Source organism: Pseudomonadota bacterium, assembly GCA_039033415.1.
Taxonomy (GTDB): domain Bacteria; phylum Pseudomonadota; class Gammaproteobacteria; order Xanthomonadales; family SZUA-38; genus JANQOZ01.
Genome location: JBCCCR010000003.1, coordinates 115,344 through 173,014, shown reverse-complemented (window position 1 = coordinate 173,014; position 57,671 = coordinate 115,344). Strand labels below are relative to the sequence as shown.

At 59.9% G+C, this 57,671-nt stretch carries 33 protein-coding genes and 1 pseudogene (2 of these 34 cut by a window edge); 18 read left to right on the top strand and 16 right to left on the bottom strand.

The window, feature by feature from the left end; all coding sequences use genetic code 11:
- Positions 1-1,339: the 5' portion of an MFS transporter gene (locus tag AAF358_03535; GenBank protein MEM7704596.1), read on the bottom strand. The gene continues 461 nt to the left of window position 1, outside the view; 1,339 of the gene's 1,800 nt are visible here — the first part of the coding sequence; the start codon lies at positions 1,337-1,339; its stop codon lies beyond the left edge, outside the window.
- A gap of 176 nt (positions 1,340-1,515) precedes the next feature.
- Here AAF358_03535 and AAF358_03530 point away from each other — a divergent pair, with 176 nt between their 5' ends.
- The 4 genes from AAF358_03530 (at position 1,516) to AAF358_03515 (ending at position 7,339) form a co-directional block, all read left to right on the top strand.
- The gene (locus tag AAF358_03530) at positions 1,516-2,985 is read left to right on the top strand and encodes an APC family permease (protein ID MEM7704595.1); all 1,470 of its coding nucleotides are present in this window, start codon (positions 1,516-1,518) and stop codon (positions 2,983-2,985) included.
- 39 nt (positions 2,986-3,024) lie between these two features.
- Positions 3,025-4,482: an aldo/keto reductase gene (locus AAF358_03525; GenBank protein ID MEM7704594.1), complete on the top strand. Its 1,458-nt coding sequence runs from the start codon at positions 3,025-3,027 to the stop codon at positions 4,480-4,482.
- Between the two features lie 103 nt (positions 4,483-4,585).
- Positions 4,586-5,830 carry an FAD-dependent oxidoreductase gene (locus tag AAF358_03520; protein ID MEM7704593.1) on the top strand — a complete coding sequence of 415 codons (1,245 nt, stop codon included), beginning with the start codon at positions 4,586-4,588 and terminating at the stop codon, positions 5,828-5,830.
- Between the two features lie 48 nt (positions 5,831-5,878).
- On the top strand, positions 5,879-7,339 hold the full coding sequence (locus tag AAF358_03515; protein MEM7704592.1) for a deoxyribodipyrimidine photo-lyase: 1,461 nt from the start codon (positions 5,879-5,881) through the stop codon (positions 7,337-7,339).
- A 17-nt stretch (positions 7,340-7,356) separates the two neighbouring features.
- Here AAF358_03515 and AAF358_03510 read toward each other — a convergent pair whose 3' ends face one another.
- Complete coding sequence (locus AAF358_03510; protein MEM7704591.1) at positions 7,357-9,606, bottom strand: TIR domain-containing protein; 2,250 nt, start codon at positions 9,604-9,606, stop codon at positions 7,357-7,359.
- 314 nt (positions 9,607-9,920) lie between these two features.
- On the opposite strand from AAF358_03510, the gene AAF358_03505 reads away from it, so the two are divergent.
- Positions 9,921-11,339, top strand: coding sequence for a hypothetical protein (locus AAF358_03505; GenBank protein MEM7704590.1), 1,419 nt, complete (start codon positions 9,921-9,923; stop codon positions 11,337-11,339).
- Between the two features lie 16 nt (positions 11,340-11,355).
- Here AAF358_03505 and AAF358_03500 read toward each other — a convergent pair whose 3' ends face one another.
- The 4 genes from AAF358_03500 to AAF358_03485 all read right to left on the bottom strand — a co-directional run bounded on the left by AAF358_03500 (position 11,356) and on the right by AAF358_03485 (position 20,944).
- Complete coding sequence (locus AAF358_03500; GenBank protein ID MEM7704589.1) at positions 11,356-12,522, bottom strand: CaiB/BaiF CoA-transferase family protein; 1,167 nt, start codon at positions 12,520-12,522, stop codon at positions 11,356-11,358.
- A gap of 170 nt (positions 12,523-12,692) precedes the next feature.
- Positions 12,693-17,876, bottom strand: coding sequence for a DUF6531 domain-containing protein (locus AAF358_03495; GenBank protein MEM7704588.1), 5,184 nt, complete (start codon positions 17,874-17,876; stop codon positions 12,693-12,695).
- Positions 17,873-18,112, bottom strand: a complete 240-nt coding sequence (locus AAF358_03490; protein ID MEM7704587.1) for an RHS repeat domain-containing protein — start codon at positions 18,110-18,112, stop codon at positions 17,873-17,875. The genes AAF358_03495 and AAF358_03490 overlap by 4 nt, the downstream gene beginning before the upstream one ends.
- Positions 18,113-18,250: 138 nt before the next feature.
- Positions 18,251-20,944, bottom strand: a complete 2,694-nt coding sequence (locus tag AAF358_03485) for an Ig-like domain-containing protein (GenBank protein MEM7704586.1) — start codon at positions 20,942-20,944, stop codon at positions 18,251-18,253.
- A 321-nt stretch (positions 20,945-21,265) separates the two neighbouring features.
- Here AAF358_03485 and AAF358_03480 point away from each other — a divergent pair, with 321 nt between their 5' ends.
- From AAF358_03480 to AAF358_03470, 3 genes are all read left to right on the top strand, one after another.
- On the top strand, positions 21,266-22,354 hold the full coding sequence (locus AAF358_03480; GenBank protein MEM7704585.1) for a DUF1838 family protein: 1,089 nt from the start codon (positions 21,266-21,268) through the stop codon (positions 22,352-22,354).
- A 67-nt stretch (positions 22,355-22,421) separates the two neighbouring features.
- A complete protein-coding gene (locus AAF358_03475; GenBank protein MEM7704584.1) occupies positions 22,422-25,283 on the top strand; it encodes a protein kinase in 2,862 nt (953 codons plus the stop codon).
- 289 nt (positions 25,284-25,572) lie between these two features.
- Entirely contained in the window at positions 25,573-27,099 is a 1,527-nt protein-coding gene (locus tag AAF358_03470) for an aminotransferase class III-fold pyridoxal phosphate-dependent enzyme (GenBank protein ID MEM7704583.1), read from the top strand.
- Positions 27,100-27,120: 21 nt separating this feature from the next.
- Here the strand turns inward: AAF358_03470 and AAF358_03465 are convergent, their stop codons facing one another.
- The 3 genes from AAF358_03465 to AAF358_03455 are packed head-to-tail and all read right to left on the bottom strand — an operon-like array spanning position 27,121 to position 29,786.
- On the bottom strand, positions 27,121-27,807 hold the full coding sequence (locus tag AAF358_03465) for an Mpo1-like protein (protein ID MEM7704582.1): 687 nt from the start codon (positions 27,805-27,807) through the stop codon (positions 27,121-27,123).
- A gap of 57 nt (positions 27,808-27,864) precedes the next feature.
- Positions 27,865-28,752, bottom strand: coding sequence for an archaetidylserine decarboxylase (gene asd / locus AAF358_03460; protein MEM7704581.1), 888 nt, complete (start codon positions 28,750-28,752; stop codon positions 27,865-27,867).
- A gap of 14 nt (positions 28,753-28,766) precedes the next feature.
- The gene (locus tag AAF358_03455) at positions 28,767-29,786 is read right to left on the bottom strand and encodes a glycosyltransferase family 1 protein (GenBank protein ID MEM7704580.1); all 1,020 of its coding nucleotides are present in this window, start codon (positions 29,784-29,786) and stop codon (positions 28,767-28,769) included.
- Between the two features lie 170 nt (positions 29,787-29,956).
- On the opposite strand from AAF358_03455, the gene AAF358_03450 reads away from it, so the two are divergent.
- Positions 29,957-30,331, top strand: coding sequence for a VOC family protein (locus tag AAF358_03450; protein MEM7704579.1), 375 nt, complete (start codon positions 29,957-29,959; stop codon positions 30,329-30,331).
- 95 nt (positions 30,332-30,426) lie between these two features.
- Here the strand turns inward: AAF358_03450 and AAF358_03445 are convergent, their stop codons facing one another.
- Together AAF358_03445 and AAF358_03440 are read right to left on the bottom strand one after the other, a co-directional pair.
- Positions 30,427-30,951 carry a hypothetical protein gene (locus AAF358_03445; protein MEM7704578.1) on the bottom strand — a complete coding sequence of 175 codons (525 nt, stop codon included), beginning with the start codon at positions 30,949-30,951 and terminating at the stop codon, positions 30,427-30,429.
- 102 nt (positions 30,952-31,053) lie between these two features.
- The gene (locus AAF358_03440) at positions 31,054-32,043 is read right to left on the bottom strand and encodes an SDR family NAD(P)-dependent oxidoreductase (protein ID MEM7704577.1); all 990 of its coding nucleotides are present in this window, start codon (positions 32,041-32,043) and stop codon (positions 31,054-31,056) included.
- A gap of 259 nt (positions 32,044-32,302) precedes the next feature.
- Here AAF358_03440 and AAF358_03435 point away from each other — a divergent pair, with 259 nt between their 5' ends.
- From AAF358_03435 to AAF358_03420, 4 genes are all read left to right on the top strand, one after another.
- Positions 32,303-33,376 carry a sensor histidine kinase gene (locus AAF358_03435; protein MEM7704576.1) on the top strand — a complete coding sequence of 358 codons (1,074 nt, stop codon included), beginning with the start codon at positions 32,303-32,305 and terminating at the stop codon, positions 33,374-33,376.
- Entirely contained in the window at positions 33,373-34,095 is a 723-nt protein-coding gene (locus AAF358_03430) for a LytTR family DNA-binding domain-containing protein (protein MEM7704575.1), read from the top strand. Before AAF358_03435 ends, AAF358_03430 begins: the two co-directional genes overlap by 4 nt.
- Positions 34,096-34,309: 214 nt before the next feature.
- A complete protein-coding gene (locus AAF358_03425; protein ID MEM7704574.1) occupies positions 34,310-38,551 on the top strand; it encodes an Ig-like domain-containing protein in 4,242 nt (1,413 codons plus the stop codon).
- Positions 38,552-38,884: 333 nt separating this feature from the next.
- Positions 38,885-41,542: an Ig-like domain-containing protein gene (locus tag AAF358_03420; protein ID MEM7704573.1), complete on the top strand. Its 2,658-nt coding sequence runs from the start codon at positions 38,885-38,887 to the stop codon at positions 41,540-41,542.
- Between the two features lie 317 nt (positions 41,543-41,859).
- Here the strand turns inward: AAF358_03420 and AAF358_03415 are convergent, their stop codons facing one another.
- A complete protein-coding gene (locus AAF358_03415) occupies positions 41,860-42,894 on the bottom strand; it encodes a chromophore lyase CpcT/CpeT (GenBank protein MEM7704572.1) in 1,035 nt (344 codons plus the stop codon).
- A gap of 128 nt (positions 42,895-43,022) precedes the next feature.
- A complete protein-coding gene (locus AAF358_03410; protein ID MEM7704571.1) occupies positions 43,023-43,763 on the bottom strand; it encodes a DUF6090 family protein in 741 nt (246 codons plus the stop codon).
- 309 nt (positions 43,764-44,072) lie between these two features.
- Here AAF358_03410 and AAF358_03405 point away from each other — a divergent pair, with 309 nt between their 5' ends.
- Positions 44,073-45,083, top strand: a complete 1,011-nt coding sequence (locus AAF358_03405; GenBank protein ID MEM7704570.1) for a GGDEF domain-containing protein — start codon at positions 44,073-44,075, stop codon at positions 45,081-45,083.
- 19 nt (positions 45,084-45,102) lie between these two features.
- A pseudogene (locus tag AAF358_03400) lies at positions 45,103-45,228 on the top strand (PIG-L domain-containing protein).
- Between the two features lie 43 nt (positions 45,229-45,271).
- Here the strand turns inward: AAF358_03400 and AAF358_03395 are convergent.
- Positions 45,272-47,791, bottom strand: coding sequence for a hypothetical protein (locus AAF358_03395; protein MEM7704569.1), 2,520 nt, complete (start codon positions 47,789-47,791; stop codon positions 45,272-45,274).
- Positions 47,792-47,963: 172 nt separating this feature from the next.
- Positions 47,964-52,019: a C13 family peptidase gene (locus AAF358_03390; protein MEM7704568.1), complete on the bottom strand. Its 4,056-nt coding sequence runs from the start codon at positions 52,017-52,019 to the stop codon at positions 47,964-47,966.
- Positions 52,020-52,474: 455 nt separating this feature from the next.
- Here AAF358_03390 and AAF358_03385 point away from each other — a divergent pair, with 455 nt between their 5' ends.
- Both AAF358_03385 and AAF358_03380 read left to right on the top strand, forming a co-directional pair.
- Positions 52,475-52,582 carry a DUF418 domain-containing protein gene (locus tag AAF358_03385; protein ID MEM7704567.1) on the top strand — a complete coding sequence of 36 codons (108 nt, stop codon included), beginning with the start codon at positions 52,475-52,477 and terminating at the stop codon, positions 52,580-52,582.
- Between the two features lie 215 nt (positions 52,583-52,797).
- Entirely contained in the window at positions 52,798-54,006 is a 1,209-nt protein-coding gene (locus tag AAF358_03380) for an MFS transporter (protein MEM7704566.1), read from the top strand.
- A gap of 106 nt (positions 54,007-54,112) precedes the next feature.
- Here AAF358_03380 and AAF358_03375 read toward each other — a convergent pair whose 3' ends face one another.
- Positions 54,113-56,248, bottom strand: coding sequence for a S9 family peptidase (locus AAF358_03375; protein MEM7704565.1), 2,136 nt, complete (start codon positions 56,246-56,248; stop codon positions 54,113-54,115).
- Between the two features lie 219 nt (positions 56,249-56,467).
- On the opposite strand from AAF358_03375, the gene AAF358_03370 reads away from it, so the two are divergent.
- Positions 56,468-57,671: the 5' portion of a serine hydrolase domain-containing protein gene (locus AAF358_03370; protein MEM7704564.1), read on the top strand. 452 nt of this gene lie beyond the right edge of the window; only the first 1,204 of its 1,656 coding nucleotides appear in the window; its start codon is at positions 56,468-56,470; its stop codon lies off the right edge, out of view.

The following is a 57,671-nucleotide window of genomic DNA, read 5'->3' as shown; positions in this document are numbered from 1 at the left end:
CGGCCTCACTCCCTCCTAAGCCAACCGTGTAGCGGGATCCCGTTGATCTGCGGATCGGCTGATCTTCGCTTTCCGCCTCCAGCGATGGCGCGCGATGAAAGAGCAGAGTAATGATCATCAGGACCACAAACGCGCCCAAAAAGGTATAGCTCTCAACGTAGCTTGCCCTCTCCGCCAGCATGCCGTACACCTTTGAGCCGGCCGAGTGTCCCAGGTTGGCCACCGACATATAGATTGCAAACTGCGTTGCTGAGATGCTGCTGGAGCAGAGCGCCATCGCGAGCGCGATAACGCAGACCATGACTACGGGAATCAAGATGATCCAGAGCGACAGCATCACCCGGACGTAGGTGCTGTCCTCCCACAATTGCTGAGTCTGGGCGATCAAAAATGCGTGGATGGCAACCAGCGACACCGTCAGAATCAGCATTCGCTTGGCGCCGAATCGATCGACGAGCGGACCGAGCGTCAGCGCAATCGCAGCGCCGACCAGCCCCATCATCGCCACCAGCTGAGACCACTCGGGCGTCGTGTATCCAAAAAGGTTGACCGCCGCAAAAGGCATCAGCGCCTGGCCGTAGCCGGTCACCAGCCCGTCAACGAACATGATGACCATGACCACCAGACTGGCTCGGCTCCAGAGCACCTGGTTGAGGGCTTTGAAAACGGTGCCAAACGAGCCTTCCGGCGGCTGACCGGTCGCGGCCTTGCCCCGGGACCACGGCAGCCTGCGTTCCCCGGGGCGCTCGGTCACCAGCACAAACGCGAGCGCCAGCAGGCCGGCCAGGGAAGCCGCCGCGATGGCCGTCACTTTCATCCCGAAAGTTGCCAGCAGAACGCCGCTCACCGCAGCAGTCGCGCTCCAGCCGGCGGCCTTCCCGAAACTCATAAACGCGTTGAGCCGGCCCTGCTCGCGCACCGGCGTCAGGTCGATGCACATGCCGTCGACGGCGACGTCTTGAGTGGCGGCAAACGTGTTGATCAGAACACCGAGCACCATCAGCAGTCCAACCTGCTCCGCAGGATTCTCGATGAGCATCAGTCCGAGCAGCGAAACCGTCAAGCCGAGCTGCGCGGCCAGCACCCAGGGCTTTCGTCGCCCCATGCTGGGCAGCTGATAGCGATCCATCAGCGGGCCGGACAGCAGCTTGAACGCCCAGGGGAGCACGATGACCGCCAGGTAGGAACCGACATCCGCTGCGGTGGCTCCCTGGCTGGCCATCCAGGCCGGCAAGGCAATCGCAAGAAGTCCCTGGGGAATCCCCTGGGCGAAATACATGACCGCGCCGGTGACGTAACGAATCCGGGCGCTGTCTGACAGAACGAGGCTGACGGCCATAATTTTTTGGTTTGGTTATTCAGGCCAGCGTCGATAGTAGCGAATATCTTTCGCGAAGGCCGCCGGCAAGAAAGGTAAGGGACAATGGGGACTTATGCCCTTGTGATAGTGCCGTTCGGGAGGTTGCGCTCATGGTTTGCAGTGGGCATATTGATGCGGCCCTCGCTGGAAGCCCAATGCCCCAACTCAAAAGACACCTCGGTCTGCTGGGACTGACCGCCACCGGTATTTGCGCGATGCTGGGAGCGTCGATCAACGTTGTTCCGTTTATGGTGCACCGCAGCGTTCCGGGGATCGGTCAATACGTTTTGCCAGCGTTTGTCTTTGCCGCCATTCCTGCGGTGTTTGCGGCATTTGCATACGCCACGCTCGCGTCCGCCATGCCGCGGCCCGGCGGCAGTTACCTCTACGCAAGCCGCGGCTTGAGTCCGTATCTGGGCTTTATCGCCAGCTTCTCCCAGTGGTTTGGGCTTTCTATCGTGATCGGCGTCATCGCGTATGTCATTGTGCCGTTCTTGTGGGACATCGCCGCGGCCCTCGGCTGGTCGGACCTTGCGGCTGAGCTGCAGCTTGGCTCGGTTCGAGTAAGCCTCGCACTGGGCCTTATCTGGATTTTTGTGTTGATCAACGTGCTGGGCGTAAAGCTTTATGCGCGCACGCTGGTCCCGATGATGTTCCTCATGTTCGGGCTCGGCATGATCGTGATCGTTGCGGGTTTCTGGTTTAACCACGGCGACTTCTCCGTCGCAGCCTTGGCGCGGGAAGGACAGGCGATGAGCGATGAGCCGGATGCGCCCTGGCGCTGGATGACCTTCCTTTCGGCAGCAGCGCTGATGTTTTCCAGCTTCATTGGCTTCGACGCGATCGCTCAGGCGGGCGGCGAGGCTCGCAAGCCGTCTCGCAATCTGCCGCTGGCTATCCTGCTGGCTATCACCGCGGTCGGCGCCTTTTATTTCCTGTTTGCCGCCGCGGTATATCACGCGGTCCCCTGGTGGTATGTTGCTGAGCAGGCCCAGGCCCGCGATATTTCAGCGCCCGGCCTGCTGGCCTATCTGCTGCCAACCGGCCTCGGTGCCGCGATCCTGGCCGGCGCGGCGGTCGCACTGATCAACGACCTGCCGGCCATGCTGCTCGCAGTGTCGCGCCTCATGTTCGCCTGGGCGGAGGACGGAATCTTTCCCAGCGGCGTCGCGAAGGTGCATTCCCGATTTCATACCCCGCACGTTGCTCTGGCGCTGAGCGGCGTCATTGCGAGCGTTGGTGTCCTTGGCAGCCACTTCGCCGGCGATTTCTTCCTGGGTATCGACATCATGGTGACGGCGATGCTGGTGAACTTCCTGCTGATGTGCGTGACGGTGCTGACACTGCCCCGGGTCAACGCCCGGCTCGCCGGTGAGATCACCGCACTGACCTCCCGCCTGTCTCAGCAGGTTGTGGGTATCGGCGGATCGGTGCTGCTGACCGGCTTTCTGGTGATCCACGTGTGGAAGGACCTGAGCGGTGAGGTAAGCGTCTGGTACTTCCACTCAACTTGGGTTTGGCTGCTGGTGATGGGGCTGGGCACCACAGTCTTCGTTTTCCGCCGAGCCCTCCAGATCCGTGCCGGCGATGATTGGCGAGCCCGGTTCTCGCAGCTGCCCGACTGATTATGGCTTCCGAGCATCGCAGCTTCGAGGGCAGCCAGCGTGGTTGAGACCACCGAACTGGCGCCGGGTCTCGTTATTTCGCGGGTCCTCAATGGGCTTTGGCAGATCGCCGATCTTGAGCGTGACGGTCAGACGCTCGACCCGGAGGCGGCAGCCAATCATATGGCCCCGTTCGTCGAAAGCGGGTTCAGTACGTTTGATATGGCCGACCATTATGGTTCTGCCGAAATCATCGCCGGGCATTTCCGCGCGACACACCCGTTGGGTAACGCCTCCCAGCTGCTCACAAAATGGGTACCCAAGCCTGGCGCCACATCCCGGGAAGAGGTGCGCCGCGCCGTCGAGCGTTCGTTGACGCGGCTAAAGACCGAGCGCCTCGATCTTCTGCAGTATCACGCCTGGCATTACCCAGACCCCTCGTGGCTCGACGCGCTGTCCTACCTGGCAGAGTTGCAGGAAGAAGGACTCATTGGTGCGCTGGGCGTGACAAACTTTGATGCGGCGCATCTACGCATCGCCTTGGCGAGCGGTCTGCCGATTGTCAGCAATCAGCTGAGTTTCTCTCTGATCGATCAGCGGGCAGCCGGCGCAATGAGCGAAGTGTGCAGCGAATTCGGGGTGGGCCTGCTGGCCTACGGCACCCTGGCGGGCGGGTTTCTATCCGAACGCTGGCTGGATCAGCCGGAACCTGCCAATCCGACGACCTGGTCGCAGATGAAATACAAGCGGTTTATCGACGCCGGGGGCGGTTGGCAGGCGTTCCAGGATCTGCTGCGCACCGCGGTTGCCGTGGCGCAACGTCATCAGGTCAGTGTTCCGGTGTTGGCCAGCCGGTACATGCTCGACCAGTCGGCCGTCGCCGGCGTTATTCTCGGCGCGCGTCTCGGCCACGGCGATCACCTGGCGGAAAACCGACAGATCTTTACCCTCTCGCTGACGGACGCAGATCGGGCGGCGCTGGCGCAGGCGGTGGAACACTTCGGACCGATTCCGGGCAATTGTGGTGACGAATACCGCAAGCCGCCTTTTTTGACCGCTGCGGGAGATCTGAGCGATCACCTGGAGGAAGTGCCCAAGGTCTTTGCGTCGGAGGTGGACGCTGCCGGCCGGCAGCGCGTCTTCAGCGGCACGTCCTGGGAGCCATTGGCGGGGTACTGTCGCGCGGTTCGAGTCGGGGATCGGATACTGGTATCGGGCACAACGGCCACCCACGGTGATCAGGTGATCGGCGAGGGCGACCCTGCCGCCCAGGCCCACTTTGTCATCGATAAGATCGAGGCCGCAATCGAGTCGCTGGGCGGTCGGCTGGAAGACGTGGTGCGCACCCGCGTCTTTGTCGCGGACGCGGAGCAATGGGAGCCGGTGGCCCGAGCTCACGGCGAACGTTTTGCTGAGATCCGCCCCGCCAACACGCTGGTCGAGGCGCGCCTGATCGGCGATCCTTACCTGGTCGAAATTGAGGCTGAGGCGATACTCAGCGCCGAGTTCCCAGACTGAGTCTCTAAAGGTTGGGCTAAGCGGTTTGGACTGGCCGCACTTTGGTGTGTGTGCTCTAGAACCGCGTTCTAAGCTTGCGGATTACCCGTTAGAAATACGCGTCATGCCATCTTCCAAGAACCATTCCAGCAAACCCCGCATCGTCATTGTCGGTGCCAATTTCGCCGGGCTGCGGGCAGCAGCCCAGCTTTCCTGCCGCTACCGGGTGACGATGCTGGACGCGATGGGGGAGTTTGAGTGGACCCCTAACATCCATGAGATTCTCTCGGGCGTTAAACGCGCGGATGGCGTCAAGCTGCCCTTCGGTGCCGCCGTTGCCCGCTACGGCCACGAATTTGTGCAGGCGCGGGTCAGTCAAATCGACAGCGATGCACAACAGGTGATCAGCGCGGAAGGCCGGTGCTGGGATTATGACGCCTGTATTGTGGCCGCCGGCAGTGAGGGTGCCAGCTTTGGGGTCCCGGGCGTTGAGGAACACGCCATGAAACTGCGCCGAGTGGCAGACGCGGAGCGTATCGCCACAGCTCTGGACCGGCTGGGCCGCCGGAAACGTCCAGCCTCGGTGGTTGTGGTCGGCGGCGGCATCACGGGCGTCGAGACTGTCGGGGAGATCCTGCGGCGACGTCACCGCAACGAACGCTTTAAGGTTCGACTGCTGGAGCAAGAGCATCGGCTGCTGTCCCAACAGCCTCGACAGGTTGGTGATGATGCCGCCGAGCGCTGCGAGGCTTTCGGCGTGGATGTCCTCCACGGCGTGGCGGTGGAGTCGGTGCATGCGAAGACCGTTGTCCTCGACAACGGCCAGCGCCTCAAGTCCGACCTGTGCATCTGGACGGCAGGGCTCGCGCTGCCCGCCTTTCTCCGTGACGCCGCCCTGAACACCTCTGACGATCGGTGGCTGCCGGTTCGAGACACGCTCCAGAGCCAGGCCAGTGACGCACTATTTGTGGCCGGCGACAGCGCTGCCCTGCGAGAGCCTATCGCCAAGCAGGCGTACCACGCGATGGATATGGGGGAGCTGGCCGGCGGCAACGTGGATCGATTTCTCCGCGGCAGGCGGCTCAAAGACTTCAGGCCATCGCGTACGCCAACCCTGATCGCTTTTGGCGACGTCACCACGTGGCTCGTGGCAGGCAATTCAGCGGCCGCCAGCCCGCTGCTGGCGGCAGGCAAAGAGGCGGTGTATCTCGCCACGATGGCTCAGCTGGATTCACCCTGGCGGCCGGTTGGCTACGCGGCCCGGCTGGCGAGCCGCGCCAGCCGTGCCACCTTTGGCCTCCTGCTGCCGCAGCTCAATCTCGAATCGATTGTCGCCGGCGCTAAGGGCAGCCGGATTATGCTCGGCTGATAACGCCGTTCACCGCCGATTGACGGCGGCTGTCGCACGCTACGGACCATGATCGAGGTAGTCTGGTTCAAGCGGGACCTTCGCACACACGACCATGCAGCGCTTGCCGGCGCGCTGGATCGTGGCCCGACGCTGGCCCTCTACATCATCGAGCCGGAGCTGTGGACGCAGCCCGATCGGTCTTGGCGACAGTGGGAGTTCCTCAAGGGCTGCCTGAAGTCGCTGGATGCTGACCTGCGCGAGCAGGGCGGCGAGCTTTGCGTGCGAGTGGGAGGTGCCCTTGAGGTCTTCGAATCACTGAGGCAACGCTACGGCAGCCTGCGGATTCACGCGCACGAGGAAACCGGCACCCGCTGGACTGATCTGCGCGACATCGCGCTGCGACGCTGGTGCCGCGAGCAACAGGTGCCGCTGATCGAACACCGCCAGTTCGGGGTGTTTCGGCCGCTGAAAGACCGCAATGGCTGGGCCGGGCACTGGAAGCGACAGATGTTGCAGCCGCTGGTCACGCTGCCAGAGCACTTTGAGTGGCAGCAGGAACAGGCGACCGCCGGCTGGGAAGACTGGTCGCCGGAGCTCGAGCTCGAGGATTGTGCAGTTCAGCCCGGCGGTACCGATCACGGACGCAGGCTCATGCGCAGCTTTTTGGAATCGCGGGGCGAAAGCTATCACCGGGAGCTATCCAGTCCCGAAACCGCCGAGGACAGCTGCTCGCGGCTCAGCGCCCATCTGGCGATGGGCAGTCTGTCGCTGCGCGAGCTTGCGCAGCGCACCTGGCGGGCCCAGCAGGGTGCACGGGGGCGCAGCGGGACCTGGCCCAGGGCGCTCAAGGCCTTTGAGGGCCGCCTCCACTGGCACTGCCACTTCATCCAGAAATTTGAGAGCGAGCCGCGAATCGAGTTCGAGAACCTGGCCCGCAGCACCGACGGTCTACGGGAAGACGCGTTCGATCCGGATCGCTTCGAGGCCTGGCGCCAAGGTCTGACCGGCTATCCGTTTGTCGATGCGTGCATGCGGTATCTCAACGCAACGGGGTGGCTGAACTTTCGGATGCGGGCTATGCTCGCTGCGTTCTCCGCCTACCACCTCTGGCAGCACTGGCGACAGCCCGCGCTGCATCTGGCCCGGTGTTTCACCGACTATGAAGCCGGAATCCATTTCAGCCAAATGCAGATGCAGTCTGGCACTACCGGGATCAACTCCGTTCGGATCTATAACCCGGTGAAGCAATCCATGGAGCATGATCCGAACGGCGACTTCATCCGCCGCTGGGTCCCTGAACTCGAAGGTGTCTCGGCCCAGTGGATTCACGAACCCTGGCGCATGCCGGCGTCTATGCAGGTGGCGCAGGGTTGCCGTATTCCCGGCAACTACCCCGCACCGATTGTGGATCATATCGCCGCGGCCAGGACTGCCCGCCGTCGCATGGCAAAGATTCGCGCCCCAGAGGAAGCGTTTCGAGAGAGTAAAGACATCTTCCGCCGACACGGCAGCCGTCGGCGTCGTTAGTGAGTTCATTCCTCGGGCTAGCGTATGCTGCGCCAACCTTCAATCACCCTTAGCTCGCGTGTAGTGGGAGGCTGGTTATCTCGGAGAATCAGAAAGCCGCCAGTTCCGGGGTCAGGCCAATAAGAATACCCCGGTACATTGACCCACATGGGGTCGTCCAATATGGTCTCCGGCTCGCCAAGCTTAACCGCCCCGTCTTGCTGGCTGACGGGCACCCGATACAGGCGGGTGCCATAGCGATAGTAGAGGCTGGACATGTCCTCCGACCACGTGGGTTCTTCGCCGCCTTCGGTTGAGACCGGGAGCGTAGGACCATCGCGAAGCAGCGGCATGATGACCACCTCGTAGCGGCCCGAGGCGTCGACCGTCAACGCCAGCCAACGGTGATCAGGCGAGACGTGACCCAGGTCTTCTTCCACATCCGGCTGCTGTGCGACCACTGTCTGCTTACCGGTTTGGAGGTCAACGATTGCGTAGTCGAACCCGCCTTCGCCGACAACCGGCATGGTAGCGAGGTTATTGGCGCTCATCCTTACCAGGAAGCTCTGGGTCTCCAGGATAAGCGACTTTTCAAAGCTGGCTGAGGATGTTGAAGTCTGGTAAACGCCCTGAGGCTCACCGCTGCTGTCATGCGCAAAGTACAACGTGTCGCCATCATCCGACCACTCGGGGTGGTGATTGTTGCCACCCCGAGTCAGGCGGCGCGACTGCCCGCTGGCGAGGTTGTATAGATAAATGTCCGATTGGCTGCCGTTGACGGTGGCGGCGATCTGCTGACCATCCGGCGATACGGCAAGGTTGCCAAATCTCGCGTCGGCAATCGCCGTTTCGCTGATGCTGCCGTCGACGCCGACTCTCGCTATCTGCAGCTCCAGATAGGCGCCGCCGGTGGCGTAAATCAGCGTGCGATCTGAAAGCACAAACTGTGGCAGCGAGTCGTCGCGCCGAAGCTCGCCGCCTAGCAAACGGGGCTCGCCTGACACCTGATTGGTGGCATTCTCAAAATCCACGGCAAACAGCTCGTTGCCCATCACATAGACCAATGAATCGTTGCTGGCCCAACCCGCAACGGGGAGATCGATGATCGTTTCCAGCGTCCCGCGGGCGGGGTCCAAGGCCACTAGACGACCAAACGATTCGGTACCCGGGTAGGCCACGGTGAGTACCGTTTCGCCACCTGGCATCGGCGTCATCACCCGGTTGTACACAATAGGCGTACCGTCTGGTGCGGTAGTTTCGGCCAGCGTAAACGGCTGTGGCGTTGTGCTGTTGATATTTATCCACCAGGTCGACCGGCCCTCCCGATCGGAGTAAATGATCCGGTCATTGCCCCACCAGGCACCCCCGCGCGGATTTGGTGTTGCGAGCACCGTCCGCACTGCTCCGCCGTCGAGCGGTGCAATCCTCAGCTCATCAGCGGCGAAAAAGGCGACCTTCTCGCCATCAGGCGAAACAAAGGGCAGATAGGCGCCTCCGGTACCTTGGATTGGCCGCACGCCAAATTGACCTAGATCTCTGAGAAATAGCTGAGATTGATCGGTTTGGGACGGGCCGGTGTAAATCAGCTGCTGTCCATCCGGGGTGATCGCCAGCGCAGGCACCGGCAGGCGGAGCGGCGATGCGCCGATGAAATCGATCGGCGCGTCCTCCGGCAGCAAGATGTCGTAACGCCTGACGTCGAGGGGCTCGTCGGCGGTACCTTCTTTGAGCCTTGGTGCCGATGAATCCATAACTTCAGCGGGGTCGCCCTGATCGCTCGTCATAAAAAAGGCGCCGATCGCCAGCATCGCAGTCAGCATGAGCGCCCCAGCCAGGGGTAAGCCGGGGCCTGCTGGTTTGGGTCGGTCGACAGTTTCAACGACTGGCGTCGGAGCAGTTGGGCTGAGCTTGGCGCTGATAGCCCGCAGCAGCTGTTGAAGGGCGTGATTGTCCGCTCCATCGCGCCAACCTGAGAGATCCTCGCAGTGAAACTGGCGAAATCCCATCGGCGGGTCGGTGGCGTCGAGGCCGATCGCCACCAGCTTGCCGCTGTCTGCAGCGACCGAGGCTTCGTCGCGTACCCAGCGAGATTTCGAGGCTTCCGCAGACCAGCACACAATGACCGCGCCAGCGGCCTTGAGTGCCTCTTCGATCTGGGCGGAAAACTCGTCGCCGCTCAGGAGCTGGCGGTCCCACCATACGGAGTAGCCCGCGGCTTCCATAGCCGCAGCAAGGCGTCCCGCCTCCTTATGGTCGCCGCGAGCGTAGGAGATGAATAGGTCGGTCAATGCGAACCCCACACGTTGCCGTCGGTTCAATTATATCCGCGTGCGGCCATCGGCAGCCCGTGTCTTCCAGCACCTCACTGTGGTCCGGACCCCCAACCAAGGAGGCGCTTTCGCTCAAGGCACCGCTCGGTGAGATCGCCGGCGCGTAACGTCAGTGAAATTAGCGTTAGAGAAGGCTTAAGTTTTTGTTGCCTCTCAGAAAGCTGCACAGAATCTGCGATGACGGTCTCATTTATTCCTCTCTGCCGTCGCTACCTTGATCGCGTCGGCCCGCTTCATCCGACCCGACAATTTGACTGATCAAGGAGAGCCCCGTGTCCATTTCCACTCATGGTCAACGGGCCCGCGTCTACCGGTCGCTGGTCCTGCTTTTTTTCGCCGCAACGTTCAGTGCCTTTGCCCAGCCAGTCCAGTGGGCGCTTGAAGAGACCTTCGACGGCGATCCACCGGCTCCCTCACAGGATCTGTTGCCTCGAACCTTCGACTACGTGGTGACCCACCGGAATCATCCGCAGGAGCAGTTCAGCAAAAACTTTGTCGGTTTTCTTGCAGACCACAACATGAATTGTGATGGGCCCAACCCGGCCGTGTCCCCGCTGCCGCAGCATCTGGTCAACACCAGCCAGACCTCAAACGGCGATCGGCCGGACGAGAGTTTCTTCCTCTGCAAGAACCACATGATGTCGGCGCTGGGTGAGGTGACGGCCTACTCCAACAGCGCCTTCTGGCCGCGCCAGGAGTTCGATTTCAGCGACGGCGGTACGCTGGAATTTGACGTCAATATCAACCTCGGCCACGGCCAGCGTGTCTGGTGGGAGGTGCTGATCACGCCGCGGGACCAGCTTCGGGTGGGAGCAGCCTCACCGCAGTCCGCCATCGACGAGCGCTATCCGCTGGACCGGATCGTGCTCAACTTCAGCGAGCTGGTGCGCCACGTGCGGGTGGGTAGCGGCGATCTTGATCCCTACGGTTGGCAGGTGGACGAGCGTCAGTTCTTTGAATATGACTGGGCCTATTGGAACGCACTGCATCCCACAGATCCGGCTACCTCCGACCGTCGTATCCGACGAACGATGCGGATCCGGCTGGAGAACGATCGGATTGTGTGGGGTATTGAAACCGCTGACGGTGGCTTCGACGACTTAATGGTCAACCTGCCGGATGGCCTTCCTTTCACGCGTGGGCTGGTGTTGTTCAAGACCCATGCATATACCCCGGTGGGACACGGCAACACCGATACGTACACGTTCCACTGGGACAACATTCGATTTGACGGACCGGTAGTGGGCAACTATCAGGCATACACCGCTGACGACGTGGTTTATCTGCAGGCCAACGGCAATCGACCGATTGGGGATACGGTCACGGTCAACGTTAACCTCCCCGCTGAAATCAACAGCCCGGTGTTGTTTGGCCAGCTGGCCCAGCCGCTGCGAGGACAGGTGCGTCTGAGCATCAACGGTGGCCCGGAGCTGGAGGTGAATCCGTATGAATACGCTGAGCAAAACTGCGTCAGCGGCCAGTGGCGCGACTGGAAAAGTTTCCGCCTTCCGCTCGATCCGGCCTGGCTGGTGGCCGGCAACAACACGCTGACCTGGCGGGTGGGCGAGCGACCCACCTGCGCCGCTGGGCGCGACGACTGGTGGGATGGCTATTCGGTGAAATTTATTCAGATCCAGAGCGACGGGGCTGTGGACGTCGACGGACTGATTTTTGCTTCAGGATTCGAGTAGGGTCACCGAAATCTGGTTAGCTTGCCGCGGCCGCTGGGCCTGAACCGAGTACGCCTTCTTGCGCCAGGTCATCTAGTTCCGGCTCGCTGAGTCCCCAATCCATTAGGGCCTGCTGTGCATCTACCCCGGGCTCCTGCGGAGCGCTTGGCGTTGATGACGGCGTACGAGAAAAGCGCGGCGCCGGTGCCGGCTGCACAATGTTGTCCACCGTGACGTACGTGCCGCGCGCCTTGAGGTGCGGGTGTTCTGGCGCTTCGCTCAGAGAGAGTACCGGTGCGGCGCAGCAGTCGCGTGTTTCCAGAGTTTCTGCCCACTGCTGCCGGGTTTTGGCGGCGATGGCCTCAGTGAAGAGCGCGGTATGCCGGGGCCAGTCCTGAAAGCGGTACTGGTCGGCAGGATCGATATCGTCGATCTCCAAAGCCTCGAGCAGATTACGGAAAAAGCGGTTCTCGAGCGCGCACAGGGCGATGAACCCACCGTCCGAAGTTTGATAGCTGCGGGCAAAAGGCGCGGCGCCGTCCAGCAGGTTGCTCTGCCGCCTGTCCTGCCAACGCCCTCCGGCAAGCAGGCCGTAGAAGAGCGTCATCATGGACGCCACGCCGTCCACCATCGCTGCGTCGACCACTTGCCCCTGGCCGGAGCGGCTGGCCTCCAGCATCGCCGCCAGCATCCCCATAGCCAGATACAACGCCCCGCCGCCAAAGTCGCCGATCAGATTCAGCGGCAGCGGCGGCGGGCGGTCCGCGTCGCCGATACTGTGCAGGGCGCCAGAAAGCGCGATGAAGTTGGTGTCGTGGCCAGCAGCGTCGGCAAGTGGACCTTCCTGTCCCCACCCGGTGATTCTGCCGTAGACCAGGCGAGGATTCTTCGCCTGGCAGGCGTCAGGCCCTAAACCCAGCTTCTCCATCACCCCGGGCCTGAAGCCCTCAAACAGCGCATCCGCATCAGCGCATAGTTGCAGCACGAGCGAAACCCCTTCGGGCTGCTTTAGATCCACCTCCACCGTCGGTCGGCTGCGGTTCATCAGGTTGAACTTCGCCGGCATCGCAATGCCGGGATCGAGTTCCCCGGGACGATCGATGCGCAGCACCTGCGCACCCATGTCGGCCAACAGCATGCCGCAAAGCTGGCTCGGGCCGATCCCGGCGATTTCGATAATCTTAAATCCGTTGAGTGGTCCCATGGGGAAGCCTGTCTCTTTGGCGAAAGTTTCGCAGTTTACCTGCAAGCTTTCCTGCGCGGGATATTCCGTGCGGAGCATGGCCCAGCCGTCGAATGCGCGTGATAGCTAGCGGATCAAGCGCCAGCACCTATTGGCGTCATCTTGCGCAGTATTTTGAACAGCGAAGGCTTTCAGCAAATGATGACGATTGCCGGCAACTCCGGCACGATGGAATCGAGCTGTTTCAGCTCCAGGTTCAGTTCGTTGAGCAAATTCTGCACGCGAGTTGATTCCTGCAGAATGAGGTAGGTTCTGAGAATACCCAGCGGGTCCGAGAGTACCTCTACAAGGACGGCTTCCGGGGTGAGCGGGAAGAGAACCTGCGTGTCGGAGAGATTCATCCGAATTAGGTTGCGGACAGCTTCCTCTGCAACATCTCGGCCGAGCTGATCAAGCGTCGCCTGACGGGCTTCAAGGCGCTTAATTTCCTTTTCGATGCTAGCACGACTGTTTGGGGTGCAGATCTCCGGCGTGATCCTGTTTGCAATGAGAAAGGGATCGTCGGCCAGGCCGAAGCTGCTGGTAAGCTTGAGTGTGGGATCGTCGCCGAACAGCAGGTCCCTCGATAGGCCTAACTCAAAACTTCGATCGAGACTGTTTATCAGCTGGTTCTCACCAAATACAATTTCGCTCAAGCTGATTGACCTGCTGCTGTCGTCGGTGATTTCCGGCAGCGGCGAACCGAAGCGGCCGATGCTGTATGCGTTCTGGTCCGTCGGGTCAAAGTCTCCGCCTTGCCGTGGCTTGATGCGGCTCCGGGCGCCGCTGTGGACGTATTCGCCGGGCGCGTCGCTGTAGATGTCGCCGGTGAGCGACAGGCCGCCCTGCCGAGCGCGCGGACCCAGCGGCCACAAGGGTGCGCCGGCCAGCACTTTTCCGAAAGCGTCGAATTTCGCCTGACTGCCCGCGGTGCCGTTTTCGTCGGTGGCAAGCACCGCGTTCCCCAATTCATCATAATGTGGAAACCAGACACCTGATCCGTCGGCGTTGCTGCGCCACAGCGGCTCACCCTCTGGGGTGCTGGTCCAGTTAAACCAGTCCTGCCCGTCAACAGACTGAACCGCCAGGCTTGGCCTGCCGGTCGCGTAGTTCCAGCGGAATCCGTTCTGCTGTCCCCCCTGGCTCATGCCGATCATCCGGTTCGTAGCGTCGTAGTCCAGATCGACCGTTTGGGCTGCATCTGAGATTTGCCGCACGCGCCCTGCCAAATCCCAGCCGTACTGCGTTTCGTCAGCTTCGGTGACCTGGCCAAGGGGGTTAAAAACTTTGCCGGCGATTTGTCCCGCGGCATTAAACGAGAAATCCAAATCAGGCAGGGAATCGAAGTTAGGAGCCAGTGGCTCAAGCCCTGTCACGCGGGACAGTCGCGCGTCGGCGTCGTATGCCAGCCGTCGATCGAGGAAGCTTCCGCCACCCTTTGTGGTGTCGCCTTTTTGTGTCCCGCTGCTAGCGACCCGGAGTCGCGTAAGACGTCCGGAGGCGTCGTATTCGTAGCTGGTCGTGACGCCGTTCGATCGGGTGATTGCGCTGCGACGTCCCGCCGGGGTGTAGCTGAAGCTGGCGCTGTTGCCCATGCTGTCGCTGACGGTGTCGAGTAGGCCTCGACCGTTGTAGGTATAACTGACGGTCATGCCGCCGGGGTAGCCAACGGTGAGCAGTCGGCCGTCGGAGCGCCGGGTCATCTGAAGGCCGTTCGATTCAATGACCTCGCCGTTTCCGTCGTAGGCAAGCGAAAGCCCAGAACCAGAAACCAATCGATCTTCGGCATCAAACGTGGCGCTGATGTCTGTACCGTCGGAATACAGTGCGCGCGTCAGGTTGCCGTTGGCGTCGTAGGTGTAGCTGACCGAGCCAGCGCCGCCGGGAAAGGTCGCGCCGGAGACTCTGCTGCGGCTGTCATAGCTGTAGCTGGTGGTCTGGCCCAGCCGGTCGGTTGATGACGTCAGGCGGCCCTGATTGTCGTATTGCGCCGTCGCGCTGATGCCTGCTGAATTCGTGACGCTGGTGGCGCGCCCCAGCGCGTCGACGTCTCGGCTGGTCTGCAGCGGGCCGGTCTGGACCTGATTTTCCCGCCCCTGGGCGTCAAAGGTCCGGGAAGTTGATCTGCCGCTCGGCAGCTGCTCTCCGATCGGACGTGCGTTGCTGTCGAAACTCACCGACGTGGGTGCATTCGCGCCCGTTGCTATGCTGCTGAGCCCGCCCGTGGCGTTGAGGCCGAGCTGCGCGTGCGCACTATCTGGGTCTCGAATCTCGGTCAGTCCGCCTTCCTCGTCATAGCTGAGGCTCGTGCGGTTTGCGGCGCTGTCGGAGATGCCCGTGAGCTGACCTAACGCGTTGTAGTCCAAGCTCATGCGCTCACCGAGATTGTCCTCGAGTTCCGCGAGGAGTCCTCGGCTGTCATAGTCCAGACTGACAACGTGACCCTCTGGACGCTGGACGCTGGTCAGGCGTCCGCTGCTGTCATAGCCATACAAACGGGCTTCGCCGGCGCGATCGATAAAACCCGTCAGGCGGCCGTTGGCGTCATAGCTGAGGCTGGTTGTATTTCCGCGTGCGTCGGTAACGGCCGTAAGCTGATCAGCGTCGTTAAGCGTCAGCGTGACCGAGTCAGCGCCCGGATAAGTGATCCCGGTGAGCCGACGCAGGGAATCGTAGGAGAACGAGGTCGTATCGCCCGCAGGATCCGTGCGTGTTGCAAGGGTCCCGTCTGGGTTGAAGGTCTGGATGGTGGTCCCGCCGAGCGGATTGGTCGAGCTGAGCAGCTGGCCGGCGGCGTTTCTTGAGAATGTCCAGACGCCACCCGCCTGGTCCGTCAGCGAAGTCAGGCGCCCGGCGCCGTCTCGGCCAAAGCCAATACTGGTGCCGTCGGGGTAGGTGATGGACGTGTAGTTGCGGAACGTGATGCCGCGCACAACATAGTCGGCCTCCTGATAGTTGATGGACTGGCCGTCAGCGCGCGTGAGCTGCTCCAACAGGCCGCTGTCAGGGCTGTATTGGAACGAGGACGTGCCGCCGAGACGATCTACCACGCCGGCCCTGCGCCCGTCGCCGTCGCTCACGTAGCCCGTGGTTTCGCCTTCCGCGTCGGTGATCCCGGTGAGCTGGCCGCCGCCGTTATGCTCATGCACCTGCTCGTTCAGCAACGGATCAACGATGCGCGTTTGCGCGCCTTCGTACGTCAGGCTCATCACGTTGCCGTCGTCGTCGCTTTGCGTCGACACCCGCTGCTGGTCATCCCAGGTTTGCCTGAAACGAACGTTGCCCTCGGGCAGTTCCATGCTGGTGAGCAGCCCCGCACCGGTATAGCTGTAGCGGGTCTGTCCGCCCCTCACGTCCGTCAACGTGGTCAGATCCTCGCCTGTATGACCGAACGCGACGACTCTGCTGTTGTCATCTTCAAGCTGAGTCAGCAGCCCGCCAGGCTGCTGGGAAAACGTCAGGCTGCGGCCGAGGCCGTCGGCGACGTTGGTTAGCAATCCTGCACCACTGTAGGTGAGCGTGAGGGTGTTGCCGCTAACATTCTGGATCTGGGTGAGACGATCGTTGGCGTCGAAAACGTACAGCAACTGAGTGGCGGGATCGCCCAGCACCAGGCGGTTACCTTCGGTGACCAGCTGCCAGGGTTGGTCGACCGAGACGCCCACCAGATTCCAGGTGCCATTTTCGTCGAGAAATTGAAGTCGTCGGCCGCGGGGCGTGATGATCTCCGCCGTACCCGGGCTGCGGATCAGATTCCATTCATAGTAGTGACGCCAGTTCCGGCCCATTGAGCCAACGACGCTGTCCGCGTTGAGGCCCGAGGCGTAGTAACGGCTGAAGATGATCGGCAGCGGTCCGCCGAGATCGATGTCCGGCGCGGGACTCTCAAAAAGCTCGCCGGTGAACGTATTGATTGGGTCGCCCGTGCTGCCGCTCAGCTCGAAATTTGCCGCGCTGTCGGTTTCGGTGACTTCACCCACCCGGATGGCCCAAAGCTCCTCCCCGCTGACTCCGTCGTCAGCAGCCATGAACACCCGACCGTTCACGGCACCTAGCTGGTTAAACACGGCGCTGCCAGGACCGGGGTTAATATCGGTCAGGCCAATGGTACCTAAAGGCATGCCGTTGCTGGCCCAAAGCTCCTGGCCGAATTGGTCATCCGCGGCCGAAAAGTACGCGACGCCGTCAAGTCCAATGGGCTTACCGGTGCCTATGGGCGCCAGCAGAATCGTGCCAGCGCTGGTTCCGTCAGTGCGCCAAAATTCGTCACCGCTGTCGCCGAGAACTGTGAAATAGGTAAAGTTGCCGACGGTGGTGAGAAAGGTTGGAAAAGACGGACCGAAAAGACTGATGTCGGCTAATTCCGTCGTGCCGGCGATGGTACCGTCGCTCTGCCAGAGCTCGTCTGCCGAAAAAAGCAGCCGGCCGTTGAGTTCGGCGAAATCGTTGGGGCGTGCTCTGCCAAACTCCCGGAGCACGCGTGTTCCAGCTTCCGTTCCGTCGGTGACACCGAGAAAGTGGTTATTAGGAGCCAGGGTGCCCGAAAAAAAAACCTGATTACCGACGGTCAACAGGTTTTCAAACCTGTCCCCGGCATCCGGGTCGTTTCGGTAAGACAATGTCGATTCGCTGCCCGGAGCGAAATCGGTCAAACGCACCGTGGTCGCTGCCGTTCCCTGGGTGCGCCACAGTTCACGTCCACTTACTCCGTCGTCAGCAACGAACAGCAGCTGGTCACCCAAAGCGACAAAATTAGGGACAGTCCCGATGTTTGCAAATTCGGTGTCTTCATCCCCGGGCGTCAGGTCGACGACCTGGACCGCGCCTACGCCATCGGTGCGATAGAGCTCCCGTCCAAACGCGTCGCTGATGGCGGTGAAGTAGACGGTACCGTTGACGTTAACGATACCCTCGGGGTTGGAAGACAGGGTGCCGCTGCGGATATCGGTCACGCGCTGTGGATTGCCGCCGACCAGTCGCCACAGTTCGCGTCCGGTATTGGATTCGGTGGCCACATAGTAGAGCTCACCATCGACATCCGTCAGAAATTTGGGGTTTTGACTACCCACGGAATCCATCGCGATGCGCGTACCCAGCGCTGTCCCGTCACTTTGCCAAAGATCGACGACAATGCTGCCGTCGGTCCCGGTGTTCGCTGAGAAGTATAGGAGCCCGTTTGAGACCTCGAATGGTCCACCCGGCGTCGAGCTGTTCGGACCGGGCCGAAGGTCCCTGACGCGATAGGCGTCCTGCGCCGAAGCTATCGGTATCTGACAAAGAACCAGCAGTGCGACCACAAGAACTCGCGAAGCCAAAATTGCCGGAGCGCCCCTCATGGTGACGACTCCTCAAAGCTGTCGATAAAAACAAACTCCGTCGACCGCGACTGGCTGACCAGGTTGCCCGCATCATCCAGCTCCAGCCGAATCAAGGTCCGGTCCGGATCGTCGTAGACGATACCGGTCAATCGGCCAGCGTCATCGTAGGTGTACGTTTCAGCTAGAGCGACCGCCCCGACAGCGCAACCGACCAGCAGCGCCAAACGGCGCACCTCGCGCGTTTTCTCCGTCATAGCTCGACATCCTTATTCCTTGATCCTGACTGTTCATGCGAGATTGCGGCGTAATCCGCGCCAGCGGCGACCGGAGGCCGGAACCCCACGACCCGATTCTTGTAGTGGGTCGCGCTGGAGAAAAGCTCTGCGGCGAGCTTAGTCCTCGAAACTATCGGCAAAGAGGGTTTCGGCACCGATGCGGATCACAAACGTCTGTGCGCTGGAGGTATCGGTTCCCCCGTTGGCGGTGCCGCCGCTGTCGTTCACTTGGACCGTGAACTCAGTGGAGCCTTCGACACCGGGCGTAGCGGTATAGGTGAGATTGCCGCTGCTGTCCACCGAGGGCGGAGTCGCAAACAAGCCAGCATCTTCAACCCCCAGCACCTGATAGCTCGCCTGCTGACCTTGCTCGTCCGGCGCACCAGGGTCAAAGGTGGCCCAGCCAGCAACCGTCTGTGGTCCGGCATCGATCGCAACCACCGGCGGATCTTCCGCGCTGAAGCCCGGTGGATCGTTGACCGGATTGACGGTGATCGTGAAGGTTTGAAAACCGGACACGTCGACACCGCCGTTGGCGATACCGCCATTGTCGACCACGCGGACATCGAAGGTGCTTGTTCCGCTGACGTCCGGGGCGGCGTTATAGACCAGATTGCCCAGCGTGCCGATAGTGGGCAGCACCGAGAAGAGGCCCGGGCTAGAGATGTTTTCAACCTGGTAAACCAGCGGGAACTGGCCGCTTTCGCCGGGCGCGCCCGGATCAAAGTTGGCCCATCCGGATACGGTGACGCCCCCCGGGTCTTCATTGACCGCCGGTGGGTTGCTGGCGCTGAAGGATGGGGCATCGTTGATCCCAATGATCTCGACCGAGACGTCGAGCAGCTCCTCGTCGCGGGAGAACCCGCCGAAAGCTCCGGTCGCCAGCGTGATATCCACATCGGTACCGGGCTGTCGCCAGCGTCCGTCCCACAGGCGCACGCTCAGTGGTCCGGGCACGCCCTCAAAGTCGGGTTCTGGAACGAAACGCAGCAGGTCAGTTGCCGAGAGAACCAGCGCCGTCTGATCACTCACGGTACCGGGGACACTGCTCCAGCTGCTGCCGTCAGCGCTGTACTGCCAGATGCCTTGGCCTGGGGTGCTGGAATCGGCAATCACCGCCATCCCGGCAAATGGATCGGCGTCGAGGTAGGCGTTTATGATGGTGCTTTCCAGCGGACTTCCCTGTGGTGCGGTTTCGTCCTCCAGCTGAGAGAACAGTGTTGCTGAGTCGGCTCGGGTTAGCGGAGCGCTGTTGCCAAACAACACGTAGCTGCTTCCGTTGCGATTGACTCCGCTCGAATCGGCGTAGGGTGCGCCGATGAAAAGGTCGTCAAGGCCATCGCCGTTGATGTCGCCCCCACCGCTTACCGCACGGCCTGCATAATCAGCGCCGGCGACGCCGTTGATCGCGAAACCGTTTCCGCCGTCGACGGAAGCCAAATCCAGCGTGGCGGGATAGCCGGCAGTGGTGCCATAGATTAGGTAAGTGATGCCAGCATTCGTCTTGCCAACCGGATCTGCTCGTCGGGCACCGACCAGAAAATCGTCGAGGCCATCTCCATTGACATCACCTGCGCTGCTGACGGAAAGCCCAGCGCCGTCTTCAGAGGCGACGCCGTTGATCGTAAACCCGTTGGAACCGTCGAGCGAGCTAAGATCCAGGCTTGATGGAAACTGCTGGTCGGAGCCCAGCACGACATAGCTGGTGCCAGGGCCCGATCCGCCAGCCGGGTCAGCGCCGAGCAACACATCTCCAAAGCCGTCGCCGTTGATATCTCCCGCGTCACTCACGGCGATTCCAAGAAGGTCAAAGGGCGCAAGCCCGTCAATAGTAAGACCGACACTGCTGGTGCCACCGCCACGGCCAACGTTGGCGAGACTGATGAGATCGATCGCAAAATCATCAAAACCAAAGATAACGTAGGTTATGCCGGCAGCCGTCCCGTTTGTCGGCGACGCGTTTTGTGCGCCGATCAGCAGATCATCAAAACCATCGGCATTGATGTCGCCGGCACCGCTAACGGCGAGGCCAGCAAAATCTCCAGCTGCCTCTCCGTTCATCACAAAGCCGTTAGATCCGTTGAGTGTGCCAAGGTCGAGATTGGACGGAAAACCCGCGTCGGTGCCGAACACGATGTAGCTCGCGCCAGCGTTGATACTTCCATTGGGGTCGGCAAAAGCGGCGCCGATTAGTATGTCGTCAAAGCCATCACCGTTAACGTCACCAGCAATGCTGACTGCGCCACCTGCGGCATCGCCAGAGCCGGCGCCCGTGATGCGGAAACCCTCATTCGCAGTGATTTCGGATAGGAAACTGCGTGGAGAGAAAGGTGTCTCTCTCCCGAACAACACGAAGCTGAGGTTAGCGAACTCAGTACCGATCAACAGATCATTCAGACCATCCCCGTTGACGTCCCCGGCGCCGCCGACCGTATGGCCGAATTCGTCGTCGGGATTCAACCCGAGCAGAGCGAATCCATTGGTGCCGTTGAGCGTCGCAAGCTCCAGATTGGCAGGGAAGCCGGAGTCGCTGCCGAAAACCACGTAGGAAATACCTCGATAGTCGTTGCTGCCGTTATCTCCCCGCGGTGCGCCGATGACGAGGTCATCAAATCCGTCGCCGTTGATGTCTCCGATGCCACTGATCGCGCGGCCAGAAAAGTGATCGGTACCCTCTCCGTTGATTGCGAAACCGTTTGTGCCATTAAGTTGGCCAAGCTCAACAAGCTCCTGCGCAGGAAGCGGAGCGCTTGTGGCGAGAGCTGCCGAAACAGTTAGCGCGAGTCGGCGACGATGATGTCGTTTTGTCATGCGAATTCCCTTTGTTCGCTGGGCGAGCAGCCTGGAATGGCCCTGGTCTGTTCACCAACAAAACCCGTGGACGGTCCTGCCTCGCACGGTGCGTTGTGGGACCAAATAGGGCCTTTCTAAAGAACACAACGACGATGCGTCTCAAAGTGAACAACCAATAGAAGAATGGCGTAGATCACGGTCCTGGCCCGCCGCTTGGCGGCTCCTTGCTATTCGGATGTGCGTTCGAACGGTCTAATTCGTTCCATTGCCCACGCAAAAGGAATTGCCTATGGTTGTGGCAGTCCGAAGTGGTGTTGCATCGGGCTGGGAGGGTGTGAAATGCAGTCATTCCTGATAGATCATCTGGTCAGCCGGCGCGAGGCGCTGCGCATGGCGGGTGTTGCGGGTGCTGGACTAATGCTGGGTTCAACCGGGCCGGCCCTGGCTCGGCACGGCAAGGTCGAGTCGCTCCCCGGCGGCCTGGACTACAGCGACCCTCGCGACAATCTCTACGCCTTCGGCAAAATCTGGGCCGGCTATAGTGAACCGGTCATCGGTGCCTTTCACGGACTGATGTACGGTCGAGTGGGCACCGATCGGATGCGGCCGCTCTTCAACTTTGAAGGAATTGGGGTTCTCCAGGCTGAGATCGACGAAAATCGCGATCTGAAGATCAAAACCCGGGAAGTTGGGCTGTTCACCGACCTGCGTACTCGCGAGGTGCTCGAGGTTTGGGACAACCCCTACACCGGCAAGAAAGTCGAGGTCTACCACTTTTACAATCCCGGCGGTGGCGGAACGCTGGGCGTGGAGATGCCCAAGTTTGTTGTGCCAGGCAACCCGGATACGCCGACGCTGATGAACGAGGGGTCGATCTTTCCGGACGAAAACGGACGCTATCCGTTTCTGATGCCATTTGAGCAGTACGGCGACGACCTGCTGCTCGCCTGGGACTACACCCATTACCACAAGAATCCGGTAACGCCAGAAGGTTGGCCCGTGTCGTCGACCGGGCCGATCGTCAGCCCAGCCGAGCACTTCACCTTCAAGGTCTCGCGCCGAGAGCTGGAGGACCGTGACCTTCCCACTGTTCGGATGTATGCCGGGTTCTCCCGCTCGTCCCAGTGGTGGCCCTGGATGGGCATGGGCGGCAGTGGGCTTGAATCCGGCGTGCTCAGCGGACGGATGCATAGCCACAACGGGCTGTCAGGTTATGACGACGTGCCCCGCAAGGTGCTCGATTATCTGGAGCGCCGAGCTCCCCAGTATCTGGAGCCGGTTGAAGGTTGGCCCCGCTCCTCGCCGCGGCTCGACACCTGGACCGCCTATTCCCAGGACGTTGCGCCGGAAACCGAGGGACATCCCTGGAAGCCAGCAGCAGACGAAATCAGGCCGCCCACAGGGAAGGGCGCCCTCAAACGCGGCTGACCCGGGAGATTGCTCCATGCAACGTCGGCTTGTGCGATGGACACCCCGGCACTCGGCGCCATGATCCATGGATAGGCAAGACAAAGACCGCCTGCTGAAAGCGATCGCTGACGGGGAGCCGGTTGGGGACGACGCGGAGCGGGTCTCCCCCGGTTTGTACCAGCTGAGCCGCGTCGTGCAGGCATTCAAATTGGGTGAGACGGGCGGGAATACCGACGGGGACTTTGTTTTCCACTGGCGACACTTGAGCGCTCGTGAGGAAATTGGCGAGGGTGGTTTTGGCAAGGTCTACCGCGCGTATGATTCCACCTTAAAGCGGGATGTAGCCCTCAAGCTGGCGCACCGCGATAGGGAAGGCGAGGGCCCAAACCCCGCGGACCTCGTCGAAGAAGCCCGGCGCCTGGCGCGGGTGCGTCACCCCAACGTGCTGACAATCCATGGTGCTGAAATCGATGACGGTCAGGCAGGCATCTGGTCAGAGTTGATAGAGGGTGACACGCTAAAACAGCGGATCAATCGGGACGGGCCTCTCGGCATCGAGCACACCCTAGCCGTGGCGCGGCCACTCAGCGAAGCGCTGGCAGCGATTCACGAAGCGGGTCTGGTGCATGGGGATATCAAGCCTGGCAACATCATGCTCCAGTCGGATCAGACGCCGATCCTGATGGATTTTGGCTCCGGGGGAGAGCCAGGTACACCCGCCTTCACGGGTTCTCCGGTAGCGATGGCGCCGGAACTCCTCAGCGGTATGCCCCTATCGCCCGAGACCGACATCTACGCGTTCGGTGTCGTTTTATATTACCTGCTCACCGGCACTTATCCCTTGAAACCCTTGTCGCTGGAGGAGCTCGGTGAGCAAAGCGGCCGCCGGTCGATCGATGGCCGAGCGCTGCCCCGGCGCCTTCGAGCGCTTACCCTGCGCTGCCTCGCGTCCGACCCGGCCACACGACCAACCGTGGCTGAGGTTTCGGACGCGTTGGCCAGCGCAGCTCATCGCCCGGCCCAGCTAAAAAAGTTGCTGACAGCCGGTCTTGTTGTGTTGGCACTGGCGGCTGGTGCCAAGTTTCTCTCCGATAGCGTGCCGACTGGAGGCGAGCTAACGGACCGGCCACCCAACTCGATTGCGATCCTGCCGCTGGAGGATCTCGGTGATGGCGAGGACGGTCGCCGATTTAGTGACGGCCTGAGTGAAGAAATACTGCATCAGCTGACGCGGTTTCCGGATCTAAACGTGGTTGCTCGAGCCTCTTCCTTCGCTTTTCGTGGGGCAGAGCTGGAACCCCAGGAATTGGCCAGCCGCCTCAGGGTTCGCTATCTGTTAACGGGCAGCGTCCGCCAGGTCGATGACCAGCTCCGCATCACCACGTTTCTGACTGATCATCGCGGACAAAGTATCTGGAGTGAGACCTACGACCGTTCGATGGCGGATGTTTTTTCATTGCAGAGCGATGTTGCGTCGGCGGTCGCGGCGCAGCTCTCAGCAACCCTCGCTGCCGATGACTCACCTTCAACCTACGAACCGAAGCCGGCCGCCTACCAGGAGTTTCTGCTCGGACGCGAATACCTGCGGGCGAGAACTCCAGGGTTCGCCAGGGCGGCGCTTGGTCATTTCAATGCCGCTATTGCTGCTGACCCGGAATACGCGTCACCGCTCGCCGGGCGCGCGTTAACGCTCCTGTTGGCGCCGGTGCGCAGCGGCCTCAGCGACGACCCGCGCGGCGAGGCCGCCAAGGACGTTGCCGCGGCTCTTGCGCTCAACCCTGATGAAGCGTTTGTGCTCGCGGCGCAGGGCCTGGTGCTGTCGAACAGTGGCCAGGTTGAGGCAGCCGTTGAGCCGCTTCGAAGAGCGTTGAGCCTGGACCGCGATATCGCCGGTGCGCCAACCTGGTTGAGCAACGCGCTGATTGACCAAGGGAAGGAAGACGAGTCGCGGGAGGTGCTCAGCGCCGCCCTGAAGCGAAACCCGTTGGATCCTCGTCTCGCGACCAACGTGGCTACCCGACACAGCAACACCGGGAATTTCGAGGCGGCCGAAGCGATGCTGTTGCGGCTGCTTGATCTGCCCAATCCGCCCCAGCCAGCCTACTCTGAGCTGTTTCAGCTCTATGACCGCTACGGCCGCTTCGACAAGCTCATTGCGGCGGGCAAGTCGTGGATCCTTGCTGAGGCGGAGAACGATGCTGACCCCTATTTCTTCTGCTCCTTCATTGCCTATGGCTACGCGCGGCTGGCCCTTTTTGAACAGGCTCATTATTGGCAAGACCTTGCAGAATCGATGCCACCCGTGGCGCCCGGCACCTGGATGCGCCGGGTCTTCATCTATCGCCTGCAGGGACTACCCGAGCGGATGGAAGGACCGCTGACACAAATGATGGCGGAGCAGGGCTTCGACCTGGATCGCGCGCCGCCCTTTTTTGCGGCGGTAGTGGGCGCCATTCGAATTGTCAACGAAGACTATGAGTCGGGCGTTGAGTACCTGGAAAAAGCGATCCGTTGGCCGATACCAAAGACTCAGGATCTGGTCATGATCGACCTGGTTCAAATCCTGGCTTTCGCCCAGCAGCAGGCCGGAAACCATGACCGCGCGGATCAGCTGCTGGCCGAGATCGAACAGGCCTTGGATAAGCTGCAGCAGCTTGGACTTGGCGGTAACCCGGAGATGCTGTCGGTGCGCGCAATGAACCAGGTGCTCCTCGGCCACAACGAAGCGGCACTGGCCCTGTTTCAGGACGCCTACGCCGCCGGTTTCCGGCACTATCAGCAGATGCTTTTCGACCCACGAGTAGAGCCGCTGGCAGATCAGCCCACGTTCACCGCGCTGATGGCGCAGTTGGGGCAGGACATTGCGGACCAGCGAGAGCGGGTGCTGGCGATCGAGGCGACCGACAACTTTATCGAGCTGCTCGAGCCGAGACTCAAAGGCCGCTGATCTCCGAACCACTGGCTCTATCACCGGGCTGTCCAGCATCACAATGGATTAAGTCGAAATTTGTATCGGGCTAGCACCACAGCCTTTCACCGGGCTGTAACACGCCCTCACTACGCTTCAATGTGCTCTTCAGAACGCTCAATTCCTCTCGGTAATCATGAACCCGACTCTGGTGTGGATTACGGCCGCTGTTTTTGCGGCCTGGCTTGGTCGCAAGGCCGTGATTAGGCTCCGTTTGTCGCGCGCGAAACATCCGTTTCTTCGGGGGCATATTCGAATCTCGCGCCGGTTGGCCAGACTCGTACCCTTTTATGAGTATGAGCGGGATGCGGCTTTCGGGTGCGACGGCGCGGAAAAAGAAGTCGTCGCGCGCCGTGAGGCAGGTTTCCATCAGCTGAAAGAACGCCTGGCTGCCAAGTCCCCGCGCAGTCGCGAAGCGACCCGGGAGCTCGAGCCGGCCATATCCGATCTCCAGTTCACCAACGCCAACCGCGTCCCGTTTCAGTTTCGCAGCCTGGTCCGCGAAAACCTGCCTGTTGGTGCGGTCAGTGACGCAACCGAGGGCGTGAGGATCCGCGACCTTGACGGCAACTGGTCCTATGATCTCGGCGGATCATATGGCGTCAATTTGCTGGGTTACGATTTCTACAAGAAGTGCATCGAAAACGGTGCAAACCGGGTCCGGGACCTGGGGCCGGTGCTTGGCCCCTATCACCCGCTCATCGGCAACAACGTCAAAATGATCCGGGAGATTTCGGGTCTCGACGAGGTCTCGTTTCACATGTCCGGCACCGAGGCCGTCATGCAGGCCGCCCGGTTGGCGAGGTTCCACACCCGGCGCTCACAGCTGGTTACCTTTTGCGGGGCCTATCATGGCTGGTGGGATGGCGTGCAGGGCCTGGGCCATCATCGGTCGGTCAACGATATGTACATGCTGACCGATATGAGTGAGGCAACGCTCAAGGTCCTGAGAACCCGTAAGGACATTGCATGCGTCCTCGTTAATCCCCTCCAGGCCCTTCATCCGAATCAAGGCGCTTCGAGTGACGCGATGCTGGTCAATGGCCGTCGGCACGGCGAGGCGGATCACGAGGCGTACGCGCGCTGGCTCGCAGAGCTGCGAGAGGTCTGCACGGCTCGGGGTATCGTGCTGATCTTTGACGAGGTTTTTGTGGGTTTCCGCCTGGGTCTCGGCGGCGCGCAGGAATACTTCGGAGTAAGAGCGGATCTGGTGACCTACGGGAAAACGTTGGGGGGTGGGTTGCCGGTTGGCGTGCTGGCCGGCAAGGCGGAGCTCATGAGCCGCCATCGGGAAGATCGACCCACCGACCTATGCTTCGCCCGCGGTACCTTTAACTCGCATCCTTACGTGATGGGAAGCATGTATGAGTTTCTGCGCCACGTTACCGCCCCTGGGTGGGCCGATGAAGCCCGCGATCAGCTGGCGCTGTGGGATCAGCGCGCGGCGGCCGTCAATGCGTCACTGCAGGCGGCCGATGTTCCCGTCCGCGTTCAAAACCTTGCGTCGATCTGGATGCTCACCTATGCAATGCCCAGTCGATTTCATTGGCTGCTGCAATATTATCTTCGAGCTGAGGGGCTGGCACTGAGCTGGGTTGGAACCGGTCGATTCATTTTCAGCCATAACTATACGGATGAAGATGTGGCCGAGGTCGGACGCCGTATTGTCGCCGCGGCCTCCCGGATGCGTGAAGACGGCTGGTGGGCAAAACCCGACGGCCTGACGGACAAGGACATCAGCCGCCAGGTATTGCGCGAAATCGTCAGCAGACGCTGGTCCCGCGCCACCGGTTAACCCGCCTCGCGCTGCTCACCGTCAGCGCGAGACCGGCTCTGCCGGTTCGGCATTTTCCGCTTCAATCGTGTGCTGGATGTGGATCATCGGGTCGATGAGTTCGCCGCGGAGCAGATAAATTGGTGAGCGGCAATAGAGCTTGAAGTCGTGAAACGGGTCGGTGAGGATCTTGGTCGCCCAGACCAGACCGGTCTGCACATCCTGCAGGAAAAACAGGTGCACGGTGCGGAATATCAGAGCGCCGACCCCCAGCAGAAGCCACAGTACCGCCAGGTTGGCGAAGAATTCATCCCAGTTGGTGTGCGCCTCGAAGAGCCCGAACAGCTCTGGTTTCCACCAAAGCACTATCGGCGATACGGCCCAAAGGGTCTGTAAGACCCGCTTTCGGAACAAGTTGTAACCCACCTTAATTTCTTCTTTGTGTTCGTGGCTCGCTTGGTTGACGTCGTCGTAGGTTTTGGGCTCAAAAAAGAAATGCCCAATCTGCCTGGACCACATGGCAACGATCCATCCCAGCATCGCCGCGGCACCCGGATTGAAAAACAGCAGGACATAGCAGGCGAGGAAACAGATCGCGCTGAGGAGGTGCAGCGATTGGTTGATACGGCTGTGGTGGTAAAAGCGGTGATCATCCCAACGCTGAAGATGGAGTTCCTCACGAAAGCTGAGCTTTTCTTTGGTCAAATGATCGGTTGCTGCACTGCTCATGTTGGAAATGCACCTTTGTCTGAGTAGAGAACGACGGCCCGTTGAGGACCTTGGATTTCACGCCTGCAATTCATCGCCAACGCGGCGCCTCAGCAGCGGCTGGCCCATACGGATGATATTGCCGCGGCTAACCTGGTCGGCCAGGGACCAACGGGCGTCTGCAAACATCACGATCGTCGACCCATGTTCGAAGTAACCCAATTCGTCGCCCTTTCGGACCTCTCGTTCGAAGGGGATCTCATTGGCGCCCGCATATTCGAGGTTGAGCCTTTCGTCAAGGCCATGAATGCGCATGCTGGCAACGAGGATCGCCGCAACAGCGACTATCATTGTTGGCGTGTCCGATCGACTCCCCTCCAGCGCAAGAATCAGCCGCTCGTTTCGGCAAAACAATCGCTCAACTTTTTTGAGCGCAATTGGATTAACGTTCCAGGTGTCGCCAGAAATGTAGCGGAGGCCCGTGATCCTCCCGTCACACGGTGCATGAAACCGGTGATACATACTCGACTTGAGTCGCAGCGTTACAAAGCGGGCGCCCTCAAGCGCCTCTGCTGCCGCGGGATTGCCAAGAAGCTCTCCGACCGAATAGGGAAAACCTTTGGCCTGCAGCACCCGCCCGGAGGAAACTCGGCCGTGTTCGCCCACCACCGCGTCACACGGGCTGGTCAGGACCGCCGCATTCTGATCAATTACCCGAGCGTCCGGTTTGAGTTCGCGAATAAAGCAGTCGTGCAAACTGGAAAACTGCGTCTTTTTCGCCTCATGGAGGCGAAGGTCATCGACAAACATTTGCCAGATGCGAATAGACAGCGTCCGCACGAGCGGGTTTTCGATCTTGGAGAATCGACCCATAAAGAGTGTGAGCCAACGCCGCGGCAGCCGGTTGGTCAGCAGAAAGTTGAGCTTCTCCGCTGGTGTAAGCTCGGCAACGGATTTTGCGCCCATCGCGAGGATTAATCTCAGCTCTCTACGACGGCGACCGGCCGCCTGGGTGCAAGGTTGGCGACAAACTGGTGGGTCGATCGCAACCAGCTTCGGCTCTCGGCAAAGCTGCGGCAATCGGTGCGATTGAGCTCCAGAGCTTGGGTGCAGGCGGCAGCCAGATCGTCATCAAGGATTCCGGTGATGCCGGGCTTAATCACGTCGACCGGACCGGTCACCGGATAGGCCGCCACCGGTAGACCGCAGGCCATCGCTTCCAGCATGACAATGCCGAAGGTGTCGGTCCGACTGGGAAAGACGAATACGTCCGCGCCGGCGATCAAGCTGACGAGCTCTTCCCCAAACTTGTAACCGAAAAAGTGGCAATCGGAGTGCGCGTTCGTCAGGCTTTCGCGGTCCGGGCCGTCGCCAATGATGACCTTGCTCCCAGGCAGCGAAAGATCCAGGAAGGCCTCGATGTTTTTCTCCACGGCGACCCGGCCAACGTAAACCCAGATCGGTTTGGGTAGCTCGTAGGGAAAAGGGTTGTCCGGTTTAAACACGTCGGTGAGGACACCTCGTGTCCATATCACTACCTCATCGAAGCCGCTCCGTTGGAGCGTCTGGCGCATGCTCTCGGTGGGCACCATCGTGCGAGTAGCCGGGCCGTGAAACCATTTCAGTAGCCGCGTAGTCCATGAAATCGGGATGGGGAACCGCGCTCGAACGTACTCGGGAAACTGGGTGTGATAGGCGGTTGTGAACGGAATCTTGCGCCGCAGGCAGTAGCGTCGAACCGCCAGCCCCAGCGACCCCTCGGTCGCGATATGCACACAATCGGGATCAAACGTATCAAGCTCGCGCTGAACTGCGCCGCCCTGGAAGAGGGCCAGGCGGATTTCAGGATACGTTGGCAGCGGCCAGGTTTTGCGGCCTTCGGGGGTGACCATCCGCACTTCGTGACCCTCGCTCTCCAGCACGTCGCGCGTTTGGCTCAGCGTCGTGACCACCCCATTGACCTGGGGAGACCACGCATCAGTGGCGATAGCGATTCGCATGTTGTCACATCCTCATGCCGCATTGTGAAAGCCACATTACAGTGTGGTGACCGTCACGTGACTTGCGCCTAGGGCGTCGCACCCCCAGGTTGGAGTTGCAACAGAATACTGTTTATTTGTACAGTATATTGACTATGATCTTCTGCGTAAGTGCAGGCTGGAGGAACGGCATGATTGGTTATGTAACGCTGGGAACAAACGACATGGCACGGGCCGCAACATTTTATGACGCGCTGATCGGCGCGATGGGCGGCAAACGCTTTATGGAACACGAGGGTGTGTTTGTGGCCTGGGCCGTCGATCCCGCCAAGCCAGGAGTGGCGCTGACCAAACCTTTTGATGGAAACGCCGCAACGGTTGGCAACGGAGTGATGGTGGCGCTGATGGTGGATTCGACCGAGCAGGTCGACACGCTGCATCAGAAGGCGCTTGAGTTGGGTGGTGCTGACGAAGGGGCGCCGGGGCCCCGCGGGGAGGGTTTTTACGCCGGCTATTTTCGAGATCCGGACGGTAACAAGCTGAACTTCTTCTGCTCGCCGTCCTGACGCTGTTCAATCTGAACAAGACCGGCAGATCGATGGGTCTTACGCATCGATCTGCCGTGGTGCCGCCAACTCAGCCGGCCCTCCGCAATCGGTAGCTATTCGCTGCTGAGGTGCAGAGGCTTGTCGACGTCATAGGGGCTGAACAGGGTAATTTTCCAGCCCGCATCCGTCTGGTAGACCAGATAGAGCGATGCGGTGTGGTAGACCGGTTCACCTTCAACGGAGTAACCAACGCCGACATTGTTGGCCAGCAGCTTGTTCTCCGATAGCTGATGAAATTCCTGCGACTCCCAGGCCAGCCGATGCACGCCCTTACGCTCTAGCATCGTGACAAAACCTTCAAAGCCTCGAGTAAACTTTTCCATAGAAGCCGGCACGCGAGGTTGGCCTGAGGCCGGTGACTGAAGCACCGGAAAATAAACAATTTCGCTTAACTCCTGACGGAACGTTTCGCTGAGTTCTGGCCTGCCAAAGCGGCGGTTGTATACCCCGAGGTACGCGTCAAAGAACGCGACGGCCTCACGCTCGTATTGTGGGGCGTTGCTGTTTTCTGGGTCCGCATTGGAAGTGCTGCATACCAGCAGCATCGTGGCCATGATCAGGATTTTGGTGGTTTTCATCAATCGTTCCTCGTGGTGTTAGAGCGTTGGTTCGAGTGGTCGGAATGCTTTGAAGCGTGGAGGCCGCGCGGGCGCAGGGCCGAGGCGCCTCTGAGGTTCCGTTTACTGTTTTTCCGCGTGGCTGTTGCTGGACAGCTCGGTCATGAGCTCATCCAGCGTGGTGATCAAAGCCTCACGTGACTGCGAATAGGGCTGGTCATGATTGAGTTCAGCGACCCGCTTGAGGGCGCTTCGAATGGCAAACTCCGCCTCGCGAGCGTTGGGTGCGACGAGGTAGCGGCGTTTGGGTTGCTCGGCAGAAAGGAAGTCCAGGGTGGCCAGCGCGACGGGAGTCGGTGCCAGGTGTCGTGACCGATCGGTCTGGGTAAACCCGGCGAAGCGAGAGATCTCCGCATCAAAAAGTGATTCGGGCGCGTCGCTGCTCTGATCGTCGCTTCGCTGCTTCATGTTTTTCATGATGTCGGAGCGAAAGTTGCCTGGCTCAATGACGCTGACGGCAACGTCAAGTTTCGCCATTTCGGCAGCCAGCGAGTCGGTGAAGCTTTCAATCGCGTGCTTGCTCATGCCGTAGGGGCCCATCAGACGCCCGGAAGTGACACCAGAAATTGAGCCGATGGTGCTGATCCGGCCTTTGCTTTCCATCAAAAGCGGGGCAAAGGCTTTGGTCACCCGGTATGGTCCGAGTACGTTTACATCCAGGACAAAACGCATGTCCTTCTCGCTGACTTCAATGAGCGGATCGTAGATAAACACCCCGGCGTTATTCACTAGGCCAAACAGACCCTGTCCATGCTGCTGAACGGTTTCAACGGCAGCATCGATGTCCGACTGGATTGTGACGTCCAGGCGAACTCCCTGGATGTTCTCAAGCTCGCTCAGCTCGGCGATGTCCCCGGCCTTCCGGGCGCCCGCGAACACAAAAAAGCCGTTTTCGGCGAGCGTCAGCGCAATTTGTCTCCCGATACCGGAGCTGGCGCCCGTAACCAGTACGGTTTTTCTGCCGGTTGAGGAAACATCAGCTGCCCAGGAATCGCTGATCAGCAGGCAGGCGAGACACGTTGTAAAAATAAAGCCGATGTTGAGTCGGTGCATCAAAAAGCTCCGGATCTGAAACATGGCTGAAATCGTGTCTCGGACAAACGTCGGAACTATGCGCTCGTCGACCGGCTGGCGGCATTTCTCGACCAATCGTTAAGAAGTTCTGGCCATTGGGAGGCGCCTCCGTTCGTCGATCCCAATGGGTGTTTCGTCGACTAAATTTCCCGGTCCGCAAGCATTGCTTGGGCGGCGCCCGCAAATTTCGATACATTGCGAGTCTCTCCCACCCGTCCGACGAAGGAGTTGCCGCCCGGTGACCGTCCGTTTTTTGTCCAGCGCTTCCCTTTTCCAGCTGGGGTTCTGGGCCGTCGTATTCTTGCTGAACGTCGGGCCTGCGTGGTATCGCTACTCATCGCCAAGGGAGGTGGTGGAAGTGGTCGGAACCATCACCCTACTGCAGGCGATGGTGGCGCTGATTGCGCTTAAGTATCTGGTCCCCCGCTGGCTGGACCGGGGTCAGGTCAAGACCTTTTCTCTGCTCCTGATCGCGGTACTGGTGCTGGCGGCAGAACTCAACATCCTGCTGAGCTACCTCTATCTGGAGCCAGCGTACCCAGACACCTACGCCACGATGTATCAGGCGATCAGCGACCTCACTCTGATCGAGCGGCTCGGCTTCTCATGGGTCATCAGATATATCGTCTTGTCCAAGCTGCCGGTGCTTTTCTTTCCCGCCGCTGTCCTTCTTGCGGTCAGCTACTATCGCCGACAGCAGAGCGTGCTGGCGCTGCGTGATCAAAAGCGGGCGGCTGAGCTCGAGGCGTTGAAAAACCAGCTCAACCCACACTTTATATTCAATACGCTCAACAATATTTACGCGCTGGCGATTAAGCGCTCCGACCAGACTCCCGAGGCGGTGGCGAAACTCGCGGGCATCCTCGACTACGTCCTGTATCAATGCAACAGCCCCGACGTTTCGCTGCACAAAGAGATCCAGATGATCGAAGATTACATCGACCTTGAGCGACTCAGGTTTGGTGACAGAATAATGGTTACCTTCGAACATCGTGTCGACGAGGGTGCCAGAATTGCGCCGCTGCTGTTCCTGACGCTCCTGGAGAACGCCTTTAAACACTCGGCTAGCCAGGAACTGAATCAGGCGACGGTTGACGTATCGCTCAAGGCAGATAGGCATCATGTAGTTTTTGAAGTCAGCAACAGCAAACCGGGACAGTCTTCGGATAAAAAGGACGTGAGGGCCGGCATTGGCCTGGCCAATCTGCACCGCCAGCTCGACCTGCTGTATCCAGCTACGCACGAGCTGGTCGTCAACGAATCTGATCGCCGCTATCAGGCTCGCCTCGAACTGGTCCCCACGGCCGCATGACCCAGCGCCGATACCGCTGTTTGGTGGTGGATGACGAGGCATTGGGCCGAGAGCTCATCGAAACTCACCTAAAGCAGCTTCCAAGTTTTGAGCTCGTTGCATCATGCGCCAGCGCTGTGGAGGCCAGTGAGCTGCTATCCACTCAACCGGTGGATCTGCTGTTTCTCGATATCGAGATGCCGATGCTGAAGGGCACAGATTTTTACCAGGGACTAGTGCATCGTCCCCGAGTGATCTTTACCACGGCCTATCGAGACTACGCGCTGGAGGGTTTTGAGCTCGAGGCGGTCGATTACCTGTTAAAACCGATTACCTTTGCGCGTTTCTTTCGGGCGACCCAGCGATTTCTCGCAATTGCCCAGGCGGGCAGGCTGAAGCAAGAGGACTCGGGAGAGGCCGCCCAGGCCTCATTCTTCATCCGAGTCAACCGCAAAGACGTCCGCCTGGCGCTCGCGGACGTCGTCTACGTCCAGGGGCTGAAGGACTACGTGCGAGTTCACACGCAGAACAGCGTATTTACCGTGAAAGAGACTATGACTTCCCTGTCGCAAAGGCTGGGAGAAGGGTTTCTCCGGGTGCATCGCTCGTATTTGGTTAACCTCAGCAAAGTTACGGCCATAGCCCGCCACGACGTGGAGCTTGGTGACCTCGAGATCCCTATCGGTGACACCTACCGAGCAGGCGTTGCCGAAATCCTGAAAACTCATTCAAGCGCCTAATGCATCGGGTCAACGCTCGTTTCCGATCATAAGTACGCCCGCGGAGCCCCGCCATTCTTACGGCCAATCCTGTCGTTAGAATCATTATTTGACCGTACGTATCAGTTGTTAGTGGCCAATGAGAAAACGGTCACAAAACTCCCTGACCGCGACGTCTTCTACAACTCGACCGCTGTGTTAGTGTTGTACAAGATTCTGGGGAATTGAGATGCGGATGAAATTCAGGGACTTGGTCGCTGTTGTTGCCCTGTGGGCGGGCGCAGCGTACTCGCAAAACATCGTCACGGTTCAGGGCGTTCAGGCTGACAGCCTGAGCGCGAACGCCACGATCAGCGTGCTGGTCAGCAACAACACGGCCTCGGAAGTCACCAATGTGCCCCTGACCATATTTGTGACTCCGCAGGGGGGCACCGAAATTGTTTCGCTGGAGACTATCGCCAGTATCCCGGCGACTTCCACGATCGTTTTCACGACCCCAACGGTCTTCGATCTTTCGGCCGGTTACGAGGTGCTTCGCGCCGAGAGCACGCTGGTCACGGACATGGACCTAACGGACAACAACTTTATTACGGTTACCGCCCAACCGATCCCTTTTTTCCAGGACTTTGAGATTCGCCCCGCCGTGACCAGCTACCGCGCGGACGCCGTATTCAGCGGCTTCGACGGTTTTTCCTATCTGCTCGAAGTCACAGGCGACGGTCGACTTAGCCATCGGACAGATTTCGACCCTGACGGCATGGGCATCGCAACCATGGACAACCCAGATGGGAGAAGCACCAATCGGCTGATCCTCACCTGGACCGGGCAGCAGGCGGTGACCGTTGCTGATGGCCGGGAGCTGTTGCTTGATTTCAACTGGTATGACCATGACGATGAAAGCGATGCGACTGACATCGTCGAGTTGCGAGGCAGCCCACTGGATCCGTGGATAGAGGTCTATAGCTTTGGTGCTAACTCGAACGACGGAAACTGGACCGACGTAACTTCTATCAACCTCAGTGAATTTATGCGTGTGAACGCGCAGACGCTCACCGATCAGGCCCAGATCAGGTTCTCCCAGAACGATAATTTTCCCGTCAATACCGACGGCATCAGCGTTGACGACATTCGGATTGCGCCAAAGGAGGACGACGTGGGCATCATCAGCGTCGAGATCCCGGGACTCGATCCTTACAACCCTAGAGTGGATGAAACCATACGCATCTTGCTCAAAAACTTCACGACGGTGCCCTTAACTAACATCCCGATCCAGGTGCGCATTGATCTGCCGAACGGGCTCCCGGTGTTTATTGACGATGTGGTGCCCTCGGTTGCTGCCGGCGTGCCGCTGGATCCATTTCAACCGGATGGGGCTTATACCCAAGGCGTGGGCGAGACCACCTACGATTTGCTGCAAACGATCAATCCCGGGTTCAAGTTTGGCGAATACACGCTGAGCGCACGATCCGGCCTTTCTGGTGACCCGAATCCCGGCAACGACACCGCTGTCCTGATGATCGACACGGCAGAGGTCGCCAGCCTGCCCGTGAACGAAGACTTCGAGAGCGTAGGGCCGCAGCTGATCTACCAAAATGAGTCTTTCGCGCCAATCGGCGGCATTATCGGCTGGTCGCACGTGGCGACGCTGGATGAAAGGGTGCAGTTTGCCCGCGGTAACGCCAGTAGCGGCGTTCAGGCCGCCTCCCTTGACGCCGGAAATCTGGATGAAAACCAGCTGGTGCTGACCTTTGATGGTTTAGCGATTAGACCCTCACGGGACAAGCTCTTTTTCGAAACCAACTACTTTAACGTTGGGGATGAAGACAATCCCGAGGACGGTGTCTTCGTGCGGGGTAAGGATACTGACGCCTATCAGCTGCTGTTCGACTGGAACGATGGCACGTTTGGCACCTGGCGATCCACCGGGCCCGTGGATGTTTCCCAGGTCTTGCGGACCGCTTCACCGGCGCAGGATTTGTCCTCCCTCAGTCAGCTAAAACTGCAGCAGCACGACGATGAATTGCTCCCTAACGACGGCGTCGATTTTGATGACGTGCAGCTATACCAGGTGCCTCACCGGGGATTGCCGGTCGATCAGTTCGAGATTTCGGCTTCTTTGTCCGCCAACGGCGCGAACGCTGGCGTGACGTTGGTGAACGGCGCCGCGCTTGGAGGCGAGATCGACATCACCGCCGCAAACCTTGCCAACATCACGAATGTCGATCTCACGGGTGGTCGGATTGTCGTTACGGGTCAGGACGCCACCGATTCGGTATCGCTGGTATGGGACGGACCCGATGGAGATTTTGGTACGGTGGATGGAGATGGCCTCGGCGGGGTTGATCTGACCAGCGGCGGCCTGCTCGATCGTCTGGAGATCGCCTTCGATGGCGCGGTTGATTTTGAGCTGAATGCTTTCACCGACGACTCCAATGTCTCGTCCTTTAGTGGGGCGGCGGTGGTTATTTTCCCCAGCCTCGCCGGCGGCATCACCACAGTAGACTTCCGAGACTTTACGCCAACTGCCGGAAGCGGGGCGGACTTCACCAACATCGGCGCGCTTACCCTCACGTTGACGGGCTCCGACACGGCCCTCGCCTGGGTCGAAGTTGACTCCAGCCGGACCGCAACACTCGAGGGGGTGCTGCTTACCGATGTCGACAACGACCTGGTCGTGAGCTCCGGCGATATCTTGCAGTACACGGCGCGTGTAGGATCGGGCGTCGGTGACCTGACCAGCACGCTCGCGGCCTTTGATCTCGGGGCCGGAATCGATCTTGATGTCGGTTCGGTAACCGCCGGTCAGGGTACCATTCTCACTGGCAATACGGCTGGGGACAGCCGAGTCGAAGTCGCCCTTGGTACCGTGTTTGAGGGAGCAACAACCACGATCACGTTCCAGGGTACGATCACCGCAGCGCCCGGCGCCGTTACCGAGGTCAGCACAACCGGCCTGCTCACGACAGCGGAGTTTACAAGCAGTTTCGACGACCCGTTAGACGCCACAAGCTTTAGCGATCCGACGGTGACCTCGGTCATACTGAGAGACGTCAGTTTGACGCTCACGGACGCAATCGCCGTCGACAATGGCGACGGGGTCGCCGGCGGTGGAGACACCATTCGCTACACGGCGGTATTGAGCAACAACGGCAATACGCCGGAACTATGCGGCACCCTGGTATCTCTGGGCGGCGCGGAGACGACTTTGGTTCTCGGGTCGGTTACCTCAGATTTTGGCATGGTGCTGCTGGGTAACCGCCCCGGCGATACCGATGTCGGTGTAGATCTTGGGCAGGTTGACCCCGGTAGAACCGTCACCATCACCTGGGATGCGAACGTCACCGATCCCTTGGGCATGGGGGTCACGCAAACGAGCGCGCAGGTCATGCTGACCGCCACCAATCTTCCCACGACCGTGTCGGACGATCCCGATACGCCCGCCGTTGGCGACGCTACCGTGACTCAGCTGTTTGTCGCGCCGCAGCTGACCCAAGACACCTATACCGTGGATGAGGACGCAACCCTTACCGTCGATGCCGCAACGGGCCTGCTCCAGAACGACGTTGCGGTGGTCGGCGCCCTGACCATCACCGCAATCGATGGGCAGCCCGCGGTAGGTAGTGATACGGCGCCAATGGCCGGAGGAACGCTGAACGTCGCCGCCGACGGCAGCTTTACCTATGATCCGGGAAGCACGTTCGAGAACTTAAACGCTGGGCAAAACGCGGTCGTATCCTTCAGCTACACCGCTGAAAACTCTTCGACGTCTGCCACCCAGACGGTGGAAATCACCGTTACCGGCTCGACCGACAGCCTCGCAGCGTTGCCAGACGACTTTTCGACGCTTGAGGATTCCGGCGTGGTTGGCAACGTGCTGAACGACAACGGTAACGGTGCTGACGCCGGAGACGAGGGTAACGAGGTGATCACGGTGACTACTGTTGGGACCTTTGCCGCGTCTGGCGTAGGCGGGCAGGTGACCTTGAGCGCCAATGGCGACTTTGACTTCCAGCCTGCGGCCGACGCGGTCGGCGTTGCGAGCTTTACTTACGACATCACTGACGGCTTCATCACCGCAACGGGTACGGTGACAATCACCGTTCAGCCCGTAAATGACGCGCCAAGTTTTGCTGCGGGCCCGGATGTCACCATCGTTGACGGTCAACCCCTGACTCAGACCCTGCCTGCTTGGGCAACTGGCATCAGTGCCGGCGGTCCTGACGAAGTCAGCCAGAATTTGACCTTCCAGCTCAACGTCCAGGCCGATCCTGCCGGCGTAATCGATTCAGTTGCGATCAGCAATGACGGGACGCTGAGTTTCACGCTCAGCGGCAACCAGGGAAGCGCCACGGTCGCAGCGCAGCTTGTGGACGACGGTGGAACAGCTGATGGTGGTCAGGACAGCTCGATGACTCAAACCTTTTCGGTGAGCTTTGCACCAGAGACGATATTCCTGAGCGGTTTCGAGGAGCTCTAACTCGCCAAGGGGCGGGACCCGCAGATGGTGTCGGTGCGACGACTTGCAGGTGTCGCAGGGTTGGATTAGCTATCCGGCCCGCAGCCACTGCTGGAATTTCCGCGTCTTTGGCGTGTCCAGGACGCACTGAAGCCGGATCCAGCCCGGGTTCAAGGCCAACGCAGTCAGCGCCCAGGCGGATTGCGCCTCAGTATCGACCTGGCTATCCATCGCTGAAAAACCGTTACATACTCGTCACAGAATTCTGGCCACGAGCTTCGTATGATGCTTGCAACACGCGTAGAGACGAAAACAATGAATCGAGCACGCAGCCAGAAGCTTAGGAAGGGGCCATTGGCTATCGCCATAGCCGCCGTACTTTCTCCTGGCTCGGCGTTCGTGCAGGAAAGCATTGAACTGAGTCAGCTGGACGGCAGTAACGGCTTTGTGCTCTTCGGCATTGATGCCAATGATTTTTCCGGCCGCTCCGTCAGCGGCGCGGGGGACGTCAACGGCGACGGCATCGACGATGTGATCATTGGCGCAGATCTCGCCGATCCCGGCACCAGCAATGAGGGTGAGACCTACGTGGTGTTTGGCCGTGCAACCGGATTTCCTGCGAGTCTGAATCTGGCTGATCTGGACGGCAGCACTGGTTTTTTGCTCGAAGGCATCGACGCCAGTGACTTCTCTGGCGACGCCGTCAGTGGCGCCGGTGACGTCAATGGTGACGGCATCGACGATTTGATTATTGGCGCCTACGGGGCTGATCAGAGCGCCGACTATGAAGGCGAGACCTACGTGGTGTTCGGCCGTACAACGGGTTTTCCCGCCAGTCTCAATTTGGCAAGCCTCGACGGCAGCAGCGGCTTTGTCCTCAACGGCATTGACAACTATGACCGCTCGGGCCGCTCGGTTAGCGGCGCGGGGGACGTCAACGGGGATGGCATTGACGATGTGATCATTGGTGCCCCCTACGCCGGTTCCGGCACTAACTATGAGGGCGAGACCTACGTGGTATTTGGCAGCGATTCGGGTTTCCCCGCCAGCCTGAATCTTGCTGACCTGGACGGCAGCGACGGCTTTGTACTCAACGGCATCGACGCTGGTGATTTCTCGGGCCGCTCGGTCAGCGGGGCCGGCGACGTCAACGGCGACGGCATTGACGATGTGATCCTTGGTGCCTATCTCGCCGATCTGATGGGCACCTCTGAAGGCGAGACCTATATCGTGTTCGGCCGCGCAACGGGTTTTCCTGCAAGCCTCAATCTGGCTGATCTGGACGGCAGCAGTGGCTTTTTGCTTAACGGCATTGGGGCTAATGATCGCTCGGGCCGCTCGGTTAGCGGCGCTGGCGACATCAACGGCGACGGCATTGACGACGTGATCATTGGCGCCTACTTCGCGAATTCGAACGCCCTAAATGAGGGCGAGACTTACGTGGTGTTTGGCACCGATTTGGGTTTCCCCGCCAGTTTCAATCTGGCCGATCTGGACGGCAGCAGCGGCTTTGTACTCACCGGCATCGACGCCAATGACTTGTCGGGCCGCTCGGTCAATGGCGCTGGCGACGTCAACGGCGACGGCATTGATGATGTGATCATTGGCGCCTATCTCGCAAATCCGGGTGTCAATAATGGAGGCGAGACCTACGTGGTGTTTGGCAGCGATTCGGGCTTTCCTGCCAGCCTCAATCTGGCAGACCTGGATGGCAGCAATGGTTTCGTGCTCAACGGCGTCGACGCTGATGATCGCTCGGGACGCTCGGTCAGCCGCGCCGGCGACGTTAACGGCGACGGCATCGACGATGTGATCATTGGCGCCGATAGCGCTGATCCAAGCGCGGATGATGAAGGCGAGACTTACGTGGTGTTCGGCAACGCGGCACCGCTGCGGGTCGGTGGAGCAACCTCATTTCTGCTCGACGAACTCGAGGACGATGCCAACGCCAGCGGCAGCCGACTAGACGTCACCGTAGCGCTCAACTACCTCGACGTTGATGCGTTTGGCGGCGTCGGCGTCATCGGCGATTCCTCTACGCCCGGTCAGGGCCAATGGCAGTATGCCCTCAACGGCGTCGACTGGCAGGACCTGCCGAGCGCCCTCAGCGACACTTCTGCACTTGTCCTCGGCAACGACGCCTGGCTGCGTTTTGTGCCGGCGTTAAACTACTCCGGACAGCCCGGCGGCCTAGCGGTGCGTATGTGGGACGGGCGCTGGCGAGTGCCTGGTGATAGCGTGGACATCTCCAGCGCGGTCGGCGCTCTCGGGGGGTTCGCTAGCGACGAAAACCTGCTGAACGTAACGCTGGACATCATGCCGGTCAATGACGCGCCGAGTTTTGTTGCTGCCGATCCGCCTGCGGTCAACGAGGACCCGAGCGGCGTAACGGTTTCCGGATGGTCAGCTTTCGATCCCGGCCCAAACGAGAGCAACCAGTTTGCGCTTACCTATCAGGTTGCAGCGGTCTCTAATCCTGGCATGTTTTCTGTGCTGCCTACGATCGACACCTTGGGGAATCTGATCTATGACCCGCGCCAGGACGTCAGCGGCACGAGTACCTTTAATGTGCGGGTCGTAGACTCCGGCGGCATGGCCAACGGCGGGGTCAACGTGTCGGGCTTCCAGACTTTTACCATCACGGTTAATTCGGTTAACGATCCGCCGGTACTGAACGCTGACGACCCGCCGCCAGTCGGCGAAGACGCCGGTCCGCAGACGGTCAGCAACTGGGCCAGCCTAGACCCCGGTGCACCTAACGAGGCGGGCCAACAAGTGACCGTCCTAGTTGCCGGCGTGGCCAACCCAACGCTGTTCACCGTTCCTCCCACGGTCGATGCCGCGGGCACCCTTACTTACACACCAGCACCCGGCGAGAGCGGTAGCTCCAGTTTTACCGTGGTCGCCAGCGACAACGGTGGCGTCGCCAATGGCGGACAGGACACCTCGCAACCTCAGATCTTTACGATCAGCATCCGGGCGGACCTACTGTTTTCCGATAGCTTTGAGTAGCAGCGGCCGCTGGTTATCTTTACCACCGCCTATCGGGACTACGCCCTGGAGGGCTTCGAGCTGGAGGCCGTCGACTACCTGCTGAAGCCAATCACGTTTGATCGTTTCTTTCGAGCGCCCCAGCGGTTCCAGGCCAGCGTTCAGGGAGGAGATCCGGCGGCAGGTGAATCTGGGGAGGCAGCTCAGGCGTCGATCTTCATCCGGGCAAACCGCAAGGATATCCGCCTGGGGCTATTCGAGATTGTCTACGTGCAGGGCTGCAGGACTATGTGCGCGTTCACACGCGCGTGACTCTTTGGCGCAACCCGTCGTGACGGTCAGCTGTCTGGCCGCAGCCACTGCTGGAATTTTCGCTTCTTCGGTGTATCCAGGTCGCACTGCAGTCTTATCCAGCCTGGGTTAACGCCGATCCGATCAGAGCCAGGCTCCGCCCAGCCGTAGACGAGGGTTTTGCCGGTCTCATCACCTTCCTGGATGACGATGACCAGCGTCTCCCGTTGCATGCCGTACGACCAGGTGTTGCGAAAGGTAAAAACCATGTCGCGCCCATCTCGATAGGTAAAGGGATAAGTCCCTCCTTGATCGTGAATGCGGACGTACGAGACGGTGTTCACGGGTCGGCCGCCGTCCTCGCGCGGGAAATCGAGCATGCACTGAAACCAGCGAACTCGCTCCAGCTGGTACCAGGGAAGTTGTGGTTCCGCCGACGAGTCATTGGTGATCTTACGATCGTGAAACCAGTAGCCGGTCTCCGAAATCCGCACCTGGTAGTCAAGGCTCTCACCGCCGTTTTCGCTTGCCGCTGCGCATGCGCCCGGCGCGGTGCCGCCGACGATCGCATCGACATCTCGGGTCAACAGTAGATCGCAGCCCGCTGCAACGGTTGTGTCGTCACGCGTCATGCTGTCAAGAATCGCGGGATTCGCGGCAGCGCCGGAATACCGCCCACCGTTCTTGAATTGGTGGACCCGGATCCGGATCGCTTTAGCTGTTTCGTCGGCTTTTAGTTCATAGAGATGATGCCGAATAACGTTGTCTGAATTGTTGTCACCAAAAGTCTTTGCATAAAGGACGTGTTCACCGAACGTCGGCAGGTCGACCCGGCGAATTTGGCTGTGCACCCGCTTATGTCCGCCCTGAGCAGGTGACCGCTTGCCGACGTTAAAGTCGAACTGCACCTGTTCCCGATTGTCGTAGTCACCTGGCCAGAGCTCCATCAGGTATTCCAGCTCGCGTTCGAGCAGCGTATAGCTGCGTTCCTGGGCCGTCGCTGAGGCGCAGAGTGCTGTCAGGACAATCAGCGTCAGCCAGCGTTTAGCCCTTCTCGTTGTCGTTGCAATGCACGTTCCCATGATTCTTACCTCCCGGTCCTGCTTGCCTCTGAATCCGTCATTGCCTGATGCTCTCCTGGAGCTGCGCACAGCGACATCGTAGACCAGCAAAAGCTGCGGTCGATCCTTAGCTGCCGAAGAACGAGTCATCAGAGCCCAGGGTGTAAGAGCGCATATTCGGTCTGGATGAGCGTCGCAAGCTCGGCACTGGCAGAGCGAACCGCTTCCAGCCGCCGAACAAGACCAACCAGCGCAAGCATCCAGAGTTTGCGGTCTGTGTAGGCCTGGCTCAAGCCGCGCTTTCCGGCCTCGGTGAGCGGCACGGGAGAGGTGGGCGTCTGAGCCATGGCAACCGTATCGAAAAGCTGAAGGTAGGGCCCTTGCTGAATGAGAAGCTGGTTGCAGATTTCCTGCTGCCCGTAGAACTCTTTTAGCAGTCGCTCATACTCGATGATGGAAACCGTCACTCTTTGGGTTTGGATGAGCGAAAAACCGCCGTCGCTCTTGAGTTGTCGCAGCGTTCGGTCGTTGCTCAAAAAGTCTGGGAAACCCATATTGTTGGTCCACAGCGCGTAAGCCTCATTGGAGTTTGAAACAACCTCTGGGTCTGCCAGCATTTCTGCGAGATCCTGAGTCGCGTCGATGTGGTTTCGAAGCGCAGCCAATACGCCGTCGGCCTCTTCGATGTCGATCTCCAGGTCTTCAATCAGCGATTGCATGTAACTCAGTTCCGCCTTTTGATCCTGCCGGTCCTGATTCCAGCTGTCGATTTGCAGGGCGATCAGAATGCCCAGCACGATCAGAATCGTCTCACCAGCTGCATAGAGCAGGTAGCGACCCGTCTGGTTTTCCAGAAGCGGGCGAATACGAAGGAGGCGTGACAGGAACACTCAGTCACCTTGGACAATGAAGGCTTGTGGAACTTAGCACAGTGCCCACCGAGGGTCCTTTTTTGCTAATCCGCGATCTGCCCGCGGAAAATCTGATGAACGGAGGCCGTACAATTCGAGTTTCGGTAAATTTTCACGTAAAGCCAATGAGGGGCTCCGCATACTCAAGCCCTGTCTTGTGCCTAACTCTCATAGGGGCGCCTGTCGCCATGAACAGACTAGCAACCAAAATCGATCGCCGTATCCAAAATCGTGAGCAGGCCCATGTACCCAGACAATGATTTTGCGCCGCGTCGCGGCGTAATGATTATGCTTCATCTATGCGCAACCGCCGGCTTTGCTTGCGCAACGGTCTACCACTACGCGAGGCCTGACGAGCCGGCTATCCACTTGATCCTCCCTCCGTTGGTTGGGACGTACTTCTGCGTCACCGCGCTGATGATTTACTTCAATTCGTCGCTGTTGCGTCCTGTGGCGCGGATCTCGTTGATTGTTCTGATCTCAAGCCTCGTTATCGGCGTCTATATTCCCCTGGTCCAGGCCGTGTTATTCGATGGTCCGCCCTTGATTGAGGGGATGCCACCAGTGACCGGCATGCTGGCGTTGACGGCTCTCAGCGTCTTCCTGTTTCTACCGCCTGACAAGGCAACGCGCCTCAATTTTCGACTGTTCATTCCGCTGGCGATGCCGCCAGCCATCTATCTGCTGGCGAATATCGACCAGCTCATCACCCCTCGCGGCATCGACCTCTTTCTCGCGTTTGGTCCGCTGATTCTCGCGACCACCGGCATCGCCACGTTCATCGCTGACCTGTGGGCACAGTTGATCAAATACCGCACAGAGGCGCGCTATGACGGTCTGACGGGACTCTATCAACGCCGCGCTGGACGCGAGCTTGTCGATCAGGCGATGGGCACTGAGACGCTTGGCGCGCTGTTTGTCGATCTGGACAACCTCAAGCCCATTAACGACCTCCACGGCCATGAAGCAGGTGACCATGCGCTGCGGACCCTGGCCAACGTGTTGAAACTGATTGCCCGGCCTGGCGATATGGCCATTCGCTGGGGCGGAGATGAGTTCCTGCTTGTGATGAACAACGCTGATCAGGCGCTGCTTCAAGAGACGATCGGGTCAATTGAGAGCGCTCTTGCGGACAAAACGGAAAACGCAACGCCGCTCTCGGCATCGGTCGGAGGCACGTTGGCTAGACCGGGCGATGACGTCGATTCCTTCATCGACCGCGCGGACAATGCGATGTATCAAGCGAAACGCCGAGCGAGAAATCTGTCGGATTCAGGCGCCTCTGCAAATCCAAACTGAAGTTTGGGCACGCTGTGCAAGACCTGTCGCCGAAAACCGGGCCAACCCTTTTCGGCGCAACTCCGGTGGCCAGGCCGGAGGTAGCAAGTACGAATACGCAGAGGGATTCCAGTCCATGTTTACACTGACGGTCGACGAGTTGTAGCAGAGGCACCGGATTTCGGTGGGCCTTTTCCTGTCAGACTTACCTATGGGATTTCAAAACCGTCCGAGAAAAGCGGATCGGGCCCCATCGTCTGACCATCCCGCTCGAAGGCACCCTGGTCGGCTAGATCTGGCCCGGCGCGAAACAGCCCATCAAGGTCTCGCGGGCTGGAGATGGCGCACTGGTCTGCGCTCACCGACGCGGCTGAGAGTCGGTAGTTACCCCGTGCGGTGATCGTAAAGTTGGGGTTTCCCAGATTGCCGCCCATCGACTGGCCGCCGGAATCGGGCGTCTGCGAGTTGTTGCAGCTACGGACAAACGAGGCAACGTCATTTGAGATTCGCGGTCCCTGGCCATTCACGTAAATGATCGACTCGGTGATCTCCACCTCCACCTGAGGGTCTATGGCCCAGAGCGGTCTCGCCACGTTTCCGGCCATCGTTACGTGTCGCAGGTGGAGCCGCTGGCTGTTGCTCACCGAAATGGCCGAGTCCTGGGTGTTGTCAGCGCCGTTGTCCGCCACCAGCACGTTTTGCAGGGTGACTAAGGATGGCACCATGCTTTGTCCGTCGATGGCGGTACCAACGCTGGCGCTGGAGCTGTTGGAGTTGTTGCGGATCATCGCCACGCGGTCCAGGCTGATGGTGCTCGTGTTTGCAACATCGTCAATAAAGATTCCGCCACCAGACTCAAGGGCGTTGTTGGTGATAAACAAAGAGCAGTACTCGTTGGCTGCCAGCACAAACGGGTCGCAGGTGGAAAACTGCGTGGCCACCGTGTAGCTGCTGTCGCGGCTGTAGATGGCGGCGCCACGGGGCGCTACGTTGGTTTCAAAGCGAACGTTGGTCAGCAGACCCGCTGGCACGTTCTCCATCCAGAGCGCGCCTCCGGCCAGACCGGTCTGGTTGAAGACAAACCGTGTATCGGCAATCACCAGCGAACTTACGTCAGACGCCGCAATCCCGCCCCCGGTGCCTGTCATGGCACCGTCTGAGGCTCGGTTCAACTCGAACGCCGAGTTGGTGATTGTCGCCGCTAGGCCGCTTTGGTTCGAGTCTCGCAGGAACACGGCGCCGCCAGCGTCGGCGGCCGTGTTCGATTCGAACTGCGATCGATGGATTTCCACCGTTCCAGGCCCTGAAAAGATGGCGCCGCCTCGACCGGTGAGGCCAACGGGATTTGAAGCTTCGTTATCAACAAACACGGCTTCGTCGATGGTCAGTTGATCAGACCCATCGGTGGTGTTTTGGTAAATCGCTCCGCCGTCCGCTGCTGAATTCATGGCAAAGGTGGCTGCTCCCCCGACCGCTATGGTCGATCCCGTGCTGGCGATGGCCCCACCGAAGCCGAGAGCGACGTTGCTGCTAAACATTCCGCCCTCGATGGTCATTGCTCCGGTCGCGGCGGCGATTGCTCCGCCAAACGGAGCGTTGTTGCCGGTGAAGTTACTCACGTTGCTGGTCAGCTGCGCCTCGGAAAGCCAGATCGCGCCACCCTGAGCTTCGCTGGTGTTCTGTTCCAGCGTGACGCTTGTAAGCTGAAGCTCGGCATCATCGGCTCCGAATAGGCCACCGCCACCGAAGCCAAATCCTGATTCGGTCGTAGCGTTTTCGAGGTAGAGGCTGTCGGTAAACACCGCTGAGCCGCCGCGGAGCGCCAGCCCGCCACCGCGGTTGGCTGCGGTATTGCCGCGAACGGTGCTTTCAACACCGGAGATTGTGGAATTGATTGCAAAGATCCCCCCGCCGTCATTGCCGGCTTGGTTCTCCGTGAAGCGGCTACCGGCCAAAAAGCTCAGCGTCGACCCGCTTGCATAGATACCGCCGCCATCGCCAGCCGCCTGGTTACCTCCCGCCGGGCTACCGCCAAACGGCTCGGCGCTGTTGCTGCTGCTGGACAACGACATTCCCAGCAGTCCGATGGTTGAGTCTTCCACTCTGAGGCTGGCGTCGAACAGTGCAATGCCTCCACCGTCGCCCGGCGTGACGCTGCCGCCGGCAAGATTGCTGTTTCCGCGGATCTGGAGTCTGGACTGCGCCGCACCACCGGCCACGTAAACCAAACCGCCGCTGAGGGTCGCTGTGCCGTCGAATACCTGCACGCCGTCCAGCACCACCTGGGCGCCGCTGGTGACAGCCAGGATTCCCCCGTTGGTCGCTGTGGCCGACTGCAGTGAGAGATTCCGGAAGGTAACCCGGGCGCCATCCAGCACCTCGACCAAGCCGCCGACCGGGTCGTCGCTTGCGCCATCGCCGCTCAGCCTTACGGTGGAAAAGTCGGCCCCAACATTTTCCAGTTCGCACCCGGTGGCGCCGGGTGGCCCGGGGCGCCCGGGTACAAAGGTCAGGTCCTTATCGATCTCCCCGATCAGGCCCGCGTGCTGACCGGCTTCGATGATGATCGTATCGCCGTTCGCGGCGTCCGCCACGGCTTGAGCCACCGAGGTGTAGACACAGGCGCCGCCGTTGATGCCGGCGATCGGATTCAAGATCACCAGGCCCTTAGAGTCCGCGCCAGCCTCTCCATATGCAGCCAGCCAGACGAGGAAAAAGAAGAATCGCATGGGGAGTCCTTGGTCTGTACCTAGCTAGTTCTACGCAGACCAGGGTGGAAAACGTCAACCAAGAGCTTGATGCGTCGCTATTGCAGCGAAAAGTGCACCGCCAGGCGGCGCAGCGCTCTGACGTTTGGATCGCGTTACGGGGTTGGATGAAAACTAGGTGCGCGTTGTAACGCTAATCTTCGAAACCCGTACCGAAGATGAAATCCTCGCTTACCACGCGAACGGCGCGGCCTGTCGAACAGTTATTGCCGGCGTTGGCTTCACCGTCAACCACGCTGACGCAGGCGCCGACATAGACTGTCGACTCACTTAACGGCAGGGGAACCTCAAAATCGGTCAGGTTTTCTTTCAGCGAGAAAACGTCGCTAAGCGTAACCATACCGACCGCCGTGTCGCTTGCGTCGATGACACCATTGTTCGAAACGTAGGCCGTGACAACGGCGGAAGCGACGGTGGCAGGGCCGATATTGGTCGCGTTGATGGTGATGGATGTGGATCCATCTGACAACGGAACAAAGCGGGGCGCCTCCACCGAGGTGACCGCCAGGTCGAAACTGGTATCGGCGCAGGGCGCGGCTCGGGTTAAAACGGCGGAGACAGGCTGGGAAACCGCACCGTCGGTATCAGCCGCGTAGACCGATACTTCGTAGGTGCCGCTGCCGGCGCACAGCCCGACGCTGCTGACCTCATAGTCCGGCGCCTGCTCGGAGAGGGATTCAACGATGGTCTGGCCATCGGGCCGGGTAATAACGGCAAACACTTCTTCGATTGTGCCGGTTGAGGTGACGCCGCTTGCCGTGATCGATTCGAAATCGGCGACAGCCTGATTGGGCAACGAAATACTGCCAACAACCGGCTCGTCGCCGGCGAGCAGGATGCCGCGGCCGACGGAATAAAACCTGGCGACAATGCCGTCGAAGATTTCGTTCGGAACCGAGTTGCCCTGATCTTCGATAAGCGGCGTAACCGAGCCCGCTGAAAACTGGATGGCCCGGCGTGCTAGTAAGTGGGCTGTCCGCACGGGTGCGCCGTTCAGGATCGATCGCCAGAAGAACTGCGAATACGACAGCCGGCCGCTTCGACGGAACACCGCCTGCTCGTCTGCGTCTGCACTGGTGAGCACAATTCTTGGGTTGCTGGTGTTGCTGGCGAGAGTCGGCAGGTACGCGCCGGCACCGTCGCCGTCATAAATGATCGTTAGCTGGCCGTCGTTGGCTGCCTGCACCTGATCGAGCCATCCCTCCAGCGTAGCGACGGTCAGGCTTTCCGTTTCGTTGAGCACAAACTCGCCTGCAGCCTGGGTTCCCACCAGGTATAGCGTCAGGTCCGAAACATCGTCGGTACCCCAAACCGTCAGCGCGTCTTCCAATCCTGAAAGGGTCGCCAGACCGTCGGTGCCGAAAGAGGTGACTGACGAAAGAAACTGAATATCGTCGCAGGCTGATGACTGGCAGCTGATCCTGTCGGGCCCGTAGCCCTGCTGTTGCAGCGCGGCGCTAGCGAGGCTTCCGCTGCGTTCAAACGACCGATCTCGTGAGCCATCCTGCTGGGTGCCGACGACAACCACTGCGCGGCGCCGCGTAGGGTCGTTCACCGTGATGGCAGCCAGCTGGGGTACACCGACGTTGCCGTCGTTGTCCTCGGCGAAAACGGAAATATCGTAGGTGCCCGCGCTGGTGAAGATCGACGAGGTGACGCCATAGGTTCCGACGTCGTCCACCGGCTCCATTTCTAAGATTGGCAGCTCAGCGATCGGATTGTCAGACGAACCCGGCTGAAAGCCCGGAGGTCGAACCACCACCCAAACGCGCGCAATGCCGTTGCTGTCGAAAACGTTGCTGACCGTAATCGCAGCGGTACTGCCTGATCCAATGAACGGCGGTGCGCTGACGACGCCCAGCACCGGGCGGTCGAGACCGCTGAGGGTGCCGCGCCCGATAATGCGGCCTGCCGCCAGCTGGAAGTCACCGGTTTCGTTGGTCACGCCATTGCCGTTCGCATCCAGGAGCGCATTCTGAGTGGGGAAGGAGTTCACGGTGCCGTCGCGCGCAATGGAAAATGCCTCGCCGACGTCTTCGCCGTTAAAAACCTGCGTCCAGAAAAGATTCGAAAACGACATCGTCCCGCCGGAGACAAAATAGGCGCTTTCGCCGGGGCTGGAGCTGGTGATAACCAGCCGATCTAGGCCGGACAGCTCGTCCATGAAGCTGCCGGACTCACAGGCGTCATAAACAATGGTGACCTCGCCTCCAGGATGGCCGGCCTGCCAGGTCGAAATCCAGTCGTCCAGGGTTTCTGAGCGGAGGACCTCACTGCCGCTCATACGAAACGTGTCCACCCCGCCGTGATCCACCATGTAGATCAACAGGTTGTCAGCGTCCGAGGCAAAGTCTCCCGTCAGCGCCGACTCAAAGGCCGCGTTGGTGGCATCGGCATCCACATCGTCGAACAATCCATTCTGGTCCAGATCAAGGTCGGTGTCGGCGGAAAGGTACTGGATGGTGTCTTTCTCAAACCCCTGGGCCACCAGAGTGCGAAAGACAAAATTGGCGTTGACCTGCGTTGCGTCCCACAGCGCGTTACCGGGATAAGGGCCGCCGCCGGTCACCACAATCGCTTTGGTGTTGCCGGGTGCCGCGGCCGGCCGGAAGCGCTGCACCCGGTTGTTGCTGCGCTCGAGTGCATAAACTCGCTGATTCGGCCCAACAGCAATGCTTCGGGCAGTGTTGACCTGCCCCGGCAACACGCCTTCTGATGCCATGTTGCCCAGCAGGGTGCCGTCGGAATCGTAGACCTCGATAAACGCATCACCGACATAGATGCGGCCCGCAGCGTCCACTGCCATACCAAAAGCGTTTTGGAAGGTTTTGTCATAACGGGCTAGTAACTGGCCGTCGCTGTTGAAGCGCTGGATGCGATCACTATCGGCCGCCAAGATGGTTCCGTCCGGCGCGACGGCCACCGAATCAATCGACCTGAACTGCCCGTCTTCCGTGCCGCTGCCAGAGCCAATTGTGCGGACGAAGGTGCCGTCGAGTTGGAACACCTGAATTCGGTTGTCCTGCTCGTCCCCGATATAGACCAGATCGTTGGTGTCGATGGCCAGGGATGAAGCATTTTCGAAAATGCCGTTGGCGCCTACCCCAGTCAGGTCAGAGGGCTCTATTCCCCATTGATTCAAAAACTGGCCCGTGCTGCTGAAACGCCGAACAACAGCGTCATCGTTGACGCCTGAGAACAGGATGACTGCGCTGCCGTCTGAGGCAACGGCCATGGCGCCAAAGATACCCGGAAACGTGTCTGCGGGTCTCAGCGGTTGAAAAGACCTGAGGAAAATGCCGTCCTCGTCGAAAACCTGGACCCTGCGGTTTGCTTGTTCGGCGATATAAAGCTCCCCGAGCCCGCTGATCGCGATACTGTCAGGTGACGCAAACTGCCCAGGCCTTTCGCCGGCGCTGCCCCACCGTGCCAAATACTCACCGCTCGGTCCCCAGCGCACAACCCCGTAGAGATCAACGACGTACATGGTGCCGTCTGGGCCAGCTGCAGCCTGGCGTGCCGCTGCCATTTCGCCTGGTCCAACTGACGCGTCCGTATCGCGAGTACCAAAGGAGAACAGCTCGTTGCCGATGAGGTCGATTTTGGTGACGCGGCCGTTGTAGGACACAAGCAGATTTCCCTGCGGATCACGCCCAAGGCCTTCCATGAGTGTGAGGCTGTTGAGGCCGCCGGAAGAATCAGCGATTTGGCGCACGAAGTTGCCGTCCAGATCGAAGACCTCAATTTGGTCGCGACCGAACTGAACCATAAACAGCTCGTCGCCTACGACCGTGATGCCTAACGGGCCACCTCCGTCAAATTGGCCGGGACCGGTTCCCTCACTGCCGATATTGGCAATAAAGTTTCCATCGGAATCGAATTTGACGGCACGAAAACCCGGCGGATCGAGGATGTAATAGTTGTCGGCGTCGTCGATCGCGATCTGGAACGGCCCAAATCTCAGCGTGAACTGCCCATCTTCGCTGCCATGACCGCCCCACTGGGCTACCAGATTTCCGGCCGCATCGAACTTGAAGACTTCGCCACCATTGCGGTCCGCAACAATGATATTGCCCTGGCTGTCGACACCCACGCCATGCGGCCTGTCCACGAGACCGCCGCCAATGGTGCTTACCAGCACACCGTCGGCGGAGTATTTCTGAATCTGCGCGGCGATCTGGTCGGCCACATAAACGAACCCCTTGTCGTCGACGGCAATGGCGCTGGGCCCAGTCGCGAAGACCGTCTGGAAAAAATAGGGACGCGGCTGCGAAGGCCAGAGCAGATCGAACTCCGGCAGGCTGACCCCGCCCCAAAGATGTGGAGATGCCAGGAGCAGAAGTACTGCGCCGCAAACTTTTGATTTGATAATGACCCCGTTCCTTGTGCTTTTAGCAGCCAGCGCATTCCCTTGCCGCGTTTGATCCTAAGCAGATGCCAATCAGACGCTCGTTCTGGAACGGCCTGGCAGCGTTCTTCTGTTGTTTTCGTTCGTCGGGTGCAAGCTGGCTTTCCCTGTAATTCACCTACGAAAAAAGTGAAAACCTGGGGCCATCTCTGGGAACATTGCTGGAAAACCCCAATCCAGGTCCACCCATCCAGCTTCGTGAGCGAGCGTGACTTGGCTTTCATCAGGCCGAGAAGATTCCAGTTTACGGTGCCGGCCTGGCGCGAGTCCGCTTTGGGCCGTTGGAATGGCTTTGGCGCTCGCTCACTTACGTCAAATGGCAACCCCTGCGTCGCGGAGGCTAGCCGCCAACGAGACTACGATCCAAGATAGACGCCGATTCAGGCACCACAGCGATTTCCGGGGGTGGCCCCACGTTGAAGCGATGGAAACCCTGATCCGAGTGCTGGTTGCTCACACGTCAGGTACGTTATGCTCTCGTTTCGGATGATCGATCCCGACCAGGAACTTCTCACCGCCGGTTATCTGTCTGCAAGGTCACCGTCGGCGTAAATCTCCATTGAACAAGTCTTTCCTCACGTACCTGCTGGCTCAGGTGCTCACCGGCCTGGCGTCGACGATGCTGTCGGTTTCGGTCGGTTGGCATATCTATCAGGCGACTGGTGACCCCTTCGATTTAGCCTTGGTGGGGCTGATGCAGATCATGCCGATCGCGGGTCTGTTTGTTGTCTCGGGATGGGTGGTCGACCGGCTGCAGCGAAAGTACATCCTGGTGGCGTGCGTCTCGCTGCAAACGCTGGTGTTGGCCGGTCTGGCGCTGAGCCTGGGATCTTCTGACTTTAACCCGCAGATGGTTTTTGGGCTGCTGTTCCTGAACGGTGTCGCCAGGGCATTTCAGATGCCCGCCTCTCAATCCATTCTTCCGGGTCTGGTTCCCGCGGATTATCTCTCCCGAGCGGTCGCCGTCAGCAGCACGGTAAGGACAGCGGGCGACACAGTAGGCCCGTTTGCTGCGGGCGTGCTGGTCGCTTGGATCGACACCGACATTTATCAGCTCTTGGCAGCGGCGACTTTTGCTGCCGTACTGCTGAATCTCCTGCTGCCGGCACTGACCGTTCGCCGGCCCAGCGGTCGCGGGCTGGCGCAACTCCTGGCGGGCGTTGGCTATGTTTGGCGCAACCCACTGGTGCTGCCGGCAATTTCGCTAGATTTGCTGATCGTACTTGTCAGCAGCGTGGTGGCGCTCCTGCCCGTGTTTGCGGTGGACGTCCTGAACGCCGGGCCCGAAACCCTCGGCCTGATGCGCGCCATGCCGGCAGCGGGAGCGGTGGTCGCCGGTGTAGTGCTCACTCGCATGCCGCCCGTTCGTCCAGCCGGGACCTGGCTGTTTGCCGCTTTGGCGATGTTTTCTCTCTCGACTATCGTATTTGCTCTTTCAACCAATCTTTGGCTGAGTCTCCTGGCGCTCTTTATCTATGGCGCTACCGATATGGTCAGCGTCAATGTGCGGCTGACCATCATCCAGCTCGCGACGCCAGATGAGCTCCGGGGACGGGTCAACTCGGTGAACTCGCTGTTCATCGCTACATCAAACGACATGGGAGACTTCCGGGCAGGGACGGTGGCGACGGTCCTCGGTCCCGTCACGACCGTTTTTCTCGGCGGGGTGATGGCGACGGGTGTGGTCATCGGTGGATACCTGCTGGCCCCGACGCTGCGGCGGCTGCAGCGATTAACTGACGCTGCTGTTGCAGACTCCGAAAAATGACGAATTAGGCAGCGCTTGCTCTCCGGCCGTAGAACCGACGCAGCCAGAAGCCCCAACCAGCTATGTTCCAGCTATGTTCCCAGTTTCGGTCTCCGGTGGCTTAGACCTACCGGGTATTCCCCGAGTAGGTCTCCCCGTCGACAGGCATGAGGTGTTCAGCCAGCCACAGGTGAACCTCGTCCCAGAAGTATTTCGCTTCCTTGCCCTTCATGATCCAGTGATTGGCATCATGAAAAACCAGCAGCCTTGAGGGCACCTGCATTCGTTGCAGGTAGGTCCAGGCTGCAATGGTTTGGTTGACCGGAACCCGGAAGTCCTTCTCGCCGATGGTGAGCATCGTCGGCGTTTTGAATTGATTGGCGTACGTTGATGGGCTTTGGGCTTTCCAGACCTCGCTGTCACCCCAGGGCGGTCCGCCGTTCATCCGCTCGCGGTGGTAGACACCGTCGCTGCTCGAATACTGGCCTTCCAGATCGACGAGCCCGGCATGGCCAACCAGGGCATCGAAGCGGTCGGTGGTGGCAAGCAGCCAGTTCACCAAATGCCCGCCGTAGCTCGCGCCGGCGGCCGCCTGGCGATCGGGATCGATAAAGCTAAAGAGGCGGGTGGCCTCGTCGGCGGCCTCGATCAACTCCTCACCCGGTGTGGCCAGCGGATCACCTTCGATGTTCCGCGAAAACTCGCGCCCGTACCCAACCGAGCCGGTGTAGTCGGTCAGCAGCACCACGTACCCGGCAGACGCCAGCAGGTGAGGGCTCCAGCGGACGTGATCTGAGTCCAGTGACGACGAGAAGGGCCCGCCGTGAATAAACAGCACCAGTGGGTACTGCTCGCTTTCGCTGAAGCCAGGCGGGAGTGCTAGCCAGTTGTGGATATACCGGCCCTTTGAGCTTTCGAACCAAAACTCTCGGAAAGCCGGGCGGTCGAGCTCAGCGGCTTTCGCGGCGTTAAACTCCGTGAGCGCGACATGCTCTCCGTTCCTCGGATTTACCCGGACAATCTCAGCAGGCGTTGCAGAGCTCTGCCAGGCCGCCACCAGTCGATCGCCGGCGGGCATCGGGGTGCCGTAGACGCCGGAAGATTGGTCATCAAGCGGGCGCACGGCCCCGCCTTTGGCTGGCAGCGCAAAAAGGCGCGTGCGTCCGCGGTCGTGGGCATTTAGGTAAAGGGTTTTTCCATTGGCCGATAGCTCAAAGCCGCTGACCGAGCGATCGAAGTCCTCTGTGAGCACCTCAAGTGCGCCTTGCAGGTTGTCGCCCTCCCACCTGGCCCGAGCGACTTCCGAGTGGTTGTAAACGTGGTCGTTGATGGGGCTCCAGCTGCAGTAGAGGTGTTTCCCGTCGCGGGAGAACTTTGCCCCGACACAGCTGTAGTCGACGCCGGCGGTGATGGGTGCTGGCTCGCCACCCTCCACCGGCACTCGATAGAGTCCATAGCGAACCGCATCATGAGCCGCTTCGTGCAGCTCCTCCGTGGCAGAGATAATCAGCGCCTCGCCGTCCGGCGTCCAGGCGGCGTGCAGCCTATCGCCTGACAACGAGGACACACCCGCAAATCCGGGGCTCGAGACCAGCTTTGTCCCAACCAGCAGGTCCTTCGCAGGCTTTCCCGCTTCTGCGTCCTGCACAAACAGGCGAGTCTGAAGGTCATTGCGCCAATGATCCCAGTACCTAATCGGGAAGATTTCGTAGCGCGACACGTTGATGCCGCGCTCATCCCGGCTTTTCTTTTCGGCCTGGTTGGCGTCATCGTCAATGGCTTCGGGATAAACGCGGCTCTCAAAGACGATGCGCGAACCGTCCGGACTCCATTTCGGGTTTGAGGCTCCGGTGGACAGGTCGGTAATTGCCACGGCCTCCCCCGGACCATCCATCGGCAGGACAAAGATCTGCGACTTGGCGTCCTCTGCGGTGCTGCGCTTGGCGGCGAACGCAATTTGGGTTCCGTCAGGCGACCAGTGCACGCCCCCTTCGCCCCCCGCGGTCGACGTGAGCCGTCGAGGCGGTGTCTTGCCGTCGACAGCAACCAGCCAAAGGTCGGAGACCTCGTCTTCTTTTTCGTAAGCGGGTTCAGCGACTGAGACGATCGCGTGGCGTCCATCCGGCGAGACTGCCGGCGAGCCGATGCGTTTCATAAGCCAAACGTCTTCGTGAGCGATCGCGCGCCGCTCGGGGTTTTCCTGCGCAAAGGCGGTTGTAGCGACGGTCAGGGCGAGAAAAAGCGAACGGCAGGTGCGGCGCATGGGTTGGTCCTAAGAGAGCAGGGCCCAACAGCATAAACGATCAGCGGCAGGGAGCGGAGAGCACGCTGAGTACCTGCCGCGTCGGACACCACTCAACGCAGTGGGTTGCGGTTGCCAGACAGTGGACAGCGATGGGCTCTAGGTCGCAAATCGAGGATCATCACAACCAAAGGGCACAAAACGTCGTCGAAGACATATCAATCATTCGAAGGATCGACTATGAGAGTCCTCTTACCATTTCTTCTCCTTTTCTGTGGGCAGTCGCTCAGCGAAACGTCGGTGGAGAAATTTGCGGCAGTATCGAAAGAGATTTACGAACGGCGAGAGGATTATTCGGCGTTTGGCTCGTACATCACCATCGTTCAGGACTCAAAGGAGGTGTACACGAGCGTCAACGGCGTCGCGAACGCTGAACACCAGGTGCCTGTCAATGAGGACACGGTGTTCGATCTGGCGTCGATTGCCAAAACGGTCACCGGCTATGCGATCGCAGAGCTTGAGGAAGCCGGAGCGCTGTCCAGCGACGCGGATATTCGTGAGTATTTGCCTGACTTCCCGACCTACGGCCATACCATCACGGTCGGCCATCTCGTTCATCACACGAGCGGTATCAAAAACTGGACCAGCCTCTTGTGGCAAATGAAGTGGCCGTCCAGCGACCGTATCGCCTACGACCAGATCATCCGAATGGCATATGCCCAAACCGAGCTCGATTTTGTTCCTGGCACTCGCTACCAATACTCCAATACGGGCTACGTTCTGTTAGCGGCTATTGTGGAGAAGGTGACCGGTGACTCGTTTGTTGATTGGACTCGGGAGAACGTGTTTGAACCCCTCGGGATGGCAAATACGTTTTTCAACGATGATCAAACCCGGCTGATTCCCAATTTCGCCGGCGCTTACTTTCTCAACGATGAAGGTACTCAGGTCAGAGATACCAACAACACGACCGCCCTCGGTTCCAGCAGCCTCATTTCCAACGGCGCTGACATGAGAAAGTGGATGAACTTCCTCATGTCGCCGCCGCCGGAAAAACAAGCTGTTGTGAATCGAATGATGACGACAACACCCTTAAACGACGGTGGAGAGAACACCTACGCCTACGGCATAGACATCGAGGAATATCGAGGAGTCCGCTACATCAATCACTCCGGCAGCTGGGCATCACAAACGTCCCACATGGTGCTTTTACCGGACCTAAAGACTTCCCTGTTTGTGGCACACAACTTCAGGACCAATACGGGCGCGATCATCAAGAAATATATCGATACATTGCTCCCAGAGGACAAGTCTGACGAGGACCGTAGCGAGGTGTCGCCGATCTCAGAAAAGGTGGTTCAGCTGTCCAACGAACAGCTGGACAATTTCATCGGCGTCTACCAATTGGGCAAAGCCTGGGTAGTCACAATTACCCGAAGCGGCA

Coding starts and splice junctions, on each gene's coding strand:
- AAF358_03465 (MEM7704582.1), bottom strand. CDS start 27,807: ATGAGCAGTGCAGCAACCGATCATTTGACCAAAGAAAAGCTCAGCTTT.
- AAF358_03500 (MEM7704589.1), bottom strand. CDS start 12,522: ATGGGACCACTCAACGGATTTAAGATTATCGAAATCGCCGGGATCGGC.
- asd (MEM7704581.1), bottom strand. CDS start 28,752: ATGGGCGCAAAATCCGTTGCCGAGCTTACACCAGCGGAGAAGCTCAAC.
- AAF358_03455 (MEM7704580.1), bottom strand. CDS start 29,786: ATGCGAATCGCTATCGCCACTGATGCGTGGTCTCCCCAGGTCAATGGG.
- AAF358_03520 (MEM7704593.1), top strand. CDS start 4,586: ATGCCATCTTCCAAGAACCATTCCAGCAAACCCCGCATCGTCATTGTC.
- AAF358_03495 (MEM7704588.1), bottom strand. CDS start 17,876: ATGAGGGGCGCTCCGGCAATTTTGGCTTCGCGAGTTCTTGTGGTCGCA.
- AAF358_03415 (MEM7704572.1), bottom strand. CDS start 42,894: ATGGGAACGTGCATTGCAACGACAACGAGAAGGGCTAAACGCTGGCTG.
- AAF358_03485 (MEM7704586.1), bottom strand. CDS start 20,944: ATGACAAAACGACATCATCGTCGCCGACTCGCGCTAACTGTTTCGGCA.
- AAF358_03480 (MEM7704585.1), top strand. CDS start 21,266: ATGCAGTCATTCCTGATAGATCATCTGGTCAGCCGGCGCGAGGCGCTG.
- AAF358_03375 (MEM7704565.1), bottom strand. CDS start 56,248: ATGCGCCGCACCTGCCGTTCGCTTTTTCTCGCCCTGACCGTCGCTACA.
- AAF358_03530 (MEM7704595.1), top strand. CDS start 1,516: ATGCCCCAACTCAAAAGACACCTCGGTCTGCTGGGACTGACCGCCACC.
- AAF358_03440 (MEM7704577.1), bottom strand. CDS start 32,043: ATGCACCGACTCAACATCGGCTTTATTTTTACAACGTGTCTCGCCTGC.
- AAF358_03475 (MEM7704584.1), top strand. CDS start 22,422: ATGGATAGGCAAGACAAAGACCGCCTGCTGAAAGCGATCGCTGACGGG.
- AAF358_03450 (MEM7704579.1), top strand. CDS start 29,957: ATGATTGGTTATGTAACGCTGGGAACAAACGACATGGCACGGGCCGCA.
- AAF358_03430 (MEM7704575.1), top strand. CDS start 33,373: ATGACCCAGCGCCGATACCGCTGTTTGGTGGTGGATGACGAGGCATTG.
- AAF358_03425 (MEM7704574.1), top strand. CDS start 34,310: ATGAAATTCAGGGACTTGGTCGCTGTTGTTGCCCTGTGGGCGGGCGCA.
- AAF358_03490 (MEM7704587.1), bottom strand. CDS start 18,112: ATGACGGAGAAAACGCGCGAGGTGCGCCGTTTGGCGCTGCTGGTCGGT.
- AAF358_03395 (MEM7704569.1), bottom strand. CDS start 47,791: ATGCGATTCTTCTTTTTCCTCGTCTGGCTGGCTGCATATGGAGAGGCT.
- AAF358_03515 (MEM7704592.1), top strand. CDS start 5,879: ATGATCGAGGTAGTCTGGTTCAAGCGGGACCTTCGCACACACGACCAT.
- AAF358_03445 (MEM7704578.1), bottom strand. CDS start 30,951: ATGAAAACCACCAAAATCCTGATCATGGCCACGATGCTGCTGGTATGC.
- AAF358_03405 (MEM7704570.1), top strand. CDS start 44,073: ATGCTTCATCTATGCGCAACCGCCGGCTTTGCTTGCGCAACGGTCTAC.